The sequence below is a fragment of the Rhodothermales bacterium genome, assembly GCA_040221055.1.
Classification (GTDB): Bacteria; Bacteroidota; Rhodothermia; order Rhodothermales; family UBA10348; genus 1-14-0-65-60-17.
On sequence record JAVJVN010000013.1, the window covers coordinates 1 to 57671 of the forward strand.

Genomic DNA, 57671 nt, shown 5'->3' on the forward strand with positions numbered 1-57671 from the left:
TTTTGTGTGTTTGGTTTTTTTTTTTTTCTCGGCCGCCCCTGGCCTGGGCCAACCTGGTCCTTATAAATCCAACGAACCCGAGCCTTTGTTCTCCCCATGCCCGAAAACCCTCGAATCACCTCTATGAATAACTCCACGAGCGGTGATTTTCCGGTTTTGCGGACCTTTTGTTATCTCCATGGAACTCCTTATTGGTGCGGAATCGCAGATTTTCGGGGCCTCCGATACACCTCTATGAATAACTCCACGAGCGGTGATTTTCCGGTTTTACGGACCTCGTGAGCCGCAGGCGAGGGCCGGCCGCAAAACCGGATAAATCATCCGCTCAAAACTCACCCGCACCCGGACGTATTCCCGCAGTTCGGGCAGGAGTAGCACGCCCCCGCGCGGACCGTGATGCTGCCGCAATTGGCGCACGGAGGGGCATCTTCCTGGTTGTTGAACGTCAGCGTCTCCGTCTCGGTATGCGTGACCGTGGTCGTCTCCGTGGACGTGTGCTTCAGGAACAGGTCCACCGTGTTGCCGACCAGTGGGTCCACCTCCTGCTTCGGAGCCGAGAACATGTCGATCTGTTCCAGGTCCACCGCAGGCTCATTGGCCACAGGCTCTTCCTTTACCGGCTCCTCCTTCGGAATGCCGAGGAACTTCAGCGACAGGTAGCGGAAGATGTAGTCCATGATGGACTTGGCAATCGGGATCTGCCGGTTGTTCGTGAACCCGTTCGGTTCGAAGCGCATGTGCGAGAACTTGTTGCACAGGTCTTCCAGCGGCACGTTGTACTGCAGGGCAATCGAGATGGACGTCGCGAACGCATCCATCAATCCCGAGATCGTGGAGCCTTCCTTGGCCATCGTAATGAAGATCTCGCCCGGCATGCCGGAGTCGGGATACATGCCGATGTGCAGATAGCCTTCGTGTCCGGCAATCGAGAACTTGTGCGTCATGGACGGACGCTCATCGGGCAGGCGATGGCGCTCGGCGCGGTGGATGACCCGCTCCACGACCTTTTCGACAATGCGGACTTCCGGCTCTTCCCCGGCCATGCCGTCGCCGGATGCCGCTACCGCTTCCTTGTTCTTGGTGTTGCCACCCTGTGAGGTGGACAGCGGCTGGCTGCGCTTCGAGTTCTCGCGGTAGATGGCGATGGCCTTCAGCCCGAGCTTCCAACCCTGCGTGTAGGCATCGGAAATCTCTTCGACCGTGGTCGTCTCCGGCATGTTGACCGTCTTGGAGATGGCCCCGGAAATGAACGGCTGCGTCGCCGCCATCATCTTGATGTGCCCCATGTGATGGATGGAGCGGGTCCCCTTGAACGGCTTGAAGGCACAGTCGAAGACGGGCAGGTGCTCGTCCTTCAGGCCCGGGGCTCCCTCGATGGTGTCATTCTCTTCCACGAAGGCCAGGATTTCCTGGATCTGCTTCTTTTTGTAGCCGAGGCGCGAGAGGGCCTCGGGCACCGTGCGGTTCACGATCTTCAGCATGCCGTCGCCCTTGCCGGCGAGCAGCTTGTATTTGACAAGGGCAATGTCGGGCTCCACGCCGGTCGTGTCGCAGTCCATCATGAATCCGATGGTCCCCGTCGGGGCCAGAACCGTGGACTGCGCGTTGCGGTAGCCGTACTGCTCGCCGAGCTCGACCATGCGGGCCGCGGACTCGTGTGCCGCCTTCAGGAGGTGTTCCGGGCAGCTGGCATCAATAGTGTTCACTGCATCGCGATGCATGCGCATGACCTCCAGGAACGGCTCGCGGTTCTCCGCAAATCCGTCGAACGGTCCGATCTTCTTGTTCGCGGCGATTTCGGCGCTCCGGGCGTAGGCTTCGGAATGCTCGATGGCCATGATGGCACCGGCCACGGCGCGGCCTTCGTCGCTGTCGTAGGGCAGACCCATGGACATGAGCAGGGCGCCGAGGTTGGCAAAGCCGAGACCCAGCGGGCGGAACAGATGCGAGTTCTCGGCCACCTTGGCCGACGGGTAGCCGGCGTTGTCGACCAGGATTTCCATGGCCGTGATGAACACCCGGCTGGCAGCGCGGAAGCGCTCCACGTCGAACACGCCGTTCTCATCCTGGAACTTGCGCAGGTTCAGGCTGGCCAGGTTGCAGGCCGAGTTGTCCAGGAACATGTACTCACTGCACGGATTGCTCGAATTGATCGCATCCGTGTTTTTGCAGGTGTGCCATTTCTGGATGGTGTCCTCGTACTGGACGCCGGGGTCGCCGCACACGTGCGTACCTTCCGAGATCTTCTCGAGGACGGCCGATGCGCTCATCGTATCGACCGTCTCCCCCGACTTCACGGACCGGAGTGCATAGTCGGTGCCGGCATCGGCCGCTGCCATGAACTCGTCCGTTACGCGAACCGACTGGTTCACATTCTGGAAAGCCACGCTGCCGTAGGCCGGGCCGTTGAACGATCCATCGTATCCCTGTTCAATGAGGGCCCAGGCTTTCTTCTCTTCCTCCTGCTTGGCCTCCACGAACTCCATGATGTCCGGATGCCAGACCTTCAGGGTCTGCATGATGGCCGCGCGGCGGGTCTTGCCGCCCGACTTGATGGTGCCGCCCGTGGCATCCTGCACCTTCATGAAGGAGACCGGACCGGATGGCGTGCCGCCACCGGACAGTTTTTCGCGGGAGGAGCGCAGTTTCGACCAATCGGCGCCGACGCCCGAGCCGAACTTGAACAGCCGGGCGCTTTCGCCCATGAGTTGCCAGATGTCGTCAATCGAGTCGTTGACCGAAATGATGAAACAGGCCGATGCCTGCGGGCGCACGTAGGGATCCACCGGCACCACCTTGCCTTGCTTCTCGTCCCAGCCGAAAATGGTCTTCCCGCCCGTGTCCTTCACGCCGTACTGGTGATGCAGGCCGACGTTGAACCAGACCGGGCTGTTGAAGGCGCCGTACTGATTGACACACAGCCACGTCAGGTCGTCATAGAATCGCTCACCGTCCTCCTTCGTGGCGAAATAACCCTGCTCCGTGCCCCAATCCGAAATGGTCCGCGTAACCCGGTGGACCAACTGGCGGAGCGAATGCTCACGGCCGCCCTTGGACGGGTCCTTTCCGTTCTTCGAAAGCTCCCCGTAGAAGTACTTGCTGGCCACCACATTCGTGGCCAACTGACTCCACGTGACCGGGAATTCGACGTTCTTCTGTTCGAAGATGGCCGTTCCCGTGTGATTCTTGATGACGGCGTCGCGTGTGTCCCAGGCAAGGGAGTCGAAAGGGTCCTGGCCTTCCGTGGAAAAAACGCGGTCGATGGAGAGTCCTTTGGAGAGTTCGGAGGTGCGGGCTTCGGGCATGGCAAATGACGGTTGATGCGTGCAGATCTCAGGGTGGGAGCATCCGTGGGGGCCGCCGAAAAATAACGGTCTATGGGGGGTATCCATAAACCGTTTCGTACAAGGCGGTGGTGGGTGCGGTTACCAATAAACCGTGGGATTGACCGTTTTGCAAGTAGAAATTGTCCACATCCTCATATTGGGTGCATCATGGACAAAGTGGCGTTTTCACCCCCTTTAGAGCCGCTTTTTTCATACATATGGGCGTGTGGGGGAGCCCCGGAATCAGGGCTTATGACCTGTCTTCCACGGAGGTTGGGGGGTTATCCACACGTCGGGTCCGGACGCGTGCAAAAAAGCCCGTTTTCAGGCACAATAACGGACATAGCACAAAATGAGGCCTTCACGCGATCTTGCCGTCCGTCCGGAAGAACACATGGCCGATGTCGTGGTACAAGTGGACTTGATCATTCTGAAGACCAGCCAACAACATGGACCAAAACGAGCGCAGCGCGTATCCACACCCGGGAGACTTCAAGGTCATGCGTCCCGAGTACTCCGAGCCCGAGGACGGTTACGTCACGGCCGAGATCATCATTACGCCGTTCAAGGTGTCCGGGACAAGTGTTACAAAGGCTGGAGCCCGCCGGGCTGCCCTGTACGAAGCGGAAAAGACGTACAAGGAATACCATCCCTCCTACCGGATAGACAATCCGTACCCGGACACGTTCGTGGACCAGGACGGCCAGCAGTGGAAGCGCAATTCCTTGCTCATGCAAGAGAAGCACGGCGACTATATGTTTGTCGACGCGGATGGGGAGGAAGATTACGCCGATATCGAGCAGATGCTCGCCTGGGACGTTCGTCCCCAGGTTGAGGAGGACTGAGCTGAGCCGAGCCGCACGGGCTGGTCAAGAAAGGAGATCGTCCTTGATCTGCATCATGTAGGCGCGTGCGGCTTCGTACTCGTTCGGGATGTCGCCGTCCAGTATGGCTTCGCGGATGGCATTCTTGATGTCGCCCACGGCGCGCCCGGGCTTCAGGTCCAGGGTTTCCATGATCTCGAGGCCATCAATCGGCGGCTGGAAATTCCGCAGGTGGTCCTTTTCCTCCACCTCCCTGAATTTCTCCTCCACGCTGTCGAACGCCCGCAGGTAACGGCGCACCCGTTTCGGGTTCTTCGACGTGATGTCCGCGCGGACCAGCGTCATGAGGTCGTCGATTTCCTCGCCGGCGTCGAACAGCAGGCGCCGCACCGCCGAGTCCGTCACATCCTCGTCCACCAGCGATACGGGCCGGTGATGCAGACGCACCAGCTTCTGGACGTACTTCATGCGCTCGTCCGTCGGCAGGCGCAGGCGACGAAAGACGCCCGGCACCATGCGGGCCCCCCGCTCCTCGTGGGAGTGGAAGCTCCAGCCGATCCCCGGCGTGAAGCGCTTTGTGGCCGGCTTGCCGATGTCGTGGAGCAGCGCGGCCCAGCGCAGCCACTCGGTGTCTTCGGCCGGCCGGTCGGCAACGGCATCCACCAGGTTGTCCAGCACCTGCAGGGTGTGGAAGAAGTTGTCCTTGTGGCGCACGCCGTCCACCGTCTCGACGCCTTGCAGGTCTACGAGTTCGGGGAACACGCGGCCCAGCACGCCACACTCGTACAGCAGACGAAAACCCACTGAGGGCGTCCGGCAGGCCACGATCTTCTGCAGTTCGGTCGTAATGCGTTCCGGACTGACAATGTCCATGCGGGCGGCGCGATCCGCCATGCCCGCGAAGGTGTCGGGGTCGATTTCAAACGCCAACTGGGCGGCGAATCGCGCCGCCCGCACAATCCGGAGGGGATCGTCGTCGAAGGTGGTGACGGGATCGAGGGGTGTCCGGAGCACGCCCTTGCCCAGGTCCGACACGCCCCCATGCGGATCCACGAGTTCGCCGAACCGGTCGGGCCAGAGGTGGATGGCCAGCGCATTGATGGTGAAATCCCGCCGGAAGAGGTCGTCTTCCAGCGTGCCGGCCTCCACGTCCGGCTTGCGGGAGTCCCGGGCGTAGGATTCCTTCCGCGCCGCCACGAACTCCAGTACCAGTCCCCGCGCCCGGATGCCTGCGGTCCCGAAATTGGGGTACACGTTGGCGGTGACACCGCCGATTTCGTCCGCCACGGCGCGGGCCAGGCGGATGCCCGAATCCGGCCCGACCGTCACGAAATCGATGTCCGTGGTCGGTCGGTTCAACAGAACGTCTCGCACTACGCCGCCCACCGCGTACACGTCAATGGACAGGGATCGGGCCACCCGGCCCACATCCTTCAACAGGCGGGCATAGGGCAGTTCTTCAAAGAGGTGGCCAAGGGAAACGTTCATCCCCCCAAGTTACGAACCACGGCCCGTGCAATCCGACCCGGACCGGCCGCCCAGCCGGCATCCGTGCCGTGGAAATGGACCGTCCAGAATGCGGTGGAATCGATGCGCGTCCAGGTGGCGCCGTTGTCCAGCGTCCAGGCCGATCCCGTCGGCGCAACGCCTATGTACGCGCCACCAAGGCCCGGTATGGCCGATCCGCCGAAAATGGATCCGCCCAGCGGCGCCGACCCGACCAACGCCCAGGTCGCGCCGCCATCGTCCGTCACGGCGGCGTTGGCAAACACGGAATCGGGCTGTCCGAAATCGCCGCCGAAGATCATGCCGTTCGAGTCGGAATGCATGGACAGCGAGAAAATACCGGCTGTTCCGGCGTCACTGGGAATGGGCGACACGGTTTCTTCCCATGTATCGCCGTAGTCGGTCGTCCGGATTACCCGCGTATCCACGCCCGACGCCCCCGTCGTGAACCAGCCCAGTCCGCCCGGTCGCGTCACCACGCAGGTCCCACTCGCGGCGAAGGCACCCTCGCCCTCGCGCGCATCGGGAACCGTCGCCGGATCCAGGCGGCTCCAGGAAGCGCCGCCATCCAGGGTCCGCATGAGCGTGAACTCGCCCTCGAAACTGTCGCTGAACGCAAAGCCGCGCTCCGCATCCCAGAAGGACAGGCAATCGAAGAAGGCGTTCGGGTCCTCGTTCCGGAACGACACGTTCCAGGTGGCGCCGCCGTCATCCGTCCGGTAAATGCGTGAATCCGTGCCGTTGCCGATGGTGAGCGCATAGGCCACGTCCGCCGAAATCCCGTGGACGTCGCGGAACTGGAGCGAATCGGCCCCGGGCACCACGTTGATGTCCCATGTGGTCCCGCCATCCACCGTCCGACCCACGCGGCCGCCGGTACCGGCCACCCAGACCGTCTGCGCATCAACCGCATGCAGGCCAATGAATAACGCGGTCGAATCCTCGTACTGGGTTTCCCAGGCGAGGGTGGGCACGGCCGGGGACGCAGGATCGGCCGGTGCGCCGCATCCGGTGGCGACGACCATCGCGGCGAGGACGAGGGTGCGAAAACAGGCAGAAGAAGTCATGGCAGGCTCCGGGTGGGTTATGTGGGCCAAAGATACGTGTCTTCTGCGAACCTGCTCGCCCGGCGGCCGTAAGAGCCGCGAATCCCTAATCCAACCGACGTTTCCCGTGAAAAAGCTGCTCGTCGTCGTTTTCAGCCTGGGCCTCCTGGCCGTCGCTTCCGTGCTTCTGTTCACCAACGTGGACTCCTCAGCCGCCCAGACCAAAATGGTCGTTTACAAATCGCCGTCATGCGGATGCTGCACCACATGGGTCGACTACATGGTGGATGCGGGCTTCGAGGTGGAAGTGCACGACACCGACGACATGAACACGGTGAAGGCCGAGCACGGCGTGACCCGCAACGTGTCGTCCTGCCACACCGCGCTGATTGACGGATACGTGCTGGAAGGCCACGTTCCGGCCGAGGACGTCACGCGTCTTTTGGTCGAGCGACCGGCCGTTCTGGGCCTGGCCGTGCCGGGCATGCCCATCGGATCGCCCGGCATGGAGCAGGGTGACCCGGCCAACTACGACGACTACGACGTGGTCACGTTCGACGGCCAGGGCCGCACGGAAGTTTTCCGCCATGTGACCAACTGAGCGACGGTTCAGGGCAGCAGTTTCCGCACTTCGCTGACCGGCACGCCCTGGTTGGCGCCGCCGAATTCAGGCACGATGGCCGCGTTCACGGCCACGACTTCGCCCTGGGCGTTGAGCACCGGTCCGCCGCTGCCCCCGTGCGTGGTTGCCGCATCGTAGACCACGGCGGCCGACGTGATCTGGCCGACAATGCCCTCTGAAATCAACGGACCCATGTGCCCGCCGTCCGACAGCGCTGCTGCCACGTCCCAGAAGTCCGGCTGCGGCCGCCTGTCCAGCAGCGCATTGACAAAGACCGGATCGGTCCGGGCCAGGAGCGCACGGATGCCCGTCGGGTAGCCCAGGACCAGGACCCGGTCACCCAGCGCAGGGCCTGCCTCGGCCAATGGAATGGGGGGCGCCATCGTACTGTCGAGCTCCGACCGCAGGAGGGCCACGTCGGCCACATCGGAGGCCGTCGCCAGCGTCACGTCGAAAGCCTCGCCCCGTCCCGGCACATACCCGATGAGGCGGTGCATGAAGGGCGTCAACCCCGATTCCATGGCCCGGGCGGCCGCCGGATCGAACTCCCACGGAATGGCCACGTGGCGGTTGGTTACCAGCAGACCCTCGCCCGATACCACGAATGCCGTTCCGGTATACTGCTGGGTGAACACCGGGCCCTCGGCGGTGGGCGATGCCAGCGGTTGCCCGCGGGGATCGCGCAGCACGTTGCCGTTCGCATCCAGCATGAGGCGGAGTTCCCGACCCGATGGATCGCGGAACCCGTACGCGCCCTGCACGAACACAATGGACCCGGAAACCCGCTCCAGGATGGCGCCCATCGACGTGTTCTCAATGGCGCCCAGCCGTTCAGACGTGCTCTGGAGGTCGTCCCGCAACCGCTGGAGTTCCTCGGTGCTGACGGATCCCTCCGGCCGGAACAGGCTCAGGGCCTCCGCGAATTCGACGGACTGGTCCGAAATGGCCCGTTCAATCTGCAGCGTACGCAGGCCGAGCCACGCTACGGCCACCACCAGCAGCGCCAGGAGCACCGCCGACACCACGCGTGTCCCCGGCGCGCTCCGGGCAATCATTTCAATGGGCAGTTCCGTGGCAATCCGGGCAGCCACGCCCGCCGGCGTCGTCGAGCGGATGCGCGCCGCATCCACCGTATCGGACATCACATCGCGCAGCGACTTGAAGGTGGTCGTCCGGTCTACCGGAATATGCCGGTACCGCATGATCGGTCCGCCCTCGCCAAGCTCGATCAGGTCGCCGTCGGAGAGCATCCCCCCGGAAAACGGCCGGTCATTCACGCGCACCACGGCCGCCGGCTCGACGGCGAACAGGTAGTCATCCCCCTGGCGCGTGAGCGTTCCGTGGAACTCGTGCACCTGGGGTGCCAGCCGGGCCGGGAAGTGGATGGTGGCGTTCGCCCCGGTACCTATCAACTCCACGGATTCATCGAGACGCGTACGCGTGCCGCGATGCACCCCGTGCAGGTGGTCCAGGACGATGGCATCCATATCCGAGGGGGTCTAAAGCCGCCTTACGCGGATGTTGCGATACGCCACCGAGGTGTGATCCCCCTGCAATGCGATGTAGCCCTCGCCGGCCATGCCGTACGTTTCCGCCCACTGGGCCCACTTGCTGGCATCCCGGTCGGCCACCCACTGCTCTGAATGCAGCTCGTACTCCACGACTTTCTGCCCGTTCAGCCAGTGCTCCACGTGGTTGCCGTCCACCACGAGCCGCGCCGTATTCCACTCGCCGGCCGGCTTGTTGGCCCGGACGGACGGCACATGCACATCGTAGTTCGATCCGGCGCTGTTCTTGTTCGGCTCGCCGTCCGAGAAGTGCATGTCATCCAGCACCTGGTATTCCGGCCCGGACATCCACGGATAATCGTTGTCCTCGGTCACGCGGAACATGACGCCGCTGTTGCCCTCGGCGGGGACCATCCACTCGAACTCCAGCTCGAAGTCGGCGAAGGTCTCGCGGGTTACCAGATCATTGCCGGCCCCCGGGTCGTGCGCCACCATGGCACCCGTCGAATCGATCATCCAGCCCGCGGGCATGGCTTCCTGCTGATAGCCCCGCCAGGCGTCCATCGAGGTTCCGTCAAACAGCGTGATCCATTCGGTATCGCCCTGCACCATCGTGGAGTGGTCCATTCCGTTGGAAGTTTCGTTCGATGCGTCAGCGCAGCCGGCCATGGCCACCAGCACCGTGGAAAGAAGAAGTCGCGTCATGATGTTCAGGTGTATTCAGGGGTGAGGGTCTCGCGGATGCGCTCCAGCAGGGCCTTGGTCAACCGGATGCCTTCCGGCTCCGGCCGCTCCGTGCCTTCGTATTCAATGCCGACGTACGAGCGGTATCCGGCATCCAGGACAATCCGCATGAGGCGTTCGTAATCCTTGTCGCGTTCATTGCCCGCGTCGTCGAAGTCGTGGCTCTTGGCCGAGACGGCCTTGGCGTAGGGCATGAGTTCTTCCGTGCCCTGATAGATGTCGTACCATTCGCCCTCCGCAATCCGGAAATTGCCGAAGTCCGGGAGCGTGCCGCAGTTGGGGTGGTCCACCTGCTCCATGACCCCTGCCAGCCAGGCGCCGTTGGAAGACAGGCCGCCGTGGTTTTCCACGATTACGCCGATCTGATGCTCGGCGCCGAAGGTAGCCAGGCGGCGCAGGCCGTCGGCGGCCAGCGCCTGCTGCGTTGCATAGTCGCCTTCGCTTGCGGCGTTCACGCGGATGGAGTGGCATCCCAGGAACTTGGCCGCCTCCACCCACCGGTAGTGGTTCTCGACGGCCGTCGTCCGGGCGAGGTCATCCGGATCGCCGAGCCGCCCTTCGCCATCGCACATGATGAGGACGCTCGTCACGCCCTCGCCCTCGCAGATGGATTTCAGTTCGGTCAGGTAGGCCGTGTCGCGGGCCTTGTCCTTGAAGAACCCGTTCACGTACTCGATGGCATCAATCCCGTAATCGGCCCGGGCCACGCGCGGGAAGTCCAGGTTGGTCAACTCCCCGGCATAGAGCGCCTTGTGCAGGGACCACTCGGCCAGGGAAATCCGGAATATCGGGTCCTGGGCGGCCGCGCCGGCGGCGGCTGACGTTCCGGTGGAGGTCTGCCCTCCACACGCCAGCGGAAACACACTCGCCCCGATGACGGCGCCCGCCGAGCGCCGCACGAAATCGCGTCGGGTCATCATACCTTCACCTCACTCGTATCGACCTTGTCATTGAACAGCAGTCCGAACAGCACCATGATGGCGCCCGCAAACAGGGCGGGAATCCACCAGAACGAGGCCCACTCGGTGGCTTCGAGCGCGGTCGCGCCGTCCAGGAACGTGTTGAACACGTTCCCGGCCACCTGGGCGCCGATGAACATGCCCAGTCCGTAGGTGACCAGCACCAGCATGCCCTGCGCCTGGCCACGGATGGCGGCGGTCGACTTCTTGTCGACATAGATCTGGCCGGTCACGAAGAAGAAGTCGTAGCACACGCCGTGCAACAGGATGCCGAAGGCAATCATCCAGAACAGGCCGTCCGGGGCTGCCAGCGCGAACAGCGCGTAACGGAGCACCCATGCGCCCATGCCCACGAGGAGCATCCATTTCACACCGAGCCGCCGGAAAAAGAACGGCATGAGCAGCATGAACACCACTTCGGACACCTGGCCCAGGCTGAGCGTGGCCGCCACGTTCTCGACGCCGCTCGCATTCACGAAGATGGGGGCGAAATTGTAGTACGCCGCCAGCGGGATGCTCAAAAGGAAGGAACTGGCCAAAAACACGAAGAACGGCCGGCCCTTGAGAGTCTGGAACGCATCGATGCCCAGGATGGCCCGCACCGACATCGGCTCCCCGCGTCCCTGCGGAGGCGTATTCGGCAGCGAAAAACTGTAGAGGCCCAGCAGGACCGACGCCACGGCGGTCGTGTACAGCGGAAGCGCGGTTTCGTCGGGCTTCATGCCCTCGGGAGCAAAGCCCACCAGGACGAAGGAAATGAAGAGCCCGGCGGCAATCCAGCCGATGGTCCCGAAGACCCGGATGAGCGGAAACTGCTTCTCCTGGTCCGTGATATTGTGGAAGGCCAGGGTGTTCGTGAGCCCGAGCGTCGGCATGTAGCACAGGTTGTAGGCCAGCAGCATGCCGATGAACAGGGTCGGGTTGCCGGTGGTGGCGGGCGTCAACAGCATGACGATACCCCCCAGCACGTGGAGTACACCCAGCACTTTCTCGGCCGCGAAATACCGATCGGCCACAAGCCCCAGGAAGAACGGCGCCACGATGGCAGCAATGGGATTCACCGTGTACGGCCAGTGCGTCAGATCGGCCATCCCCATGGCCGTCATGTAGTTGCCGATGGTGACGTACCACGCCCCCCAGACAAAGAACTGGAGGAACATCATGATGGAGAGCCGGGCACTGATGGTCATGGGCGCCTTGGGTTGGGTGGCGTGGATTGCATGAAGTACGCCCTATTTACTTCGCCCGGCGCGGGAATTCAACCTTGCCGCATCAACGGATGAATGTGTGGGAGTATTTCAGCAGCAGCGTGCGGGTCTCTGACCACGGCAGGACCGGGTTGCGGTCGAACCGGTCGGTGTTGTACCCCTCGTTGTAGACGAGGTAGAAATCCTGGCCCTCCTTGGGATTGAACCGGACCCGGAGGTTGGCGACCGCGGCATCGTTCGCGGTGGTCATCTGGACGTAGGACGAGAAGGTCCACGCCCGGTTGAACGTGAACTGCGCCTTGAGGCGCACCAGGTGAGCCGTGAAGGTCTGGTCCCGTTCCGGCAGGTCCACGCGGTCGAAGGAGTACGTACCCGACAGGGTCACGACCGGCGAAAGGGTCCAGGTCGGACCGGTCGATACGCCCATCCGGGTGCCGTCGTAGAATTGACCGCCAACCAGCGTGGTTTCCGTGCGGAGTAACCGATAGGAGGGGGATTCCCACCGCAATTTTCCGGACAGAAAGGTATAGGCGCCCACCGGAATCCGGGCGTCGTCCGCCAGTTCGAATTCCTCCCGCAAGTCGTCGTAGGTGGTGGTCAGGGTCAGCTGCCAATCATGCTCGGCCCACGATTGGATGCGTCCCAGGGTGTTCACCTCGAACGTTTCCGTGGACCGGTCGGCATTCCTGCCGTACCAGTCGCTCCATCCCCGGATCTGCCACAGTTTGAAGCGGCCCTCCTCATCCGGAACGCCGTAGTATCCCAGCCGTGTGGAAATCTGCGTATAGTTGTCCCGCAATTCGAAGCCCAGGTCGGGGCGGTAATCGCGACCCGAGCGGTGGATGTCGAGTCCGTGGGACAGGCCCGTTTCCCGCTCGCTCCGCAGGTAGAGCCGAAAGCGCATGGCGTTGAACCCTGCATCCGTCTCCTCGTCGAATGTGTGTGCAACGTTCAGTGTCACGTATTCGTCACCCGTCAGTCGGAAAATACCGTCCGCGCCGAGCGCCACGTTCTGTCCGCCATCCCGGTCGAACCGCGTGGTCAGGATGCCGCCGGCGTAGGAGTTCGGGTTCATTACCTGCCGACGCAGGCGCACGACGCCGAAATTCTCGGACGGCGAGCCGTCATGCCGGGCGGACTGCATGGTCAGCGCCCCGAGATCCCACCGGCCCAGCCGGCCCACCAGCCGGGCACCGCCCAGCAAGGGAATCATGTTGCCGTCGTCAATGCCTATCCGCCGGCTGTAGAAGAGCCGGTTCGAATCGCCCATGTTGAACTCGAAGTTGGCATTGCGCTCCTGGAAAAACAGCCGTCGCTCCGGAAAGAAGAGGGAGAACCGGGTCAGGTTCACCTGCGCGTCGTCCGCCTCGACCTGGGCAAAATCCGTGTTCACCGTCAGGTCGACCGTCAGGTTGTTCGTCAGGCCGTATTTGAGGTCGAGCCCGACATCCCGGGAGAACGCATCGTTCCGGTCATAACCGGTGCCCGGGAGGTTCAGATCGTGGTCCTGGGTCACGCCCCCGATGGCGTAGGGCGTAATGTAGAGCGCCTTCCGGGACTGGATCCCGGCGAAAACAGCATCCTGAGCCACCGATGGCTTGAAAAACGACCAGAATCCCCAGTCCCTGCGACGTTCCGGGTAGATGTGCATCTCGGTGGCACGGGGAATGTGGCGATACACGGACAAGCCCATGGTGGTCGCGTCCGTGTCGGCATTGAACCGGAGACTCGTGAGCGGAATGCGCACTTCGGCCTGCCAGCCGGATTCATCAATCACGGTTTCGGCGTCCCAGAACGTATTCCACGACATGTTGAAGGGGTTGTCGCCCTGCGCATCGGACAGCACGGCCAGATCCGTCCGGGCGCCACTCGCCGACAGGATGAACATGACCGCGTTCTCGTTGTCGTTGAACGTATCCAGGATGATGGCCACCTGATCGAACGAAGCATCCCACGTGTCCCGTTTGTAGGACGTGGCCTAGACCTTGTCCGGCTCGGTGTCAAAGCACCGGCACGAGAAATACAGGAAGTCATCGTCGAATCCCACCCGGAATTCCGTGTTCTGCGTGCTCGGGGCGCCATACGACGGGTCGTACACGTACCACGGGAGCGGGGTCAGCGCATCCCAGGCGGGTTCGGTGACGCGGCCATCCAACGTGATGGGACCCTCCACGCGTTCAATCCGGATGGGGAGGGGGCTGCGGTAGGGCGTGTCGGCAATGCCAGCGGTGCCGGGCGCGTCGGCTGTGTTGGCCTGTGCGTTGGCTTCAGGAGATGCCGCAAGCAGGCCGCCAGCCAGGAGCAGGAAGAGGGGGATGCTACGTGTCATTGCACATACGCAATGCACTCGATTTCCATCGATGCGCCGAGGGCCAACCCGTTCGTTCCGAATGCACTCCGGGCCGGTTTCCGGTCGGGGAAGAACTCGCGGTACACCTCGTTCACGGCACCCCATTCGGACATGTCTTCCAGCATGACCGTGCATTTCACGACCTGGTCCATGGACGATCCGTTCGCCTCCACGACCCGTTTGATGTTCTCCAGGGTCTGACGGGCCTCCGCCATCGTCCCGCCCTCAACCAGTTCGAACGTGCCCGGCTTCGTGCCCACCTGACCCGACAGGAACAGCAGGTTGCCCACACGGACGGCATCCGAAAACGGCAGGTCCAGTTCGGCGTTGTCGCCTCCCAGGAATTCGAGCTCGGCCGGGGGTGCCATGACGGCCTGATCGGCGGGCGGCTGGCAGGCCGCAAGGGCGACCGAAAACGTCAAAAGGCAGCAGAAGTAGAGTAAACGCATGGGTTCAAGGGTCAGCGGTTATCGGTCGGTGCGAGGTAGTCCAGGGCCACATTCACGTAGGTCCGCATGCCCAATTGCATGCCGTCCTCTTCTATTCGGAAATCCGGCGTATGGTGCGAGACACTCACGCCATCGGGTATATCGCGTGCCCGTCCCCCAATGAATACATACAGACCCGGGACAGAGTTGGCAAAAAAGGAAAAATCCTCGCCTCCGGTCACGGCGTCGATCTCCACCACGTTGTCGGCGCCGGCCGTGCGCTGCAGGGTTGGCAGCATGCGCGCGGTGAGTTCCGGGTCGTTGTAGGTCAGCGGCGTGTGGTTCGTGTAGGGAAGCTCCAGCTCGGCGGTCGCGCCGTTGGAAGCGGCCGTGTGGGCCACGATGTCCCGCAAACGCGCATGCAGGCGGTCCCGCATGTCGTTGTCCAGCGTCCGGATGGTGCCCAGCAGTTCGACCTGCTCCGGAATGATGTTCGAGCGGACGCCTCCATGGATGGATCCGACCGAAATGACTGCTGCTTCCTTCGTGAGTTCAAGGCTCCGGCTGACCACCGTCTGCAGGTTGTTGATCATCTGGGCCGCCGTGACAATGGGGTCCACACCCATCCAGGGTGCCGATCCATGCGCCTGTTGCCCCTTTATGACCACCCGGAAATCGTCCACGGCCGCCATGAGCCCACCTGGACGGTAGGTCATGACGCCGACCGGTGTGCTGGCCTGGATGTGCAGGCCGAAGACCATGTCCACATCGTCCATGACGCCCTCCTTGACCATGAGCGCGGCGCCGCCTTCTTCCCCGGGCGGAGGGCCTTCCTCGGCCGGTTGGAAAATGAACTTCACGGTGCCGTGCAGCTGCTCCCGCGCGGCGGCGAGGACCTCGGCTGCGCCCATGAGCATGGCCACGTGGGTGTCATGGCCGCAGGCGTGCATGACGGGCACCACCTCGCCCCGGTACTCGCTCGTCACGCGGGAGCGGAACGGCAGGTCCACGCGCTCCTCGACGGGCAGCGCATCCATGTCGGCGCGCAGCGCGATGGTCGGGCCGTCATGGGCGCCGCGCAGGTAGGCCACCACGCCCGTATGGGCGATTCCAGTCTGCACCTCCAATCCGAGGCCTCTCAAATGCCCGGCGACGAGCGCGGCGGTCTTGAACTCCCGGTTCGACAGTTCGGGGTTCTCGTGGATGTGCCGGCGCCATTCCACGACGCGGGCGTCCAGGTCGGCGGGGATGGCGACTTCAGCATCCGACTCCGCGCCGTCCTGCCCATGGGCGGGCAGGGACACGAGGGAAGCCCATCCGGCAATCAGGGCGGTCAGCAGGAGCGCCCGGACCGACGGCCGGCGGACAAAAAGAAACGACATGGGAATTCCGGGGTGGATGGGTGGGGACCAGGACCCCCCAATCAACGAAAATCCTGCGACTCTTACTGCCGCAACGTTTTGCTTATTGCCCCTGCTTATTGTCTGAGTGCATCCAGACGCTCCCGAACGCCGCGGGCACGCGGGTTGATGGCCAGCACCCGCTCGTAGGCAGCAATCGCATGGTCCACGCGCCCCGCGTCGGTATACAGCGCGCCGAGCGCCGACCAGATGGCCGTGGACTCCGGATGATATTCCGCGTTGAGTTCTTGCAGCGCAATGGCTTCCGCCGTCAGCCCGTCTTCGGCCAGGTCGTCGGCGGCCTCGCTCGTTTCCTGCTCCCGGAAATCGTAGGCGCCCGCGACTTCGTACTGTTCGCGCAGTTCACGATACCGGGCCACCATGGCATCGGCACCCTGTTCGTGGGCCGTCAGGATGAGATCCTGTGACAGGAGGAACGGACGGGTGACCCCACGGTGGCAGGTCTTGCACGTCATGGTCACAGGCGGCGTGCCCCGCGTGGAGAGCGCCGGCAGCATCTCCTGATTGAGTTGGGCCAGCAACCGGATCATTGAGCGAGCCGTTTCCTTTTCCGGCTTTTCGTCCGATGCGAAATCCGTATCGGCAAACGACGTCCCGTTGTTCACGTGGCAATGCGTGCACCGGACGCCGAGCGCGAACGTGAAGTCGCGCATCATCCCGACCAGTTCGTCCCGGTCGATGTCTTCCGGGAGCACCTGGAGGTTCGTGAAGGTGTCCGGGATCTGGGCTTCAGCGACGCGGGGCCCAGCCACGATGGATGCCAGGAGCAGGAGGAGGGCCGGGTAGCGTCGGGCCGCGTCAGGAAACAGGTTCATGGCTCAATTCGGATTGTTCAGGATGCGTTTCTCAGCTCGTTCACCTCAGGGGTTCAATCTTAACGGCGGTTCCGTAGGCCAGCAGTTCGGCGGCGCCCGACATGACCTGGCTCGTCACGAAACGCACATTCACCACGGCGTCTGCACCCTTGGCTTCGGCCTCCTGCATCATGCGTTGCAGGGCCTGGTTCCGGGCTTCCGTGAGCATGGTCGTGTATTCCTTGATTTCGCCGCCCACCAGGTTGCGCAGCGCCGCCAGGATATCGTTGCCGATGTGTTTGGCGCGGATGGTGTTGCCGCGGACCAGGCCGAGGCTTTCCACAATGCGATACCCCGCGATGTCGGACGTGTTGTAGATATTCATGGGTCGTTGAAGTTGCTTTCGGTGGATCGATCAGCGCGGCGTTCCATCAAGAGGGACACCGTCAGGATCGTGAGCCCCAATCCTGCCGTACCCAGGCCGATCTGCAGCGGCACCGGCAGTTGCCGGAACCAGAGCCAGGCCAGGCGCAGGGGGCTTATGCTGTACGAAACGACGAGCAGCACACCCAGCGTCATGAGGGCCACAGCCAGTGTTCGGATGCCCCGGAGAATGGTTGCAGGCCGAGGAGAAGGATAAAGGGTCTTCGGTTCGTCCATACTCAAAGGTCCTTCAGGCCGCGTTCGGCGCGGGCATCGAATATGCGCTCCACGATGAGTGACGCCAGGAGCAGCACGGCACCCAGGACGAAGAGGAGAACGCCGGCCGTGATCTGCACCGGGACGCCTATGGCAATGAACAACCGCCAGCCCCGCTCGAAGCCCTCCCAGGCCAACCAGGCAGCCGAAAACAGCAATCCTCCCCGCCACAGGTAGAAGCCGAGGGTGGTCCCCACCGACGTGGACTCGATGTGCTGTTTCATGCCCATGCGGGAATGTACAGTGTGGCCGGCAATCCGACACGAACGGCACGGCACAGGTTATATTGCGGATTATCGTCCCAATTCGGCCGCCGGCCAATACCCCCGTTCAGGTCCATGGAAACGCTCGAAATTGCCTTCACCCCGCTTTTTTTCGTGTCCGGAATGAGCCTGTTCCTGCTGGTCTTGACGAACCGGTTCACGACGCTGACCACGCGCGCCCTGGACATCGTGAACAGCTATGCGCCAGGTGACGAGCAGTCGCCGCGCCAGCTGTTCATCCGGCGTCACCCCGACCGGATCCACAAACTGGTGACGCGTATTGAAATCCTCAAGGCATCCATTTTCCTGGCGGCCATTTCGATCGCCATTTCGCTGGCGGCCAGCGGGCTGGTGTTGTTCCTGTCGACGTCCGCCCGTGACCTGAAAGAACTCATGCTGGTCGTAGCGCTGTCTGCGCTGGCCAGTGTAGTGCTCTTCCTGCTGGATATCCTGCGCGCCGCATCGAACACACGCGCCGAACTGAAAGAGATCGCGGATATCTACGAGTCGGCCAATTCCCGGGAAAACGTCTCGCCGTAAAGGAACCAGATGGCCAGGAAGAGGCTGGCCACGATGGGGCCGATGATGAACCCGAGCACGCCGAAGAGCACGATGCCGCCGATGGTACCGATGAGGACCAGCAGATCCGGCATCTTGGTGTCACGGCCAATCAGGATGGGGCGCAGGAAATTGTCCACGCTGCCCACCACGGCCGCACACCACACGGTGAACAGGAGGGCCGTCCAGAAGGAGCCCTGCACGAACAGGATGATGGATACGGGAATCCAGACGATGGGCGATCCGATGGCCGGGATGACCGACAGCAGCATCATGATGGTCATCCAGAAGGCCCAACCCGGGATGCCCACGACCAGGAACGCCAGTCCGGCCAGTCCGCCCTGCACGACACCCACGACCAGCGAGCCCTTGAGGACGGCGCGCGTCACGGATACCATTTTTCCCACGAGTACCGCTTCCGATTCACGGGGCAGCGGGCTGTAGAACAGGATGCGGTCCAGGATCTCGTCGCCGTCCTTCAGGAAGAAGTACATGGCGTACAGGAGCACGAACAGCTGCAGGAAGAAATTGATGGTGCCACGCGTGAGGCCCACCACGGAGTCGGCCAGCAGGGAGCCGGTGGAGGAGGCCAATTCGCTGAACTTGGCCATCATGATCTCATGGTCCGGGATGAACGCGCCGATGTACGGGATGGCCTCCAGGCGATCGGTGAGCGCCCCGGGATCGGAAATCTGCCCCTCCACCCAGGGCCGCGCGAGCTGGCTGATTTCGACGGCCTGGTTGGCCACCAGGATCAGGAACCCGAACAGGGGCAACGCCACGCCGAAAAACAGGATGAGAAGCGTCACAACGGCCGCCCAGGACTCGCTGCCGCGGGTCAGCCGCGTGCTGAACCGGAAGAGCGGCTGCGACATGGCGCTGAATACGGCTGCCAGGAACAACGTCATCACGAAGTCGCTGATCATCCAGAGGAACAGCAGCGTGATGGCGGCTACCAGGAACAGCAGGTAGCGACGGTGCAGGGAGTTGATCGGAGACGGTGCTTCCATGGAATCGGGGTTCATGCGGCAAGATAGCATGTCCAATGGGTCCGCGCATGGCCCGCGGAGCTGTCACCCTTGCCATACCCCATACCCTTTCCCGCGGAGGCGCTCTGCCAGGTAGGCCTCGAGTTCCAGGGCATCCTGGCGGGACGGAATGGGATTGTAGGGCTCGAACAGATCCGGACGCAGGCGCAGGCCGAATTCCCGGGCATACCGATTGGCCTTGTAGCCTTCCTTGTGCTGGTCGAACCGGAGCAGCGGATTGCGGAAGGTGCTGCCCACGTAGAAGCACGGGGCCCCCGGCGTCATGTCCGGATTGGCCGTGCGGAAGCGCCGCCTGCCGGCAACGGCCGCGTCGAGTTCGATTACGTAGACGAAGTGATTTCGGGCCACAATCGTGCGAAGAAGGCCAACGTGCGCTGCTCGGACCAGTATACGCCGCGGTTCACGAAGCCGATATGCCCGCCGTACCGGGGCGTCTCGATCTGGACGGCTTCATTCGACGTGCGGGGATAGCAGGAGGGCGACAGGAACGAATCATCCAGCGCATTCAACATGAGCGCCGGCACGCGGATGCCGTCCAGGAAGGGCGCGGAACTGGCCTTCACCCAGTAGTCCTCGGCGTCCCGGAATCCGTGCAGCGGCGCTGTATACCGGTCGTCGAATTCCCGGAAGGTCCGGACTTCGTCGAGTCCGGTAAGAGAGAGCTTGCCGGGATATTGTTCGGCCTTCTGCCGGATTTTCTCCCGGAGCGACGTCATGAAACGCTTCAGGTACACCCGGTTCTCGCGTCGCTCGATTTGCCGGGAACTGCCCGTCAGGTCACAGGGCACCGAAAGTCCGACGCCACCATCCACGAGGGCCTCGTCACCGACTTCGCCCAGGTGCTTCAACGTGATGTTTCCCCCCAGGCTGAAGCCGACCAGGCCAATCCGGTCGTAGTGGGGCGCCACATGTCCGATGACCGTGCGCAGGTCCCCCGTTTCGCCGCTGTGGTAGAACCGCAGGCGGCGGTTCGGCTCGCCTGAACAACCCCGGTAGTTCCACGCGGCCACGTCAATGCCCGCGCGGTTCAGGGCCCGGGTCATACCCGCGATGTACGGCCGGTTGGTGCAGCCCTCCAGGCCGTGGGAGATCACGACGACACGGTCACTGCCCACGCGCGACCAGTCAATGTCCAGGAAATCATCGTCCGGTGTCGGAATGCGCTCCCGGTCCCACGCCGGCATGGCTATCCGACGGAGTTTGCCACCGACAATCGTGTTCAAGTGTCCATTCCGCAGGAGCACGGGCGGACGATACTTCGGCGGTTTCACGGATGGGTGGAATGCGTCGGGACGAACGGACACGGGCAGGACGGGGCTGGATGGAGGACGCAACAGGTGAGGCAGGTTGGGCGAATGGAGCGGGCAGTACAGGTCGGATTGCACAGCCCATACGGCAAATGCGCCGAGGGGTTCAATCCGGTACCGGCAGCCCCTCCATGCGCATGATGGTCAATGCGTTGGTGGTCGGGCAGGGCCCCGGCCGGAGCCGGTAGTCGAACGTCATCCGCCCGTCGGCGACGTGCTCGCGGAAATGGAAGTTTTCGATGCCTGGCAGCTCCACCAGGTCCAGGTCGTGTGTGGTCACCAGGCCTGCGCCGTTGCCCGTGGAAAGGGCCTCAATCACCGACTTGCTGCCCGTGAAGCGCTCGCGGTTGTTGGTCCCGCGGAAGATTTCATCGATCAGGAACAGCAGTGGGGCGGCGTCCCGGTCGGAGAGCGCATCCAGGAGGGCACGCAGCCGTTTCACCTCGGCATAGAAAAACGAGATCCCGTCGTTTACCGAATCGGACACGGTGATGGACGTGAACAGGCGAACGGGCGCCAGGCGCAGATGCGTGGCGTGCACCACACCCCCGGCGAAGGCCATGCACACATTCACGCCCACCGTTCGCAGGTAGGTGCTCTTGCCCGACATGTTCGACCCCGTGATGAGCGCCACGTACCCCGGGCCCTCGAGCCGCACCGGATTGGTGACCCGGTCCGCGGGCGGAATGAGCGGATGCCCGAGCGCCTCCGCCTCCAGAAGAGGCGCATTCGCGGAGGGGCTCGCTCCCGCTCTTGTGCTTGCCTCGACGCGTGTTGGTGCGTCTCTTTCTTCCCCTTCCCCGGGTATATCCGAAAACTCCGGAAAGGTCGCCTCGGGGTGCAGCGCCGCCCAATTGGCCAGCGAGCAGGCCGCCTCGAGCTGTCGCCACACGGCCAACCACGTGGGCACGCGACCGCCGAGCTCCCCCTTGTACCGCGCCAGGACCCGGCTGAAAAACAGGTCCCACGGCCCGATCAAATTCAGCACGACGCGCAGGATTTCGTTCTTCTGCGCACTGGCCGCCACGGTCAGCCACATGATGCGCCGGAGCACGCGCGACGGCCGCGGCTCTTCCCGCTGCAAAGGTGCGCACAACGCGCTGAGCGCCGGCCGGTCGTGGAACCGGAACCGCTCCACCCGCTCCAGCACGGGACGAAACCGCAGCAGCGCATAGTACAGGTGCTCGGCCTCGTCGAACAGGTGGCTGTAGAGTCGGCTGTTCATCAGATACACACCGACATAGGCCACCAGCGAAAACACCCACCAAGGTCCCGTCAAGCCCAGGGAATGCGTCACGACCAGCCCGATGTTCAGCGCAGCCAGCGTCGTCAGCACGGCCAGCACCACATTCACGCGCCCCGGGTCGTCCGGTCGCTCCAACCAGTCCACCAGCAACTGCCCGTCGAACCGGTCCTCCGGCTCCCGCGACACCAGCGCGCTCACCAGCGAAATCCGGTCCCGGAATCCCGTCAGGGGAATGAGTTCGCGGACCCACTGCTGCCGCATGGCATGATTCTGATGATGCGTCAGCCAGGTCGCCAGTTCCCGGGCCCCGTCGCGGGACGTAGCGGTATTCAGCAGGTGATGCACGCTGCGATTCCCGACCAGGTTCAGGTCCCCGGCAAACGGATGCGTCGCAGGGATTTCCACCGACTCGGCCGGGGGCAGGGCTTCCCAGTTGATGGCCATCCTCGCCAGGTGGGTCCGCTTGATCTGGATGTAGATCCGGTGGGCCTTCAGGCTGCGGACGACGCGGCCATGGATGCGCGCCACAAACAGGAAAACCGCGGTCGCGGCCAGGCCCGCGACCCAGGCCCATGCTCCGTCGGTGGCATACACCGCCGCAACGCCCACGAGCGCAATGCCAAGCCGGACGCGGGAAAGGGCGGCGCTGCGCGCCGCCCTGCGCGCGGCCTGGACTTCGAGCCGGGAAATGGTCCGTTCCAGCAGCCGGATCTGATCTTCGTTTGTTTGCATGCCCCAAAGACGATTCCGCGGCCGTTTCGTTTCACGGCACGACGGTCATCAGGAAGGCCGTCGGGGTACCGGGGTCAACCACCATGACGGGAAGGGACGGCGTGGGACCGAGTCCGAGCATCTGGCCCGTGATGCCGGGAATGTACAGCATGGTATGGGGCTTCCAGGCGCCCACGTTCGTACCATCGTCCCCGAACAGGACCTGGTCCGGCGACATCATCCAGGAGAGGGCGGGTCGGGACGGCACCGTGAGTCACCCCTTTTCAATTTCTGTCAGGATGGTTCGGTCAATCGATGGCCAATCGTGGCCGGCATTGCGCAGCTGGAAGCGGCGAATCTCGATTGGCAGGATGGTTTTTGCCCCTTCCGCATCGTAACAGACCGGCTCCAGGCTCTCGGGGAAGGAACGCATGACCACGCAGGCATTTCCGTTCGTGCCGGGCGAGACTTCCCGGAATGCACCATCGACCAGCAGCCACAATGCCGCATCTTGCGAAACCTGGGCGGGCGCGGCACTGCGGGCGAGGGCTTCCTCCTGCGCGGCATCGAGCACGATGAAGCCCGGTTTCGACAGCGACGCATCCTTTTGCGCGCGTGCCGTACCGGGCAGCAGGACCCCTGCGCACAACAGGAACGGCAGCAGACGCGCTGGGCGCATCGACCGAAAAAACGGGACCATCATCACATTTGCGAGGAGTTTTTTCATGGATAGCGGAGGTCTGGTTCGGAAGGATCCTTTTGACCCGCTCCATGCCCTCCCATTACCGTCGGGCCGTCCCAATGCCCATTTTTGGACGCCCAGCAAAATGTAACCTGGCAGGTTACATTTAAGCATGTGCTGTAATGACCGCCCGGAGCGGCAGTCTCATGGACATGACAGACGAACAACTCATGGAGGCCGTTGGCCAAGGCAATCAGGTGGCGCTCGGCCAGCTGTTTGACCGGCACCACGCGAGCGTTTTCCGGCAATGTCTGGGCCTCGTGGGCAACCGGCAGGACGCCGAGGACCTCGTGCAGGATGTGTTCCTGCGCGTGTGGCGCTATGCCGGATCGTACAACGGAACGGCGGCGGTGACCACGTGGATGTATCGGTTGGTCCGGAATGCGTGCCTGGATCACCTGCAGCGGGGCGCGCGGCTCCGCGCCGTCGACCTGGATGCGACCGCGCATGAGACGTCCCGTTCCGCGGTCACTCCGGACCCCATACTGGACTCGACGCACAATGCAGCCGGTCTGCTGGAGCGGTTGCTCTGCGGTCTGTCGTATGACCAACGCGAAATCATTGTGCTGAACCGCTACATGGACATGGAATACCCGGAAATCGCCGCCGCGCTCGGCATTACCGTCAACGCCGCCCGTGTCCGTCTTCACCGCGCGCTCCAGGAACTCCGAACCCGATACGAGGAGGTGACGGCATGACAGATCACCATCGTCCCGATCCCCTTGACGCCCTCATGGACATCCAACCCGACGCATCCCGCATGAACGAAATCCGGAACGAACTGATGACACAGACGGACACGGACGCCCGGCCAAACCGCGAACGCTCACGGTGGATGATGGCCGCCACCGTTGTCCTGGCCGTGGCCGTGGGATTCCTGGGCGGGCGAATGACCGCGCCCATCGGGGATGCGGGACCGGCCGCTGTCCGACCGGCGGGCGAAAAATTCCTGATCACGCTGCACGAGGATGCGTCCTTCCAGGCCCCACCCATGCAGGAGGCCGTTGCCGAATACAACGCCTGGGGTGGAGCACTCGCCGAGCGCGGTCAGTTCGTAACGGCCGAGAAACTGGTCGATGAGCCGCCGGCTGTGCTTCCGGCCGTGGACGCGGCTTCCGGGCCTGTCATGACCGGGTTCTACATCATCCGCGCGGGGTCGCGGGCCGAGGCCGTATCGATTGCCGAGACCATGCCGCATCTCAAATACGGCGGGACCGTGCAGGTGCACCCCGTGGAAGACATCTCGAAGTACATCGATCCGTGACAAACAGTCCTCTTGTCATAACATGACATACCATCAGCGGACAGTGTAGGCAAACCCCCGACGTCCGGATATCAATATCCCTGCGCTTCCAAGAATCAAGAATCCTGCATGACGGTGCTTTGCCGGCTTGTAATTACAAGCTGCACCAATCCAAGGCAACCGTCATGAAGTTTTTCTGCACAATTCTCGTTTCGCTGTTCATGGTGATTTCGGTCGCGGCCCAGAGCGGGCACGTGATGAACGGCGTGGGTCCCATTGATCAAGGCATGGCCGGATCCGGAATGGCGGCGCCCCAGGATGCGCTCACCGCCCTGCATTGGAACCCGGCTTCCATCCTGGCCCTGCCCGGCAGATCGTTCGATGTGGGTCTCCAACTGATGATGCCGACCGGATCGCTGTCCTCCACGGTACAGCAGGGCGCCTTCGGGCCGATGGGCCCGGCCGTCACGCTGACGGGTACGTCGGATTCGGACGCCGGCCCGTTCCCCGTTCCGTCCATTGGATATATCCACAATTCCCCTGACAAGCCGTATGCGTGGGGTATAAGCGTGTTCGGAGTGGGTGGATTCGGAGTGGACTACGAACTCTCGGCAACCAATCCGCTGCTCACCCCGCAGATGCCGGATGGAGGCATGGGCTTCGGCGCCATGTCGTCGACCTTCATGCTCATGCAGGTTTCGCCCACCTTTGCCTATCAATTCAACGATGCGATCTCCATCGGTATAGCGCCGACCATCAACTTCGCATCGCTCGAATTGTCGGTGTTTCCGGGCACGGCGCCCACGGTCATGGGCAGCATGCCGGACGGAACGCCCCTCATGAAGTACCCTGACGCACCGGCGGATTGGGCGACCGGGTTCGGCTTCCAGGCCGGCATCCAAGCTGACCTGACCGAGACCGTACATCTCGGGCTGTCCTACAAGAGCAAGCAGTCCTTCAGCGACTTTGAGTACGATCCGGAATTGGCCGGAGCCGCAGACTTCGCTTTTCGGCTGGATTATCCCATGATCCTGTCGGCCGGTCTGGCCTACACCGGGCTTAGCGGGCTGAACGTGGCCGCCGACGTGCGATACATCGACTTCGAGAACACGGAAGGATTCGACGAAACCGGATTCGATGCCACCGGAGCCGTGAAGGGATTCGGGTGGTCGTCCATTGTCGTCGCATCGATTGGTGCCCAGTATGACCTGACGGACGACCTCACGGTGCGGGCCGGTTACGGATGGAACGACAGCCCCATCGATGGCGCCGTGGCGTTCTACAATTCGCCAGCCCCTGCGCTTATCACGAACCGTGTAGCGGGCGGCGTATCGTACGCCATTTCGGAAAAGGTGCTGCTTTCGGTGGCCGGACAGTACGGCATGAAGGCAGATGTCACGGGCGAGTGGAAGAACCCGATGTTTCCCGGCGGAAGCAACCCGTTCACCTCCGTCACGCACGAGCTCTCCACACTTACGTTCATAATGGGAGTACATGTGAGCCTGTAGGCATGACTTTTTGCATGTGATTCCGGAGAGGCCAGGGGCTATGTTGATCCAACCATGCTCCCGGCCTCTTCCCATATCCGCACGTTTTTGCGCCTGTGCCCGCTCCTGATTCTGGGGCTGGGCATGCCGGTCCAGGCGCAGACGACGGATTCGACCGTGGTGCCCGTGCCTCCCACGCCCCCAAGTGCCTGCGATGAGATAACGGCCGAGGCTTTCCTCGACATCGGCAATGTCAGGGCAAAGATCATGAACAATGGCGCGTTGTTCTGGAACGGCGGAGCGAACACGTATGAGGTGCCCAAGGGCGGAGGCGTACACGCCATCTTTGCGGCAAATCTGTGGCTGGGTGGTATGGTGGACAACGACTTGCGGGTGGCGGCGACGACCTATGGCCCGTGGGATTTTTGGCCGGGCCCGGTTGCACCGGGTGACCGGACTTCGGAAGCGTGCGCCGCCGTTGACCGCATCTGGGAGGTGGGATTAGACGATTTGAGGGCGGATGGGCTGTTCGCACATGAACGCTTGTCGGAATGGCCCGTGTCCTTGGGAGCTCCGTTTATCGACGTGGACGGAGACGGCGTGTACCTGCCGGAAAATGGCGATCGGCCGGAATTGCTTGGGGATCAGCAGCTCTGGTGGGTCATGAACGACGCCGGCGGAGAGCACCTGCTATCAAATTCGGAACCCCTTGGTGTGGAGGTCCGCGCCACGGCATTCGCGTTCGATGTCGCGGGAGCCGTCGGGAATTCCACGTTCTATCGGTACCGGATCCGGAATACGACGACGCATCCCATCACGGAAGCCTTCGCGAGCATGTGGAGTGATACCGATTTGGGCGCGCCGTTCGACGATTACATAGGATCCGACTCAACGCTCGGAATGGGGTTCTCTTATAATGCGGACAACAACGATGACAACCAGTACGGCTCGGCGCCACCGGCCATCGGATTCACGGTGCTGAAGCGACCGGTCTCGTCACTGGGCGATGCCCATGCGTGCCGATATCCGGACACGAACGAGGTCGGTTTCACGAATGTCATGCACTATCTGGGAGGTGGCGGAGTGCCTGGCGGACCCCAGGATCGGACGCACTTCTACAATTTCATGCAGAGCCGATGGCGGGACGGCGCGCCGTTGAGGATGGGGTCGAGCGGGCGGGATGCTCCTGGAATTCCCACGCAGTTCGTGTATCCGGGCGATCCGGTAACGGCTTCCTTTTGGAGCGAACGGAATAACGATGGATCGGGGCGGCAATCGGCTCCTGCGGACCGACGGTTCATGAGCAGTCTCGGCCCGTATTGCCTGGCGCCGGGTGAGGAAGTGGAGTTGGTGGTGGCCATCGTCTGGTCGCGGGGGTCGTCCAATCTGGATTCGGTGCGGAAGTTGCGGGAAGACGTGGCGTATATCCATTCCATCCGGGATGTGATTTTGACACCGCGGGAGTTGCCGGGACGCAGCAAAGAGGATGTGAGATTGGGTTCGGAATTGCCGTTCGCTGCGTCAGTCTACCCGAACCCGGTGGGTGGAGCCGGCGGGGTGGGCGGTGGTGGAGCCGCGAACGTCAGGCTCAGCACCCCGGAGGCGCTCGAAGTGAGCGTGACCGTATTCAACGCACTCGGCCAGCGGGTCCATACGGCCGCCGAGCCTGGTTTCGTGCAGGCGGGAGGCCATTCCTGGACACTCCCGACCGCCGACTGGGCGCCGGGCGTCTATTTGGTTCGCATATCGGCAGGGCACGCCGTGACGACGCGTCAATTGGTCGTTTCAGCGCAATAGGCGCGGGAACCTTTCGTTTCAAGGATCATTCCAATCGACTGGCCCAAATTGGCCAAATGCCATCCGGGGATCGCGCGTAGGCGTCAACACCGCCCTCACATGAGGATGTTGCCCCCCATCCCGGATCTGCACATCCTTTGCCCGACGGCGGCGCGACCGCACCCTTCCCCCTGATTTCTTGACTTCTTTTTCCGACCTGGGTCTCATTGAGCCCCTCGTGCGTGCTGTTGCAGCTGAAGGCTACGACACACCCACTCCTGTCCAGGCTGCAGCCATTCCTGTTGCGGTCCGTGGACGTGACGTACTGGGCGTGGCCCAGACCGGCACCGGCAAGACGGCGGCGTTCACGCTGCCCATCCTGCAACTCATTGACGCATCCAGGGAGCGCACGGCTCCCCATGCGCCACGTGCACTCATCCTTACACCTACCCGCGAGCTGGCCATCCAGATCGGCGAGAGCATCCGCACGTACGGCCGTCACCTCCGGGTGAGCCATACGGTTGTTTTCGGCGGCGTTGGTCAGCAACCACAGGTATCCGCCATGCGGCGCGGTGTCGACATCCTTGTCGCCACGCCAGGCCGCTTGCTGGACCTGATCGACCAGGGCTTCATTGATCTGGGCCTCATCGAGTTCTTTGTACTCGACGAAGCCGACAGGATGCTCGACATGGGCTTCATCCGCGACGTCAAGCATATCGTTGCTGAAATCCCGCAGCGGCGCCAGACCTTGTTCTTCTCGGCCACCATGCCGCAGGCCATTACCGGGCTCGCATCGGAACTGCTGAAGAACCCCGAGCGCATTGAAATCAAACCGGCAGCCACGACGGCGGAGCGCGTATCGCAACGCGTCCTGTTCGTGGACAAGTCGAACAAGCGCGAGCTCTTGCACGACCTGTTCAATGACCCGGCCATGGACCGCGCCATCGTATTCACCCGCACCAAGCACGGCGCCAACAAGGTGGCCAAGTACCTCGGACAGCGTGGTATTGGCAGCGATGCCATCCACGGCAACAAGTCCCAGACCGCACGCCAGAAGGCCCTCGACGGGTTCAAGGCGGGCAAGACCCGGGTGCTTGTGGCCACCGATATCGCATCGCGTGGTATTGACGTGGACGACGTGAGCCACGTCATCAATTTCGATCTGCCCAACGAGCCGGAAAGCTACGTGCACCGGATTGGGCGGACGGCCCGGGCCGGTGCCGACGGCATTGCGCTCTCCTTCTGTGACGACAGCGAAGTCGCGTACCTGCACGCCATCGAGCACATCATCCGCCAGAAGGTGGATGTGGACTCGGGGCACGCCTTCCATGACGACCGCATTGCGCGCAGCCATGCGAACGGTCCAGCACGCGGAAACGCGGGCGGCGGGGGATCGAATGGTCGCTCCGGTGGACGTTCCGGTGGTCGCTCGAGCGGCGGTGGACGTGGTCAGGGACGTGGTAACGGTAATGGCGCCGGGAGGGGCCGTCGATAGACATGGAAACGACAAATCTGAATTCGACTCCGGCGACCGACGCTCCGACGCTGTCGTTCAAGGACCTGAACCTGCCTCCGGCGCTGCTTCGCGCCATCGAGGAAGTCGGTTACGAGACGCCGTCGCCCATCCAGGCGAAGGCCATTCCGCCGCTCCTGGAGGGCAAGGACCTGTTCGGTCGTGCGCCCACCGGTACCGGGAAGACGGCGGCGTTCGCGTTGCCGCTCCTGTCGCGGATTGACCTGAAGTCGCAGACCATCCAGCTCATGGTCCTCACGCCCACGCGTGAGTTGGCTATCCAGGTGGCCGAGGCGCTGCAGCGGTATGCCAGCGGGCTCGGCGGTCTGCACGTGCTCCCCGTGTACGGTGGGCAGGCGTATGGCGGCCAGATCCGTCAGCTGAAGCGCGGCGTACAGGCCATTGTCGGTACGCCCGGCCGCATCATGGACCACATGAACAAGGGCACGCTGAAGCTCGATAATCTGAAGGCCCTCGTGCTGGATGAGGCCGACGAAATGCTGCGCATGGGATTCATTGACGACGTCGAGTGGATCCTGGATCAGACGCCTGCCGAGCGGCAGATTGCCCTGTTTTCGGCCACCATGCCGCGGGAAATCGTACGGATTGCCAAGAAGCACCTGCGCGACCCCGTCGAAATCGCCATCCAGACGAAGACGGCAACCGCCTCCACCATTCGCCAGCGGTTCTGGCCGGTCAGCGGCGTGCACAAGCTCGATGCGCTGACGCGCATCCTGGAAGTGGAGCCGTTTGATGCCATGCTGATTTTCGTGCGCACCAAGATTGCGACGACCCAGTTGGCGGAGAAGTTGGAGGCCCGCGGACACGCGGCTTCGGCGCTCAATGGAGACATGCCGCAGGCCCAGCGGGAGCAGATGATTGAGCGCCTGAAGAAGGGCTCCATCGATATCCTGGTGGCTACCGATGTGGCCGCCCGCGGCCTGGACGTGGAGCGCATTTCCCACGTGGTGAACTATGACATCCCGACCGGCACGGAATCCTACATCCATCGGATTGGCCGGACGGGCCGCGCCGGTCGCGAAGGGGAAGCCATCCTGTTCGTCGCACCGCGGGAGCGTCGTCTGCTGAGCGCCATTGAGAAGGCGACCCGGCAGCCCATTGAGCAGCTCAAGCTGCCCACGGCGGAAATGGTGACCGACAAGCGGATTGGGGATTTCAAGCAGGCCATTACCGATACCCTCGGTGCCGGCGACCTGGCGTTCATGCGCAATCTGCTGGAAAACTACCAGGAAGAGCATAACATTCCCGTCATCGAGATTGCGGCCGCCCTGGCCCAGATGGCCATGGGAGACAAGGACCTGGTCATGAAGAAGGAGCCCCGGCGCGCCGAGGAGCACCCGCTGGATGATCGTCGAGGGAACGACCGCCCGCGCGAAGATCGTGGCCGAGGCAACTCCGAGCCCATGACCACCTACCGGATTGAGGTCGGGTACATCCACGACGTCAAGCCCGGAAACATCGTGGGCGCCATCGCCAACGAAACCGGTCTCGACTCGAAGTTCATCGGCCAGATTGACATCCAGACGGACCATACGTTCGTGGACATGCCGGGAGGCATGCCCAAGGAAGTCATGCAGAAGCTGGGCAACGTGTGGGTGTGCGGCCAGAAGTTGGCCATCAGCACCGCTGGACCGGCGCGTCCGTTCGCGCGTCCGTCCGGAAAGCCAAGCAGCAAGTCCGGCCCGAGAACCGGCGGCAAGCCCTCAGGGAAGCCGTCCGGCAAGCCGAAGAAGGACTATACCTCCACGCCCGGTGGCATGGGCCCGGTCAAGAAACGGAAGCGTCACCTGGTCGCCAAAAAACCTAAACGCTGACGAGGGGTACCATGGGGAAACAACGTTCATCACGGATTTCCCCATGTCAGACCACGACCGCTCCTTCCACGCCATTGACCCGACCACAGGCCTGGACCTGCCCGGGACCTTCCACACGGCCACCACCGCCGAAGTGAACCGGGCGGCCGAACAGGCCGGTCGTGCTTTTGCGGCGTACCGGAAACTCTCCGGTGCGTCGCGGGCCCGATTCCTGCGCGCCATTGCCGATCACCTGGAGGAGGCCCGCCCCCGCCTGGTGCAACGCATGCCCATGGAAACCGCCCTGCCGGAAGGCCGGGTGAACGGCGAACTGGGTCGCACCATCGGCCAACTCCGCATGTTTGCCGACCTGGTGGAAGAAGGCTCCTGGGTGGATGCGCGCCTGGAGCGTCCGCAGCCTGATCGTGCACCCGCACCCAAGCCCGACCTCCGGTCCATGCGCATCCCGCTGGGCCCGGTGGCCGTGTTCGGCGCATCGAACTTCCCGCTGGCCTTTTCGGTCGCGGGTGGCGATACCGCATCGGCCCTGGCGTCCGGCTGCCCCGTGGTTGCTGTCGCCCATTACGCGCATCCCGGCGTCAGTGAAATCGTGGGAGAAGCCATCCTGGCGGCTGCCGAGGCCACCGGCATGCCCGACGGCGTGTTCGCGCTCCTGCAGGGCACCGGTCAGCAGGTGGGCGTCCCGCTCGTGAAGCATCCGGCCATCCGGGCCGTCGGGTTCACGGGGTCGCGCTTCGGTGGTCTGGCCCTGGCCAAGATCGCGGCTGAGCGGCCCGTCCCCATTCCCGTGTTCGCCGAAATGTCGAGCGTCAATCCGGTGGTCATCCTGAAGGGGGCCCTTGAAGAGCGGGCATCGGCGCTTGCCGAAGGATTGGCCGGATCGGTCACCATGGGCGTCGGGCAGTTCTGCACGAATCCCGGCCTGGTATTCCTGCCGGCCGGAAAGGCCGCCGATCGGTTTGCCGGACAGTTGGCCGGCTTGCTGGACGCATCGAAAGGCGGAACGGCCCTGCATCAGGGCATTGCCCGGGCCTACGACGAGGCCGTCACGGCGCGGGTGGGTCAACCCGGCGTGGAAACCGTCTCGGCGACCGAGAACGACACGGCGACCGGACGTATAAACCCCTGGATTTTCCACACGGACATCGACACGTTCCTGAGCCGCGGCGAACTGGCCGCCGAAGCGTTCGGGCCGTCAACGACACTGGTTACGTACCATTCGGAAGATGCGCTCATCCGCGCCATCGAGGGCCTGGAGGGGCAGCTCACCGGTTCCATCCATCACGATGACCGGGATCTTCCGCTGTCCGATGCGCTTGTGGATGCACTCCAGGACCGCGTCGGCCGTCTGCTCATGAACGGGTTTCCGACGGGCGTCGAAGTATGCTCGGCCATGGTGCATGGCGGACCGTATCCGTCGACGTCGGACGGTCGGACCACATCGGTGGGGACGGCGGCCATTGAGCGCTGGACCCGGCGGTTCTGCTGGCAGGATTCGGTGCAGGCGGTGCTGCCGCTGGAACTGAAGGACGGCAATCCGCTGGGCATCCAACGACTCGTGGACGGCGCGCCGGCTCAGGACTGAGCGGACCGGACAGACGTTATTCTCCAGCGGGTTGCGCTGCGCGGATGGCGGCGAGCACTTCCTCGCTGTTCTTGTTCGGGTTCACGCCCACGAACACCGCGGCAACCGTGCCCTCGGGGTCTATGACGAACGTGTTGCGCGCGGATATTTTGGCTGGGCCGGCGCCGCGCGCTGAGCCGTACTCCTCGGAGACATCACCGCCGATGTCGGCCAACAGCTTGAACCGCAGACCTTCCTTTTCGCAGAATTCGGCGTGGGTCTCGGCATCGTCGACGCTTACGCCCAGGATGGTCGCGCCCAGTTCATCGTACTTGGGCATGTCCTCCTGGAAGCGGCGGGCCTGGATGGTGCATCCGCTGGTGAAGTCCTTGGGATAGAAGTACAGGACCACCCATTGGCCGCGCAGGTCGGACAACGTGACCTCCGTTCCCTCGTTCGAGACGAGCGTGAAATCCGGGGCCGGCTCGCCGACTTTCGGTATGTCCCCATTGGGAACCACCGCCCAGGCAATGCCGGCGGTGAGGGCACAGACAACGGCGAGGATGACTTTGAAGCGCTTCATGGGACGATGGGCGGTTGGGTGGAATGGAAGACCCTTCAACCATTCCGGGACGGAAGGGTTCGGCCTGACTGTTTTCGGAACGCCTGCCTGCGGCCCATAGGAAGTGTCGGGGCGGTGACGCATATTCCGCGCCACGCTGAAAAGGCAGCTCCAATACACTTTGGCCCGCCCCGCCGGGGCACCCTCCATGTCCGAACGCGCGTCTGCCCCATCCCGGGGTCTGGCCCTGCACTGGAAAATCCTGATCGGTTTGGTGGCGGGCGCAGTCGCAGGCAGCGCCGTGAACATCTGGGTGGGCGCCGAGGGAGCGGCATTCGTCACGACGTATGTCCGGCCGGTCGGCACGCTGTTCATCCGGCTCATCACCATGATCGCTGCTCCGCTGGTCCTGACCAGCCTGGTCGTGGGGGCTGCTTCCATGGACGATCCGCGCAAACTGGGCCGTATCGGTGGCAAGTCCCTGGGCATCTACATGGTCACCACGGCCATGGCCATCTCCATCGGTCTGATCACGGCCAACCTCATCCAACCGGGTGCCGGCGTGCCGGCAGACGTGAGTGCCCGGCTCCTGGAAGGATACCAGGACCAGGCGTCCACCCGTATTGAGCGGGCCGAAGAGGTATCCTGGATCGACCAGATCGTGCAGATCGTGCCCACAAATCCATTTGCCGCGCTGGCTGACGGCAACATGCTGCAGATCGTGTTCTTCGCGCTCATGGTGGGCATCTGTCTGACGCTCATCTCCCGCGCGAAGGCCGAGCCGGTCCTGCGCGTGTTCGACGGGTTCACGGACGTACTCATCCGGATTGTCGACCTCGTCATGCTGACGGCGCCCTACGGCGTATTCGCGCTTATTGCCGCGGTCACGGCCGAATTCGGATTCGGTATCCTGGGAACGCTGGGGTGGTATGCGGCGGCCGTGGTCCTGGGCCTGAGCCTGCACCTGGTACTCGTGTACGGCGGGATGCTGACATGGGTATCCCGCGGTCGGATGTCGTTCGGGCAATTCATGAAGGTCATGGGGAACGTCCAACTCCTGGGATTCAGCTCGTCGAGCAGTGCAGCCACGCTCCCGCTGAACATGGAAACGGTTCGCGACAGACTCGGCGTCAGTGACCGGGTGACGTCGTTCGTATTGCCGCTCGGTGCCACCATCAACATGGACGGGACGGCGCTCTACCAGGGCGTGGCCGCGGTGTTCATTGCTCAGGTGTACGGCATTGCGCTCACATTCGGGGATCAGATTGCCATCGTGCTGACGGCGACGCTGGCCTCCATTGGAACGGCGGCCGTACCAGGCGCCGGCATTGTCATGCTCGTGATTGTGCTCCGTACGATCGGCGTGCCGGTGGAAGGGATCGCGCTCATCGTGGGCATTGACCGGATCCTCGACATGTGCCGGACCGTGGTGAACGTGACAGGCGATGCCGTGGTCGCGGTCGTCGTGGCCGCCACCGAGGGCGAGTGGAATCCATAACGGATTATATTCTGATTAAAGCCGTTTCCCGGGAAACCGGCCCGGTTCTGTGGATTAAACGGGTCACTTTCCGACCCTGAACATGCACGCCCCGCGCCTGGCCCACTTCGTCCTGCTCATCCCGATGATCCTGCTCATGCTGGGTCAGTCGGTGCGCATGATGCCTGCGCCAGACGCCACGGACCATGGCGTCCATGCGGATGATGCGATGGGCCTCACCGCCGAGCCCACCTCGGTGTTCTCAGGTGTCCTGCCGTCCGGGCCCCGCCCGGCTTCTGTTGCATCCGATGCGCCGCAGTTCCATTCTGCACGGTTTGCAGAGCGTATCGTCGGGCAGTACGCCGTCGGCGCGCGCGTGCCCGAAGGGCCGCGCGTCGCATCCCTTTCCCGCCAAATCCTTCGTGTCTATCGCTGTTGACAGGCCGCTTGACCCCGCTCAAGCATCCCTGTAACCGTATTGGACACAACACATGAAGGATATTCTCTTCCGGCGCAAGGCTATTGCGGCGCCGGACGCCGTCGGCTCCGGCTTGAAACGCGTTCTCGGGCCCGTTCACTTGACCCTGATGGGCATTGGTGCCATCATCGGGACCGGCATTTTCGTGCTCACGGGAACGGCAGCCGCCGGTGGCCCGGGCCATGAAGGTGCGGGACCCGCGCTCATGGTCAGCTTCCTCCTGACCGGATTCACGTGCGGGCTCGCCGCGCTGTGCTACGCCGAGTTGGCATCCATGATGCCCGTGGCCGGCAGCGCCTATGCCTACGCCTATGCCGCGTTCGGTGAGCTGGTGGCGTGGATCATCGGGTGGGACCTCATCCTCGAGTATGCCGTCGGCAACGTGGCCGTGGCTATCGGTTGGTCCAGCTATTTCCAGAGCCTGCTGGCGGCCGGGGGTATGCACCTGCCCGTCTGGCTGGGAACGGATCCCATGACGGCGTCCTACGCGGCCCCACACGTATTTGACGCGGCGCCGACCGTGTTGGGCCTGCCCATCGTGTTCAATCTGCCGGCGTTCCTGGTGGTCGTCGTCATGACGGCCATCCTGAGCATCGGCATCCGCGAAAGCGCGACGGCCAACGCCTGGCTCGTGGCCATCAAGCTCGGCATGATTGCCCTGTTCCTCTGGGTGGGTGTCGGTCACGTGGATGCGACGAACTGGGTGCCGTTCGCGCCGAACGGCTGGAACGGCATTGTCACGGGCGCCGCACTGGTGTTCTTCGCCTTCATCGGATTCGATGCGGTGAGCACGACCGCCGAGGAGGCCCGGAATCCCCAGCGGGACATGCCCATTGGCATCATGGCCAGCCTGCTGGTCTGCACGCTGCTGTACGTGGCGGTGACGGTGGTCCTGACCGGCATGGTGCCCGTTTCTGCCCTTGCGAACGCCGAACCCGTGGCCGCGGCGTTGCGGTTTGTCGGCGAAGCGCGCGTGGCCGCCCTCCTGTCGGCCGGGGCCGTCATCAGCATTGCGAGCGTGCTCCTGGTCATGCAGATGGCCCAGACGCGGATTTTCTTCGCCATGAGCCGCGACGGGCTGTTGCCGCGTGGGCTGAGCCGGGTGCACGCCCGGTGGGGTACGCCGCTGCTGCCGACGGTGCTCACGGGTCTGGTGGTCGCCGTGGCCGCCGGCTTCATGGACATTTCCGCCGCCGCTGAGCTGACCAATATCGGTACGCTCTTCGCCTTCGTCATCGTGTCCGGGGGCGTGTGGTGGCTGCGTGTCCACCAGCCCGACCTCCATCGACCCTTTCGCGTCCCCTTTGTGGGCGTGGTCAGCACCGCCGCCATGCTGTCCTGCTTCTACCTGATGCTCGGACTTCCGGCCGTCACGTGGGAGCGCTTCGGGATCTGGCTGCTGCTTGGCCTCATCATCTACTTCGTCTTCGGCCTGCGTCACAGCCGGCTGGGACACACTCAGTCAATACAATGAGCTTCCTGAATCCTCCTTTCGACAACGACAATGACCGGATTTCCCACTATGCCTTCCTGTTCTTCATGGTCATGTTGGCGTTGAGCCTGGTCATGGTCATCGGGATGTTGTTCGCGCTGTAGCCGGCAGGGCGGAAACTTCAGCGCTTCTCGTGGTTGAAGCGCTGAAGTTTTTCCGCCCATGACCGCCAACACGTCCACCAACTCTGCCGCGAACGCTGCCGCCGATGCCGCCGCACGCGTGTGGATGCTCGTCCCGATCCTGCTGCTCTGGGCGGGTTCGGTAGGGAACGGCTTTTCGGGCAGTTCTTCAGGCGTCGATCGGGTTCTGGGGCCCGGATTGGACTCTGGAAGAAAGAATGAACCGGCCACCGCAGCCGTTACCACCGCCGAGCCCTGGACGGGCCAGGCCGTGTTGCCCGTGTCCGTGGCCGTTCCTGTTGTTGAGGATGTCCGGCCAGCGGGTCCCCAGTCCGGGCTGAAGGGTCCGCGACGGGAACGTACGGTTCGCTCCCGGGAGCTGCCGTTTGCCGCCACGGAATCGCGTGACGATTCCCCGTCTACGAGTCGGCATTTCCTGCAGGTCTATCGCTGTTGAGATGAGCGCCACGGTCGCTCTGCTCACCTCAACAAGCCATTACTGCAATGTCAAACTCCAACGACAAGGTGTCGCATTACGCGTTCCTGTTCTTCGCCGGCGCGCTCATCCTGAGCCTGCTGGTCCTCGTCGGCATGCTGTTCGCGTTATAGCCGGACCGTTTGCTGGACGTCGCCGCCCTTGGTGCTCTCGTACCGGATGGTGACGTCGCCCCGTCCGCGCAGCAGGTATTCGATGGTCCGGGTCGTATGGCCCGGATGACCATTCCGGATCATGATGCGCGACAGGTTGTGCTGGTCAATGAGTTCCGTCGCATCCGGGCGGAACTTGTTGGCCACCCAACCGGCCGAGATCACCTCCACGTTGCGTCCGGACACCAGGAGCAGGTCCGGCGGGACCACATTGTTCTGCGCCGCGCGTGCCGTGATGGTGGGAGCCACGCGGTCATTCTCGATGTCAACGCGCACCCGGTAGACGTCATCGGCAACCCGTTCCACGGTGGGCGCGTGCATGGCCATCCTGGGCATCTGGTCGGCCTGGTACAGCGTGAAGGCCATGTTCCGGTGCGAGAGTTCCTCGTTCATGAACCGGGGCGGAATGCGACCGCGCAACTTCGACCAACCGCCGAGCTCCACGGCTCCGTACGTGGGGTGGTCGAACGGTTTCCACTCCGAATACTGGCCCCCGAACTCCAGGTAGTCGTCGAAGAAATACGAGCCCTTCTGTCCGGCAATGGGGCTGTCGTCGTCCCGTTGCTGCTCCTTCAGGTCCGGACTGTTGTAGTACTGCCCTCCGTTCCAGAGTTCGTTCGAAAACGAAATGATGCCCAGGCCGTCGTTCGTCCAATCAATGAAGCCACCGTGCACGGTGTACAGGCCGCTCCAGATGACCATGTATTCGTAATACGGGAGCATCCGCTCGCCCTGACGGCCGAGTTCATCGTAGACCAGGTTGTCCTCACGCGGGTACTCGCCCTGCCATTCGGCGCCGGGGCCGCGGAGGATCATCCCCCCGCTGTTGTGATACGACTGCACGCCGGCAATATTTGGGCGTGACACCAGGAAATCATTGACCGCGCGGGCCGCCGGAAGCTGGAACGGATAGTCGAGCGACCCGCCCTGGATGTAGTCGGGCTGCCAGTCGGAGGCCCAGTTCCGGTTCGGATCGTAGCCGCCCGGTCCGTCCTCGTCCACGCGACCATCTCCGTCGTCATCAATGCCCTCGCTGCCGAGCAGGATCCAGTCGCCCTTTTCGCCATCGGGTACGACTTCCATGATCCGCGGGTCGTCGTGACTTATCCGGTGGGTACCCTCACCGGGAACGTATTTGCGCATCTGCTCCCGGATGCCGTTCCCATTCAGGTCATTCGGACCGTCCTCGTCGAACAGGCCGTCGTTGTCGTTGTCCACCGGAAAGTGACCGGTACGGGCGCCACTGCCCGTATCCTCCATGAAGTACTGCCGCCCGTCCGGGTTCACGGTGGGCACGATGTAGAATACGCGCTCATCCACCAGCCGCGTAATCATGTCGTTCCGGCCGTAGTTCTCCATGAGGTACCAGATGGTGTACAGCGACACTTCCGACCCTTGGATTTCGTTGCCGTGCACATTGGCTTCAATGTACATGCCCGCCTTTTCCAGCTCGGGTCCGGTCTTCGGATTGTTGATGGTCATCATCATGATGTCCCGGCCGCCCCAGCTCTTGCCCAGCGAGGAGAGCGTGAGGAATTCCGGCCACGTCTCGGCCATCAATTCCATGTTCTGGATGAGTTCGCCGTAGTCGTGCCAGCGATTCCAATCCAGACGCAGGGTATGCGGCGGGTCCGATGCTTCCTGGGCAATCGTGGCGAGGGGCGTGGCTGCGAGGGCCGCGAGCAGGAGGCTGGCGGCGGCAATGCGTTCCATTACATTCATGTCAGTTCAGGGTAATCGAGGCCGAATCGGAGCCTCCTTTCTGGGCGACGACCTTGAGTTCGAGGGTCTGGCCGCGGCGACCGCGGACGACCCACTCGTATTCCTGGCGGTTTCCGGAGCCGTCCAGCGCCGGAAAGAAATTGGTCTTGGCGCTGCCCGACAGGATGTCGTCCGGGTCAATGCCCAGCTGGACCATGGTCGGGGCCACGGACCGGGAGGTCACGCCATGCGCGGTCGAGGTCGGCAGGAATCCGGCGTTCTCGATTTCCGCAGTGATGCGGAAGATGCCTCCACCGTGATCGGTTACGCTTGTTTCGGCGATGTGGACACGGGGAAACAGCGACATCAGATGCGCCACGAACGCCCCGTGCTTCGGGCCCTGCTCCGCCACCACGTCGGCCGGTGGATTGTAGGCCTCGAAATGCTTGAATCCGCCTATTTCGACCGCGCCGAGCGACGGGTGGTCGAATGCGGTCCACTCCACGAACCCGTCCACGCCCTTGGCATCCATCCAATCGATCAATTGGCGGTCGAAGGAGGCTTTCGCGTCAGGCTTGGCGCCGGAGCTGTCTGCCGGCAGGTCGAGTCCCCATCCGGGTGTCGAAAAGGACGGTACGCCGAATTGGTAGTACCCGTACTCGAAGAAGGCGCCGGCCGGTTTGCGGAGCGCCGGAGGCGTTTCAATACCCGTCAACTCCTTGTACGTCTTGCTGATGGCCGTGAAATACGGCAGGTCATCCGAGTTGACCGTAGTGGCAGGCCGACGGCCGGAGCGCCCCCCGGCGTTCGAAGCCTGCCCACCGCCGCCGCCGCCGAAGAAACGGGGCGTCGACGTGGTGAAGATGCCCACCTTGGACGCATCCTCCAGGGAGGCGTCGGCAAACGCAAACAGATCAATACCCTTGGCAGCAGCCAACTCGCCCTTGTTGTTGGGTGGTTCTATCAGGTTGTCGCTTTCGCTGAGCGTCAGCACCATGGCGATATGCCGATGCGAGACAACGAAATCCAGGAGCGCCCGCGATTCGCGTTCGCTGACCATGTGCAGGCCGGCCCCGCGCTGGTAATACGGGTATTCGTGCTGGAAATTCCGGTTCAGGTCCACGCCACCCGCGGCATCCTCGTTGTAGAAGCCGTCGTTGTCGTCATCGGTCCCCTCCCAGTACACCGCCCAGCCGCCTTTCTCGCCCTTCTTCGGGTCGGCCTTCTTCATGATCCGGGCATCGTCCGGATCGATCATGTAGGGGCTTCCCGGTTCCTGGACGCGCATGAGGCTGATGAACCCGTCGCCGTTCAGGTCCTCGGGCCCGTCCTCGTCCGTGCGACCGTCGTTGTCATCGTCGTACGCCGAGGTGTTGGTGGCGCCGAAACGCCGCTCCGCACCATCCGGATTCAGTCGCGGAAACACGTGCAGGGTGTACGAGTCGAGCGCCTTCGTCACGGCATCGTTGGTGCCGTATTCCGCGAGCAACCAATCGATCGTACCGAGCGCGATTTCGCTGCCCACCACGTGATGCCCTTCCAGGTTGGCGACCATCAGAAGCGCGGGCCGTTCTTCCAGCGGAACGCCAGCCGACCGGTTGCCGAGGGTCAGTACCCAGATGTCGCGGCCTTCCAGGGTTTTGCCGGCCGATTCGAGAGACGCCAACTCCCCGTGTGCCGCAACGGTCGCGCGGAGCGCGGCCGTCAGGTCATCGTAGTCGGGTTTCGTGGGCAACAGAAGCAACAGGGCGGCCATCGCGGCGCCCAGCCAATGGGATTTCAGGATCATGACAAACGGGTCTCGTCGACGGGATGGAATCGAACCAAAGTAGGCATTGCGGTCCTTCCTGGCCCGGCAAAAATCCGCCGGCATGGCTGGGGCCTCCTCGACTTCCAACTCACCCAGTTTCAGCCAGGGAGTTCAAGCGTGAAGGTCGTGCCCTCGCCGACCGTGCTTTCCACGGAAATCGATCCACCCAGCCGCTCCAGATGTCGCTTGACCAGGTACAGGCCGACTCCCTTGGCATCGGGATGGTCGTGGAACGTCTGGTTCAACCGGAACAACTTGTTGCCCATCCGCTCCAGATCCAGTCCCCGGCCGTTGTCCGACACCACAATCCGGCCCGGCGCGCTGCGGATGGATACGACAGGCGGAATGTCCGGGCGCGCATATTTTACCGCGTTCGATATCAGGTTCAGGAAGATGCTCTCCATGGAGGAGCGGTGGAACCGGACGGAAGGGGCCTGCGAAAAGTCCGCGTGGATGGTTGTCTCCGATCGTTCCAGCAGGTTGGCGATGCTCGTCCGGACCAGGTTGAGGCACGACGCCAGGTCGACCTCTTCCACGGTGGCGCCCGTCGACGACGCATCGCTGAGCATATCCAGATAGCGGGACAGCGAGAGGTGGATGTTGTGCCCGGATTGCTTCAGCATCCCGATCAAATCCCGGGTCTCCCCCTCGGGCAGCGTCTCCACATCAATCAAATCGAACGCCATGATCAGGCTGGATACGGGTGACCGCAGGTCATGCGATGCGACCAGGCTGAGCTGGGTCAGATCCCGGTTGGCGTTCTGGAGGTCGGCCAGCAACGCCGTCCGTTCGAACTCGAGCTGTTTCCGATGCGTCACGTTCTTGGCGATGGCGAAGATGCGTTCCGCCGATTGGATGGCCTTGGCCGTCCAGGACAGCCAGACAATCTCACCCTGCTTCGTGACGTACCGGTTCTCGAAGTGGAACAGGGTTTCCGACTGCAGGACGCGCTGACGGGATTGGACCGTGGCTTCCTGGTCGCTCTCGAACACGAAGCTGTCAATGGGCCGGGCGTACAGCTCTTCCTCCGTATAGCCGAGTGTTTCGCATACGGCGCGGTTCACTTTCCTGAAGTAGCCGTCGAATCCTGCAATGAAGCACAGGTCGGCCGACAGTTCGAAAAACTGCCGGAAATCGAGGTCGCGTTCCTGTTGGGTCATGAGGAAATGGGTGACCAGTGTAGCCTTGAAAGATACACACACAAAACCCCGTGATCACGATCTCCGATCCACAATCGAGTGGTCACCTGTAGCGGCGTCTCGTCGCTTTCGCTTCACGCCAATAGTACAGGGCCTTTGACCATTTCACCCGACATGGCTCAGCTAGAACTGCACCTGCTCCAGCTGTTCCTTCCGCCTTCTCCAGTCCGGCAGCACACGGTCGAGAAGCTGGTAAAAGGCTCGGCCGTGGTGGGGGTGAATGATGTGGCAAAGCTCGTGGATCACGACGTAGTCGATGCAGTAGGTCGGCGCGAGCACGAGCCAGCGATTCAGCATGATGCGATTGGTCGGGGTACAGCTCCCCCATCTCCGCTTCATCACCCGCACGACGAGTTCGGGGTCGCCGATCCCGTACCGGCGCATCTGTGCGACCGCCTCCACAAAGCGATGGTGGAGGTGACGACGGGCCGCTTCAGCGTACCACGCCTCCAGCAGTACCCGAGTATGTTCCGGTACGTTCGGCAGGTTGGTATGCACCTCGAAGAAGCGGCCGATGAGCTTCACTGCTTCCAACGTCGCGTCGGCCCGTACGATCTTCAGCCGGTACTGTCCTCCCAGATACCGGTGCGTTTCGCCGGAAACGTATTCCTTCTCCATCAGCGGCTGGACGAATGTGGCAAAACGGCGCTGCTGGTGCGTAATCCACCGCGCCCGTCGTTTTATGCGACTACGTATAAATTCACTATCGGCGTCAAGCGGCGCCCGCACCACGACCCGTCCGTCCGGATGCACGGCGATGCCGAGCGTGGTGCGCTTCGCCGGCACCACGTGAAAGGTGAGCTGGCGGCTGCCGTAGGTCACCTCGTCGTTATAGGGGTGCTGGATCGCACTCATCGGCTGGACTGACTCTTTGCAATCCGTATGGCTTCGTCAAGAATGCGGTCGACCCGGTCGAACCCATTCGGCTCATCGACGTCGATCAGGCCTGACTCGATAAGGAAATCCTCGACATCGCTGCGCATCTGCTTCTCGATGTCTGGGTTGCGCTGCCAGTCGACTATTTTGTGAACATCTACGCGCTTGTCCATCTCAAGCGCAGCATGGGCGAGGCGCTTGCGGTCCGCTGCGACACCGTCACCACCTGCCTGGCCAAGGACTTCGCCGAGCACATTGAAAAACGCCCGCGCCTCGGGCCGGCCGTGGAGCACGCGGGGCGTGTCTTCACCGGCGCGTCCGTGGGCCTGTGCTTGAAGGTCCTGCACGCGATTGAGGTAATCGACGGCGCTCAGGCGGTCCTGGTGATACTCCTCGATCGCCTGCAGGATGAGCTTTGAGAGCTTCTCGAAAAGGACTGGGTCTTCATCCATCCGCTCGGACAGCTCCTTCTTCGTCTTATGAGCGATCTCGTCCGCCTGCGAGGCCATGGCCGACGCGGGCGAGCGGTGCTCAATCTGTACGGCCAGCGCCTCGCGGTCAAAAATGTTGACGCGGTCGACAATCTGCTCCACCTCGTCAACGGCGATGTGGCGGTGAAGCAGCTTGTCGACGCGCCGCTCGTACTCCTTGAAGTCGACGACCTCATGATATCGTATCCGGACAGACCTCCGAAGAGCCTGGAAGAACTTGGCATCCTTCATGTAACGCTGCCGCACGACCGCCGGGAAGACTTCGTCCTCGAAGAAATATTGGGACGAGACGGAAAGGTGGAGTGTCTTGGAGAACCGTGCAAGCCGCTCATAGAAGTCGTCTCGCCGCTCCTTGTCCTGCAGGTGCCGCTCAAGCGACTCGATGTCGTTCTTGTTCTCAACGGCATCGAAGAGCTGCAGAAGGTCAGTGTGGTATTGGCCCAGCTTGCCGATCTCGTGCCGCACGCTGGCGAGGGCATCGCCGAGATCACGGGTCAGATCCTCCTGGTCAAAGCCGGAGAGAGCCGTGTAAGACGTCAGGGCCTGATCCAGTTCTTCGAGAATGCCCCAGTAGTCGACGATGTATCCGAAGTCTTTGCCGGGGTACAGCCGGTTGACGCGGGCGATGGCCTGAAGAAGAGTGTGCTCCCTCAGGCTCTTGTCGATGTAGAGGACCGTGTTCCGCGGAGCGTCGAAGCCCGTCAGCAATTTACTTACGACTATGAGCACCTCGACGCCCGGATCGTCGTCGTGGAAGCTCTGGAAGCGCTCGATCTGGAACTTCTCATACTCCTCGCCGTCATTTTGGAACCGCTCCTCGACGTGATCCCGCCAGAAATCGATCACCTCCTGCTTCGGATCCTCGTCGTCATCGTTGTCCTCGCGCTGGTCCGGCGGGGACATGACGACAGCGGCATTAACTCGCCCGTCCTGCTCGAAGAGCTTCAACGCACGGACGGCTGCCGACCTGCTGGGGACTACAAACTGGGCCTTGAAGCCGGTTCCTTGCCAATTCTCGACGTAGTTGTCGATCAGGTCGAAGACGACTTCCTCAAGAGTCGGTTGCGTCTCCTGTAGGCGCTTCTTTGTCGTCGCCTTCCGCTTGAGATCGGCCGTCTGCTCGTCCGTGAGCGGCTCGGCCACGCGGTCGAAGGCGCGGTCGAGTGGCTTCGCATAGACGAACTGGCGCGCCTCTCGCTGCTCGTACAGGAGCGGGACGACGGAGCCGTCCTCTACAGCCTGATCCATGGTGTACGGCTCACCGATGATGCCGCCGAACTTGCGGGCCGTGTTCTTTTCCTCCTGGAGGAGCGGGGTGCCGGTGAAGGCGATGAGGGAGGCGTTCGGCACGGCCTTCCGCATTAGCGCGTGAAGCGAGCCGTACTGCGTTCGGTGCGACTCGTCGATGAGGCAGAAGAGGTTCTCGTAGGTGCTCTGCGCCTTCTCGCGCTCCACGGCCGTCTTGAACTTGTTGATGAGAGTAGTAACCACCTCCATGCGGTCATCCTCAATCAACTCGGCGAGCTGCGCGCCGCTCTTGGCATGGACCGGCTCCTTGCCGCAGTGGCGCAGCGTGTTGGTGATCTGCCGGTCGAGATCCTTCCGGTCTGTGACGACGATTACGCGCGGGTTCTTGACATCGTCGGCCAGTGCCAGGGCCTTCGTGAGGAAGACCATCGTTAGGCTCTTGCCGCTGCCCTGAGTGTGGTAGATGACACCCCCCTTGCGGCGGCCGTGCTCGTCCCGCATCCGCACGCGGTCCATCACCGACTTCACGGCGAAGTACTGCTGGTAGCGCGCCAGCTTCTTCTCGCCGGCGTCGAATACGACGAAGCCGTAGGTCAACTCCAGCAGCCGCTCAGGGCGGCACAGCGCCCACATCGCCCGGTCCTGCTCCGTCGGTAGCCGGTCCTCACCTGCGGCCGCCAAAAGGGCGCTCACGGCCTCCTCGGCCTCCGGCTCCCTCCATCTGGCCCAGAACTCCCCCTTTGTACCAACTGTCGCGTACAGCAGCTCATTGGGCTGCACCGAGAGGATGATCTGCGCGTAGTAGAACAGGTCCCGGATGTGCTCGGGCCTCTGGTAAGAAATGAGCTGGCGAAGACCGGCCGTCACGGATTCGTTTTTGTCTCGGCGCTTGCATTCGATGACGACGAACGGGATGCCGTTGACGAAGAGGACGAGGTCGGGCTTCTTGCCGCGCTCCCGGCCCTCGACATAGAACTCGGGGACGACATGATAGACGTTGCGCTCCGGGCGCTCCCAGTCGACATAACGGAGAGGGTAGCTCTTGCGGTCGCCCTCAATGTCCTGTTCCAGGCTCTTGCCTAGCGTGAGCAGGTCGTAGACGTATTCATTGGTGTGGACAAGTCCGCCCAAGGGCGGTGTCCGGAGGGCCTCAATGGCTTCGTGGATGTTGCCGTCGGAAAAGTCGTAATGGCGGCCCTTGTATTCGATCTGGTTCAGGCGGCGGAGCTGCGCGTCGAGAACGCTGCGCAGGAGCACCTCGCTCGTCGAGCCGCCACGGGAACCCAGAGCTTCCTCGGGTGAGAGGAACGTATAGCGCAGCCGCTGATCCTGAGAGATGTGCTGGAGCAGGCGGATCGCCGGCGCCTGGGAGTCATCCCATTCAGCGTAGTTTGTCGTCGTGCTCATGTCTGTTCCTCGCGATCACTGCGGCCTTCCGCAGCATCTTTCCACAGAAAACACACTCGCAGTACAAGCCACCAGGCATAGACGGCTCGGTAGCTGTAGAAGTCCTCGTCCGACATCAACCCATGGCCGAACTTGTTGCGTAGGTTATCGCCACTACCAAGGGCCAGCAGGCCTTGCAGGTCGCATACCATATCTTCACCAAGCATCTCGATGAGCTGCGGTCTAAAATTCTCATTTTCGAGCAGCATGATTAAGCTGCGCTCGTCCTTAATTCCCGAGGTGTTGAGGCCTGTCGAGATCACTCCCTTCTGCCTCAGCAAGTGCCGCAACGACTCTTCGACATGTGGAACGAGGAGTGCGGTAGCAACCATGAAGTCGGCTTGGAGACCGGCGTGGAGGCCACGCATGAACGTGCGCACTCGGCGTGTGGGAACAAACGGGTTCAAAGTCACCAGCGCCTGGAATGCCTCCAGGCCTGCACTATGATGAAACAGAATCTGCCGACGGGTAGGTTCGACATGGTTGACCACGATATCTGCCCGGCGGAACGAAGCCTCCGAGTGTACCTCGTGTTCGAGGGCCGCAACTTCGTTCTCGAACGCCGAAGGCTTCATCGCCACTGTCCGCCCCATCCTATCCACCGCCCGTGCTCGGATGAACATCGTAAGCGGACTTATCTCAGCCACTTCTCGCAGCTCTTGCTCCAGCAGTGCTCGACTGGGAGATGTCGCCAAATAGGCAAGCTCCGCCAGAACTTCCTCAGCAGGCATGTTGGCGAAATGTCGCCTCACGCTCTCAATTTCCTCAGACATCGCAAGGCACCGAAGAATCATGCCGAACTCCTTCGTCATCTTCCCCTGCGCTGCTCTCAGCAGACGCTTTAGTTCGTCTCTGCGGTCATCGAAACCGGGAAGATCTCGATAGGCCTTGTATGCACGCTTGTAGCAGGAGGCCACACTCATCTGGGTGGGCGCAGTTTCTGCTTTCTTCACCCAGCACTCGGCAGCCTCGATCCCAACGGCGCGCTCAGAATCGGAATCGCCGCTCCGGCGGTGGCATATCGCGGCCGTTTTCCAAAAGGCTTTCGCTGTCCACAGGTTGCGCTCCGTTTCGAGGAACCGGGCATTCTCCTCTGCGTGCGCTGCCAGCACAGCCGGCTTGCCAAGCCGGTATTCAAGCTGTAACTTGGTCAACGCGGAGGACAGATCAGTTGGATCACTTCCGCTCTTCGTCGAGTTGACGTCTCCAACAACGGCCTCGCACTCCTTTAGCTTCTCGGCATTTTTCAGCCGGGCGGCGATATCCAAGGCACGCTCGAACCGACGCATGGACGCCGTCGGTTTGGCGTCTACGAGGCGCTGGGCTCTCTCGAGGTACGACGATGCCCCTGTCTGCCATGTGTAATGCCCACCTTTCCGCCGTAGCCATAGCACGTCCGCTACGCGCGCGCATAACTCGGGATCACCAATGCTGGGAGCCAGCCCGACCAACGATCGTAAAGCCTCATCGCTGAATTCTTCGATATGCGGTAGCTGCCCAGGATGTTCAGCGAATACCGTCTGTGAGTCACCATGGGCAAGCCACATCCCGCTTGCAGCCTTCAGAAGCGTGTATATGGCTTCGCCCGCGTCATCGCTACTTACGTGCAGCTCACGGCGGCGCTTGCCGAACGCCTTGATGTAGTGTCTGCACAACGGTTCAGCGCACCCTTCAAGTGCAGCCAGCCAATCATATTTGGCGAAGTCCTCGGCCGAAAGGATTCGGTTAATCATGAGGCGTTCGATTTATGAGGCGACCGAAGTTTGGATGTCTCTATTCATAGACCGAAGCTTCACCCGCACCTCACCAGTTATCAGGCGATGCATCAGCCCCTTCTTTTGCTTCAGAAGGACAGTACGTTCGTGACGGCGGAGCTCAAGTTCGGCAGTCGCAGCGTCGAGGACGTTTGCGATCTCCTTTTGCTCGTCCACCGACTTTGGGATCGTCAACTCGATCTGCTTGAAGCTGGAAAACTTCAAGTTCAGCGTGTCGGAAACGAGACCCTGTGAGTACCTCAGGAATCGGTGAACGACGGTGGGCGATTTAAACAGGTGGGCGGCAAAACGGACGTCGATCCCTTTCTTGGCCACGCAGACGGTGTAGGCCGGGCTGACTATGCCGTCTTCGGACGAGACGGCCGACACCCCCTGCCACATACGCATCGTGTTATAGGCGATATCGCCTGGCGCCACGCGCAGGTAGTTCGATTTGTCGGACGCGGAAATGTCGCGGCGGTCTAGTGTGTCCTGCCGCACGATCCCATGCTCCCCAGAAACGGACAGTAACGGGAGATCTCCTCGATTGCACTCTTTTCGCTGTCGGAAAACCTGTCCGAGCTTGACCACGTGCCATGCCTCGTCTGCGTACGCCGGTAGCCTCACCTCACCCGTTAGCATGCGTTGGGCGAGACCCCTCAGTCGCTGTTCCTTCATGGCAATAAGTGCGTCAAGCTGCGCTAGCGCCTCGTCCCAGGCGCCGAGGATAAGGGCGATCTTGCGCTGCTCGCGGTACGGTGGCAACGCGACGATATACTCAGCTAACTCTACTCGATTGATTTTGGGGATTCCGCTACGCACCGACACAGACTCTGCAAACGCTGAAAAACGTTCTCCTAGGAGTACGCCTAATATGAATCCTGGTGACACGCTTTCCTTCGCCCTCAGCGGATACATGTCCGCACTACAAAGCCCATCGAAGTCAACCAGCGTGGCCTTTCGTAAATATGGACGGATCTTGCAGTAAACAATGTCTCCTGAATTGAAGAGGTATTTGCCACTCGATGCCCCTTGTTCTCCTGCCGTAACTCGTTTAAGGAGGCGGCCCGTGCCACTCTCCACGTGATCTGGTGCCACTAATACCATTGATATATAGGGCTCTTTCTTAGGATCGACTTGCCCGCTAGCAATGTCAACGGCTTTAAGGAGAGGCGTGAGTGTCCAATCACTAGGCAGCCAGCCAAGTTGTTTTACCTTTCGGAAATCGGGACGTTCTTCGGTTTCAGAGTCCGCTTCCTTAGCAAGCGCCTGATGGTGGTCTTCAGACGCTGGCGTCGAATCGAGAAGGGTTGTCTGTCGCTTTTTCGTGTTGTCGCTCATCGTGTTGCTGATCCTTTCGTTCCAGACGCCCCTTGTCGGATCCCGTCATTCATGTGGGAAGCCCTAGCTCCTGTAGGTAGCCGTTCAACTTCCGCCGGGTATCACCTAGCTTCTCCTCCAACTCACGTATCATGATGGCCACAGCCTCCAAGTCGACCGGCTCCTCCGGCTCGAACGTATCCACATAGCGAGGGATGTTAAGGTTGCAGTCGTTCTCCTCGATCTCGGCCCGCGAGGCCTTGTATGCGTACTTCTCCACCATCTCGAAGTCGGGATCACGCTCGTAGGCCTGGTAGGTCTCGACGATACGCTTGATGTCCTGCCGACGAAGCACGTTCTGGGTGCCGCGATCATCGAAGTCCCGCGAGGCGTCAATGAAGAGCACGTCCCCATGCTCGCGTCCCTTCCTAAAGATGAGGATGGCGGCCGGGATGCCCGTCCCGTAGAAAAGTCCCTCGGGCAGTCCGATGACCGCCTGTAGCAGGTTTGCCTCGATAAGGCTCCGGCGAATTTTGCCTTCCGCGCCTCCGCGGAAGAGGACGCCATGCGGCACGATGACGCCCACGCGGCCCGTCGCCTCCTTCATCGAGGCGATCATGTGCAGCAGGAAGGCGAAATCGCCTTTCGACTTCGGCGGCATGCCGTGCTTCGTGAACCGCTTGAACGGATCCTTCTGCACATCTCCATACCCCCATTTCTTGAGTGAGAACGGCGGATTGGCTACCACGATGTCGGCCTTCAGAAGCTGGTCGGCCTCCTTCAGTTTCGGGTCGCTGATGGTGTCGCCGGCCTCGATCTGTGCCCCATCGACGTTGTGGAGGAACATGTTCATCTTGGCCAGTGCCCATGTCGAGCGGTTGTTCTCCTGGCCATAGATGGCGAAATCGTTCGACGACTTCTTGTCCGGATGCAACTCCTTGTCCGGGTGGCGCAACTCGTCGGCCACTGTAATTGCGAGGGAGCCCGAGCCGATCGTCGGATCATAGATGCGCTCGCCGGGCTGCGGGTCGAGCAGCAGTGCCAATAGCTTCGAGACCTCCTTCGGTGTGTAAAACTCGCCGCCCTTCTTGCCCGAGTCCGAGGCGAAGCGGGAGATAAGATACATGTAGCCGTCGCCGATGACATCGGCCATGCCCGTGTCGCTCGTGTCGGTGAAAGCCGAGAAGTTGAGTGCCGGGTCGGAGAAGTCGTCGAAGAGGCTCTTCATGCGTCGGTTACGAGCCTTCGTCTCACCCAGGTTTGGCTCGCTGTTGAAATCGATGTTGCGGAACACGCCCTCCAGCTTCTGCTTGTTGGCGTCCTCGATCGCCTGTAAGGCTTTGTTGATCTTGTCTCCCAACTCCGCGTCGTTCCGGTGCTCATCGCGTACGTAATAGAAGGAGGTCCCCTCCGGCAGCACGAACCGGTCACGCTCCAGCTTCCGGCGGATGAGCGTCTCATTGTCGCCGTACTTCTCGCGCAGCTCCCGTTCGTGTCTGGCGTGGATGTCGGAGAGATACTTCCAGAAGAGAAAGACGAGAATGTAATCCTTGTACTGCGCCGGGTCTACGGTGCCACGAAAGGTGTCGCATGCACTCCAGAGCGCATTGTTGATCTTGTCTTGATCCGGACCGGGCATGGTGATTTCGACTCTATGGTTGATGAATTCGTTCGAGCAGTAGCGTGTCTGTAAACAGACGGCGCATTTTCAGGAGCTGACGAGTAAGTTGATGTTCCACTTCTGAGAGGCGGGCCACTTCGGAAACTTTCTCCTGGACCTCAAGAGGCGGAAGGGGAAGCTCCAGGCTTCCAAGTGCGTCCCGGCGCAGCATCTTTACGGACACCCCTCCACGCAGCGCCTCGAAATATGCCTGCGCAATAGGCTGATTCAGATACCAGGCCAGGTATCCCGGCAACACGACCTCTTCACGCAGAACAAGCTGCCGGGGTCGTGGGCGAAGGAGATAGAAGGTGGAACTGGCAACCACGTTGTCGGGCAAATGCCCAAAATGGTACGCACGGTTCCGCGGACCATAGGCAACGAAAAGGACGGACCTATCGTCCACCACGTGATACTCACGCGGACTAATATCACTGACCAACGGCAACTCCTCTGCCGTTACCTCGCCGGAAGAGCCGATGCTGCTCGGCTGAAGGATCCGGAACTTTCCTTCAGGATCGTGCTCGATCCTTCCGCGGAAAAAAAATCCCGGCTTGATCGACACGAGTGAAGCCAATTTATGATGGTGACTCATCGGCCGTGGGTATGTAGGCTTCGATGGGTGCGAAGAACGCTTCGCGAATTTTTCTCATACCAGCAAGATCGGCATTTAGGGTGCATGAACGGCGAAAGTCGTTGCGACTATAACTGCACTATCGACATACTGTGCTAATTCAGGGAACCACTCTTGCTGCAGTATCATAATAGTGCACTAAAGATGGAGACACAAGCAGGTGCCGCCCGTACTGGATCTAAGCCTGAAAAATAGTCTTCCCGGCATAACATGAGCGCATCACACAGTCAGTATTCGTTCAACGCACCCATAGAACTATAGGCCCTCCCATGTCCCGTACACATGTTGATCACAGCACCATAGCCCGGTTCGCACAAGAGCGGGTCAACTTACCGCGCGAGAAGGCGAACGAGTACCGCGCACAGGTTCGACGGCTTCGTGAGAAGCTTGAGACTTACCTATCGGAACACCCGGATTTTTCCCTTCGGAAGATGCTCCTGTCGGGCAGCCTCGCGAAGAGTACGGCGCTTCGTACGCTCAACGACATAGACGTCGCTTGCTACATCACAGGTACCGATGCGCCACATGACGTACCGGCCCTTCTCGACTACTTGGCTGAACGACTGCGCAACGCGTTCCCGAACTTCAACCCCGATCAGGTACAGCCCCAGACGTACTGCGTGAAGGTGTCCTTCCGCGGATCCGGTCTCGATGTCGACGTCGTGCCCATTCTGTACGACGGAGATGCGGACTGGTACGGCAACCTTGTCAGCCAAGAAGACGGATCCTTCCTCGAAACGAGCATACCCCGTCATATTGAATTCTCGCTCAAGAGGCGAAAGGCCCACGAGGATTTTTCGCAGGTAGTCCGATTGGTCAAGTTTTGGGTGCGCAAGGAGAAGCGAGAACGAGACGGGTTCCGTTTCAAGTCATTCATGGTCGAACTCATCCTCTCGCATCTAGCCGATCATGGTCAGGACTTCTCCGACTACCCTGAGGCCATGCAGGCGTTCTTCACGTACGTAGCTCGCTCCGATATGCGGGAGCGCATCGTCTTCGAGGACTACTACAAGGCGTCCGCCGTAGGTGCGTACTCTGACCCGGTCCAGATCATTGATCCCGTCAATCCCTGCAACAATGCGAGCTGCCTGTACACTTCCGCACAAGCCGATGCGATCGTGGATGCAGCTCTCGACGCGGGCGATGCTATTGATGCCGCCCTTACGGCTCCCACGAAGCAAGAGACAGTCTACTACTGGCAAAAAGTACTCGGCACCACCTTCTCCGCCTGAACCGACATGAGCTACAGCTATACTCTTTCAAATACCACCACATTCACCGTCACCCATGCTCGCCACATGGCAGCAAAGGTGGCCGCTGACCTGAAGCGGCTGGAACGCTTCTACGGGAAGCCCAGTGATACTGACATCGCCAACTACGAAGCAGAAATCATTGCCCTCCTTAAGGCCGGATACCTCAATGAGGTGACGTACGGGTTCAAGCGCGGCGGCCTGTGGATCGAGCCGACACTCCGTTACTCGGCAGCCGACCTGAACGGCGATACGGCATTAGATGATGATCCAGGAAGGGTGCGTCCCGGCGCCAATGTGAGCGGTGCCGCCTTCTACAGCTTTCTCAGCTACGACTCGTCCTGGTTTTCACTGAGCCAGGATGAGCGGGAGAGATTCAGGAAGACCCTATCGGTCGTTCGCACCACCGCGGAAGAACCCGAAGTAGATGGCTACATGAGTCCAGACCGTACGTACTCGGCCGGAGGGCGTGCACTTAACCGTTTCACCGTAAGGAGTTATTAATGATCAACAAGCTTCACATGGACGACCTATTCGAGCAGCACGTCGTCTACCCCGACCCCGACGCACGAGATCGGCTCAATCGTCTCATTGGTCTTGACGAGCACAAGGCACGTCTCGGCAAGATCTTGAGCCTGCTCGTCAACCCCGGTGGCATGGCGCGGTGGGCCACCGAACACCACCCCAACGCAGTCGGCCTCCTGGAAGGCGTTTTGAGACGCCCCCCGCTGGTCGTCCTGTCTGGCGACGTAGGAGCTGGAAAAACGGAGCTGGCCTCCACAATCGGAGATGCCGTAGCAAGGCTGGAGGACATTGACGTCACACTCTTTCCTTTGAGCCTTGCAACGCGCGGCCAGGGACGCGTCGGCGAGATGACGCAGCTCTTGGCAGCCGCCTTCGACTACACGGTCGAACAGGCCGCAAGATTGAAGACAACCTCAGGAAAAGCGCGAGGCGCTGTTCTACTTCTAGTAGACGAAGCCGACGCGATCGCTCAATCTCGCGAGAACGCTCAGATGCACCACGAGGACCGGGCTGGCGTCAATGCCTTTATCCGCGGAATTGATCGGATCGGTGACGCACGCCTCCCTGCTGCCGTTATAATGTGCACGAATCGGCTGAGTGCACTGGACCCTGCTATCAAACGCCGAGCAGCAGACATTCTGACCTTTCGTCGCCCCGGTGAAGACCAGCGTCGAGCTGTGCTGGGTCGTCTACTGACCGGCCTCAAATTCGGGAAAGATGACATTCAAAAATTGGTTAACGCGACAGGGATTCTCACAGACCGTCCATACGGATTCACATTTTCAGACATCACGCAGCGCTTGATTCCTGCGATAGTCCTTGATGCGTATCCCACTGAGCCGGTACGCCCCTCCCGTGCCCTCGAAATCGCCCACACGTTAGTTCCGACCCCTCCATTCAACGATGGTCTATTACCATGAACTGGTCTCTCCCAAAACTGCTGTCTAGCCTTCATGAAGACATCCATAACCGACTGTATACGGTTCGGAGCAGTATCGCACATCCGACTGCCAAAGGGGACGGTAGCGAGAATGTCTGGATCGGGTTGCTGAATAAATACTTGCCTAGGCGCTACTGTGCCACAAGTGCTTTCGTAGTGGATAGCAAGGGGACATTCAGTGAGCAGGTTGACGTCGTGGTGTACGATCGACAGTTCTGTCCGCTCATCTTCGAGTACGAGGGAACAACGGTTGTGCCAGCTGAAAGCGTTTATGCTGTCTTCGAGGCGAAGCAGGAGGTCGACGCCAACCAGATACAGTATGCCCAGGCCAAGGCTGCGACCGTACGTCGTCTCTACCGAACCAGCCTGCCCATTCCACATGCAGGAGGAAAATATGACCCGAAACCGCTCAACCGAATCATAGCCGGTATCCTGACCCTTGACAGTTCCTGGAACCCCCCCTTTGGGGCTTCAATGCTGACTTCCTTAAAAAAGGGCACTCACGATGAACAAATCGATATCGGATGCGTCGCCTCGCATGGCTACATGGTTCTTGACCCCGTTACCGGCTCCTATTCGTTCGAGACGGGTGGCAAGCATGCGACGGGGTTTCTACTCAGGCTGATTACGATGCTGCAGGTGAGCGCGACAGTGCCAATGATTGACGTGCAGGCTTATGCCGCTTGGTTGGACGGATAACCTCCTAAACCCAATAGCATTGCCTCGGCTTTTTGGGAAACGGAATCCAAGCTGTTGTCAGACGTCATGTTGTACCCACGTATTTAGGTCAAAACCAGACCCTTTCGCGGCACATTTCTACTCAGTTTGTGACAGGGTGTCGGGACAATATCGTAATAGCGGCTTCTTCTTCATCACGCTCTCGCTCTCAGGTGCCGCCTACACAGGCAAAAAGCAGCGCGCCGCGCAGGTCCGTTGGACCCGCGCGGCGCGCCGTGTTGCCCCACCAGGATTCGAACCTGGAACCTCTTGATTCAGAGTCAAGCGCTCTGCCAATTGAGCTATGGGGCAGAAGAGCTGAAATTAAGGCGCGTGTAAGCGAAAACCAATCTGCTGGTTTCCTCGGCCGGTCGTCTTAGCCGGTTTTTGACGCGCCTCCCGGACCGCGCCAAGCCGGCTGACACCTGCTACCGATCCTGGAAGTCCCTTTTCATTGCGGCATTGAACCGGGCGAGTTGATCCGCAATCGGCTCCATTCCCTTTGCGGCACGGCGTTCGTCCACGTGTTCGGGGTCTGTCATGGGTTGGGGAACGTACTCGCCGGAGCGTTCATCCAGCATCATTTGTGTACCGTACACCTGTGGGCGGCCGGACTCCAACTCGGTCCGGTCGAGTGATGGCGCATATTCGTACCAGTCGGCTTCGCCGGCCTCGCACGCTCGCTTCATGACGGGAAGGATCTGGAGGCGCATTTCGAGATCCATGTGCGTCAGTGTATTGGCCGCGGCGAACGCGGCTTCCTCACCGACGGTGGAAAGGGGGGGCCAGCCTCCGTCGTCAAGGATGTCCAGGAGAACAGCTTGGTTCTTTTCATGCCGTTTGCCCATGGCATGCGACAGCAGAGTCAGGACCGGGGACTGACCGGCGCTCTGTCGGAACAGGAGCATCATGTGGTAGCGCCCAACCCACTCGTTTCGGCGCATCCGGAACAGTTTTCGCGCCAGTTCGCGGTCAAAAACGCCGGACACCTGCATGGAGAGCCGATCGAGCATGGTCTGTTCTATGTGCTCCCAACGGGGGTCCTCGGTCATGAAATAGAGATCGGGGTCGTACAGGACGCGCATGGACTCCATGGCCGGCAGGGCTTCCTCCAAGTGTTTGAAGGCCGGATCGAGATAGTCGAGGTGCAGCGCATAGGTGGAAGCCAATGCATATGAAATGCCCTCTTCTCCGCCGCGTTCATCCGGCCGTGTCTGATCATACACCTCGGTGTAGGCATCGACGGCGGCAAGCAGGTCGCCGGCAGCCCGGAGGCTGTCGCCGACGGCACGGCTTTGGGCAGCGGAGGAGAGGACAAAGGACGGAAAGAGCAGCACGACCAGGAAGGACACGCTGAATAATGGGGTTCGGAAGTGGGACATGGGCGCGTACGGGTTGATTTCCGGTCAACCTAGCCACACCATGACGCAGGTCAATGAGATTGTCGACGGACGGCCTGCAGGCGTCGACCATCGACGGTCAGGATCCCGGATCAGCCGCCGCATCCGCATCCACATCCGAAACCGGTACGCCGCGCCACTCGGCAATTTTGTGCACGATCATGTCGCGTACATGGCGGGTCAAGTCCGTACCGTCATCGAAACGGGTGACGTCAACCGGCGGGAAGACGTGCAGGCGGATGGTGCAGGGTGGGCCGAATTTCCATCCACTGCGGGGAAGGGCATCGAACGTGCCGTCCAGGGCCAGCGGCAAGACCGGTACGCCGAGCTTCATGGCCAATTTGAACGCGCCGTCGTTGAACGCATGGACGCGGCCGTCCGGTGATCGTGTGCCCTCGGGCATGATCATGACGGACATGTTGCCGTCCAGCCGTTTCTTCGTCTCGATCATGACCTCCGCACGGCTGCGGCGGTCGTCCCGTTGCACCGGAATGTCACGCGAAATGCGCATCATCCATCCCAGGATGGGCAATTTGAAGGTCTCGGCCTTGCCGACCCACTTCATGTCCCAGGGGAGCCGGCTGACCACGGGGATGTCGGTGAACGACTGGTGATTGCACACGACCACGTACGGGTTGCGGATGTTCGCGGGGAAGTCGCCCGTGATGTGCACGTCCCAGATGGGGTTCACACCGGCCATCCACGCGCCCAGCCGTCGGAATTGCCGGCCGGTCGCGTACTTCCACTCGTCCCGGTCGAACAGATGGGTCACGAACATGACCGGCACCCAGATGAGGGTGAGCAGGGAAATCGAAAGCCAGGCCCAGATGGATCGGAGTACAACCAAGATGACACACGCGCGTTGATGGAGGGATCAAGATACCTGCCCCCGTTCTCCAGTGCATATCCTGAAGTACTTCCACGAAGAGCCTGCCGGGCTTGAAATCCTGACCCGGGAGACCAGTCCGCACGCGCGCCGTCCGGATGGTCCGGCCCTGTCCCTGGAGGATTTCCTGCGTGCCCGCCCGTATTTCCGGGGATATCTGTCGGCGACAGACCTGGAGACCGGTCGGACGGGGGCGTCCACGTTGCCGGAGACGATTACGGGTGTGCTGAATGCGGTGCTGCCGACGCCCCGGATCCATTTCACGGTCGATGCCCAGCTCTGGACATCCTTCCGTGACGCTACGCG

At 61.9% G+C, this 57671-nt stretch carries 53 protein-coding genes and 1 tRNA gene (1 of these 54 running past the window's edge); 20 read left to right on the forward strand and 34 right to left on the reverse strand.

Features of this window, described 5'->3' with window-relative positions:
• Window positions 1-332 precede the first annotated feature (332 nt).
• Complete coding sequence (locus RIE53_07055; protein ID MEQ9104441.1) at window positions 333-3305, reverse strand: vitamin B12-dependent ribonucleotide reductase; 2973 nt, start codon at window positions 3303-3305, stop codon at window positions 333-335.
• A gap of 470 nt (window positions 3306-3775) precedes the next feature.
• Here RIE53_07055 and RIE53_07060 point away from each other — a divergent pair, with 470 nt between their 5' ends.
• A complete protein-coding gene (locus RIE53_07060; protein MEQ9104442.1) occupies window positions 3776-4171 on the forward strand; it encodes a hypothetical protein in 396 nt (131 codons plus the stop codon).
• 24 nt (window positions 4172-4195) lie between these two features.
• On the opposite strand, the gene RIE53_07065 is transcribed toward RIE53_07060, so the two are convergent.
• Both RIE53_07065 and RIE53_07070 read right to left on the reverse strand, forming a co-directional pair.
• Window positions 4196-5638, reverse strand: a complete 1443-nt coding sequence (locus RIE53_07065) for an HD domain-containing protein (GenBank protein ID MEQ9104443.1) — start codon at window positions 5636-5638, stop codon at window positions 4196-4198.
• Entirely contained in the window at window positions 5635-6723 is a 1089-nt protein-coding gene (locus tag RIE53_07070; protein MEQ9104444.1) for a hypothetical protein, read from the reverse strand. The genes RIE53_07065 and RIE53_07070 overlap by 4 nt, the downstream gene beginning before the upstream one ends.
• Window positions 6724-6829: 106 nt before the next feature.
• Between RIE53_07070 and RIE53_07075 the strand changes: the two genes are divergently transcribed.
• Window positions 6830-7303 carry a DUF411 domain-containing protein gene (locus RIE53_07075; GenBank protein MEQ9104445.1) on the forward strand — a complete coding sequence of 158 codons (474 nt, stop codon included), beginning with the start codon at window positions 6830-6832 and terminating at the stop codon, window positions 7301-7303.
• Window positions 7304-7311: 8 nt separating this feature from the next.
• Here RIE53_07075 and RIE53_07080 read toward each other — a convergent pair whose 3' ends face one another.
• The 12 genes from RIE53_07080 to RIE53_07135 form a co-directional block, all read right to left on the reverse strand.
• On the reverse strand, window positions 7312-8811 hold the full coding sequence (locus RIE53_07080; protein MEQ9104446.1) for a trypsin-like peptidase domain-containing protein: 1500 nt from the start codon (window positions 8809-8811) through the stop codon (window positions 7312-7314).
• Window positions 8812-8823: 12 nt separating this feature from the next.
• Window positions 8824-9537: a DUF1080 domain-containing protein gene (locus RIE53_07085; protein MEQ9104447.1), complete on the reverse strand. Its 714-nt coding sequence runs from the start codon at window positions 9535-9537 to the stop codon at window positions 8824-8826.
• A 5-nt stretch (window positions 9538-9542) separates the two neighbouring features.
• Window positions 9543-10496, reverse strand: a complete 954-nt coding sequence (locus RIE53_07090; protein MEQ9104448.1) for a sugar phosphate isomerase/epimerase family protein — start codon at window positions 10494-10496, stop codon at window positions 9543-9545.
• On the reverse strand, window positions 10493-11725 hold the full coding sequence (locus tag RIE53_07095; protein MEQ9104449.1) for an MFS transporter: 1233 nt from the start codon (window positions 11723-11725) through the stop codon (window positions 10493-10495). The genes RIE53_07090 and RIE53_07095 overlap by 4 nt, the downstream gene beginning before the upstream one ends.
• 82 nt (window positions 11726-11807) lie before the next feature.
• A complete protein-coding gene (locus RIE53_07100; protein ID MEQ9104450.1) occupies window positions 11808-13676 on the reverse strand; it encodes a DUF5916 domain-containing protein in 1869 nt (622 codons plus the stop codon).
• Between the two features lie 45 nt (window positions 13677-13721).
• Window positions 13722-14072: a hypothetical protein gene (locus tag RIE53_07105; protein ID MEQ9104451.1), complete on the reverse strand. Its 351-nt coding sequence runs from the start codon at window positions 14070-14072 to the stop codon at window positions 13722-13724.
• Window positions 14069-14542, reverse strand: coding sequence for a Rid family detoxifying hydrolase (locus RIE53_07110; GenBank protein MEQ9104452.1), 474 nt, complete (start codon window positions 14540-14542; stop codon window positions 14069-14071). The genes RIE53_07105 and RIE53_07110 overlap by 4 nt, the downstream gene beginning before the upstream one ends.
• 11 nt (window positions 14543-14553) lie before the next feature.
• Window positions 14554-15903 (reverse strand): amidohydrolase, encoded by a 1350-nt coding sequence (locus RIE53_07115; GenBank protein MEQ9104453.1) that lies wholly within the window; start codon window positions 15901-15903, stop codon window positions 14554-14556.
• A 95-nt stretch (window positions 15904-15998) separates the two neighbouring features.
• A complete protein-coding gene (locus RIE53_07120; GenBank protein ID MEQ9104454.1) occupies window positions 15999-16757 on the reverse strand; it encodes a c-type cytochrome in 759 nt (252 codons plus the stop codon).
• A gap of 40 nt (window positions 16758-16797) precedes the next feature.
• Window positions 16798-17121, reverse strand: coding sequence for a YbjQ family protein (locus RIE53_07125; GenBank protein ID MEQ9104455.1), 324 nt, complete (start codon window positions 17119-17121; stop codon window positions 16798-16800).
• Window positions 17118-17396: a hypothetical protein gene (locus tag RIE53_07130; GenBank protein MEQ9104456.1), complete on the reverse strand. Its 279-nt coding sequence runs from the start codon at window positions 17394-17396 to the stop codon at window positions 17118-17120. Before RIE53_07130 ends, RIE53_07125 begins: the two co-directional genes overlap by 4 nt.
• 2 nt (window positions 17397-17398) lie before the next feature.
• Window positions 17399-17659 (reverse strand): hypothetical protein, encoded by a 261-nt coding sequence (locus RIE53_07135; GenBank protein ID MEQ9104457.1) that lies wholly within the window; start codon window positions 17657-17659, stop codon window positions 17399-17401.
• A 114-nt stretch (window positions 17660-17773) separates the two neighbouring features.
• Here RIE53_07135 and RIE53_07140 point away from each other — a divergent pair, with 114 nt between their 5' ends.
• Entirely contained in the window at window positions 17774-18238 is a 465-nt protein-coding gene (locus RIE53_07140) for a DUF2721 domain-containing protein (protein ID MEQ9104458.1), read from the forward strand.
• Here RIE53_07140 and RIE53_07145 read toward each other — a convergent pair.
• The 6 genes from RIE53_07145 to RIE53_07170 form a co-directional block, all read right to left on the reverse strand.
• The gene (locus RIE53_07145; protein ID MEQ9104459.1) at window positions 18199-19281 is read right to left on the reverse strand and encodes an AI-2E family transporter; all 1083 of its coding nucleotides are present in this window, start codon (window positions 19279-19281) and stop codon (window positions 18199-18201) included. The two genes, RIE53_07140 and RIE53_07145, sit on opposite strands and share 40 nt — an antisense overlap.
• A gap of 48 nt (window positions 19282-19329) precedes the next feature.
• Window positions 19330-19653 (reverse strand): GIY-YIG nuclease family protein, encoded by a 324-nt coding sequence (locus tag RIE53_07150; GenBank protein MEQ9104460.1) that lies wholly within the window; start codon window positions 19651-19653, stop codon window positions 19330-19332.
• Entirely contained in the window at window positions 19626-20576 is a 951-nt protein-coding gene (locus RIE53_07155; protein MEQ9104461.1) for an alpha/beta fold hydrolase, read from the reverse strand. The genes RIE53_07150 and RIE53_07155 overlap by 28 nt, the downstream gene beginning before the upstream one ends.
• 142 nt (window positions 20577-20718) lie before the next feature.
• On the reverse strand, window positions 20719-22590 hold the full coding sequence (locus RIE53_07160) for a MutS family DNA mismatch repair protein (GenBank protein MEQ9104462.1): 1872 nt from the start codon (window positions 22588-22590) through the stop codon (window positions 20719-20721).
• A gap of 31 nt (window positions 22591-22621) precedes the next feature.
• On the reverse strand, window positions 22622-22810 hold the full coding sequence (locus tag RIE53_07165; protein ID MEQ9104463.1) for a hypothetical protein: 189 nt from the start codon (window positions 22808-22810) through the stop codon (window positions 22622-22624).
• Window positions 22811-22843: 33 nt separating this feature from the next.
• Window positions 22844-23296, reverse strand: coding sequence for a hypothetical protein (locus RIE53_07170; GenBank protein MEQ9104464.1), 453 nt, complete (start codon window positions 23294-23296; stop codon window positions 22844-22846).
• A 161-nt stretch (window positions 23297-23457) separates the two neighbouring features.
• Here RIE53_07170 and RIE53_07175 point away from each other — a divergent pair, with 161 nt between their 5' ends.
• From RIE53_07175 to RIE53_07205, 7 genes are all read left to right on the forward strand, one after another.
• Window positions 23458-24009 (forward strand): RNA polymerase sigma factor, encoded by a 552-nt coding sequence (locus RIE53_07175; GenBank protein ID MEQ9104465.1) that lies wholly within the window; start codon window positions 23458-23460, stop codon window positions 24007-24009.
• Window positions 24006-24575: a YciI family protein gene (locus RIE53_07180; GenBank protein MEQ9104466.1), complete on the forward strand. Its 570-nt coding sequence runs from the start codon at window positions 24006-24008 to the stop codon at window positions 24573-24575. The genes RIE53_07175 and RIE53_07180 overlap by 4 nt, the downstream gene beginning before the upstream one ends.
• 164 nt (window positions 24576-24739) lie before the next feature.
• Entirely contained in the window at window positions 24740-26062 is a 1323-nt protein-coding gene (locus RIE53_07185; protein MEQ9104467.1) for an outer membrane protein transport protein, read from the forward strand.
• Between the two features lie 54 nt (window positions 26063-26116).
• Window positions 26117-27838 carry a T9SS type A sorting domain-containing protein gene (locus RIE53_07190; GenBank protein ID MEQ9104468.1) on the forward strand — a complete coding sequence of 574 codons (1722 nt, stop codon included), beginning with the start codon at window positions 26117-26119 and terminating at the stop codon, window positions 27836-27838.
• A gap of 178 nt (window positions 27839-28016) precedes the next feature.
• On the forward strand, window positions 28017-29312 hold the full coding sequence (locus tag RIE53_07195; protein ID MEQ9104469.1) for a DEAD/DEAH box helicase: 1296 nt from the start codon (window positions 28017-28019) through the stop codon (window positions 29310-29312).
• 2 nt (window positions 29313-29314) lie between these two features.
• Window positions 29315-31165, forward strand: a complete 1851-nt coding sequence (locus RIE53_07200; protein MEQ9104470.1) for a DEAD/DEAH box helicase — start codon at window positions 29315-29317, stop codon at window positions 31163-31165.
• 43 nt (window positions 31166-31208) lie between these two features.
• Window positions 31209-32750: an aldehyde dehydrogenase (NADP(+)) gene (locus RIE53_07205; GenBank protein ID MEQ9104471.1), complete on the forward strand. Its 1542-nt coding sequence runs from the start codon at window positions 31209-31211 to the stop codon at window positions 32748-32750.
• Between the two features lie 16 nt (window positions 32751-32766).
• Here the strand turns inward: RIE53_07205 and RIE53_07210 are convergent, their stop codons facing one another.
• A complete protein-coding gene (locus RIE53_07210; protein ID MEQ9104472.1) occupies window positions 32767-33312 on the reverse strand; it encodes a peroxiredoxin in 546 nt (181 codons plus the stop codon).
• 187 nt (window positions 33313-33499) lie between these two features.
• Between RIE53_07210 and RIE53_07215 the strand changes: the two genes are divergently transcribed.
• The 5 genes from RIE53_07215 (at window position 33500) to RIE53_07235 (ending at window position 37317) form a co-directional block, all read left to right on the forward strand.
• On the forward strand, window positions 33500-34789 hold the full coding sequence (locus RIE53_07215; GenBank protein ID MEQ9104473.1) for a dicarboxylate/amino acid:cation symporter: 1290 nt from the start codon (window positions 33500-33502) through the stop codon (window positions 34787-34789).
• Window positions 34790-34871: 82 nt separating this feature from the next.
• Window positions 34872-35207, forward strand: a complete 336-nt coding sequence (locus tag RIE53_07220) for a hypothetical protein (GenBank protein MEQ9104474.1) — start codon at window positions 34872-34874, stop codon at window positions 35205-35207.
• Window positions 35208-35259: 52 nt separating this feature from the next.
• On the forward strand, window positions 35260-36720 hold the full coding sequence (locus RIE53_07225; GenBank protein ID MEQ9104475.1) for an amino acid permease: 1461 nt from the start codon (window positions 35260-35262) through the stop codon (window positions 36718-36720).
• The gene (locus RIE53_07230) at window positions 36717-36842 is read left to right on the forward strand and encodes a hypothetical protein (protein ID MEQ9104476.1); all 126 of its coding nucleotides are present in this window, start codon (window positions 36717-36719) and stop codon (window positions 36840-36842) included. Before RIE53_07225 ends, RIE53_07230 begins: the two co-directional genes overlap by 4 nt.
• A 58-nt stretch (window positions 36843-36900) precedes the next feature.
• Window positions 36901-37317: a hypothetical protein gene (locus RIE53_07235; GenBank protein ID MEQ9104477.1), complete on the forward strand. Its 417-nt coding sequence runs from the start codon at window positions 36901-36903 to the stop codon at window positions 37315-37317.
• A gap of 146 nt (window positions 37318-37463) precedes the next feature.
• Here RIE53_07235 and RIE53_07240 read toward each other — a convergent pair whose 3' ends face one another.
• The 9 genes from RIE53_07240 to RIE53_07280 form a co-directional block, all read right to left on the reverse strand.
• Window positions 37464-39230 carry a M14 family metallopeptidase gene (locus tag RIE53_07240; GenBank protein MEQ9104478.1) on the reverse strand — a complete coding sequence of 589 codons (1767 nt, stop codon included), beginning with the start codon at window positions 39228-39230 and terminating at the stop codon, window positions 37464-37466.
• Window position 39231: 1 nt separating this feature from the next.
• Window positions 39232-40998 carry a M14 family metallopeptidase gene (locus RIE53_07245; protein ID MEQ9104479.1) on the reverse strand — a complete coding sequence of 589 codons (1767 nt, stop codon included), beginning with the start codon at window positions 40996-40998 and terminating at the stop codon, window positions 39232-39234.
• Between the two features lie 119 nt (window positions 40999-41117).
• Window positions 41118-42179 carry a PAS domain-containing sensor histidine kinase gene (locus RIE53_07250; GenBank protein ID MEQ9104480.1) on the reverse strand — a complete coding sequence of 354 codons (1062 nt, stop codon included), beginning with the start codon at window positions 42177-42179 and terminating at the stop codon, window positions 41118-41120.
• A gap of 162 nt (window positions 42180-42341) precedes the next feature.
• Window positions 42342-43073, reverse strand: coding sequence for a SprT family zinc-dependent metalloprotease (locus tag RIE53_07255; GenBank protein ID MEQ9104481.1), 732 nt, complete (start codon window positions 43071-43073; stop codon window positions 42342-42344).
• A complete protein-coding gene (locus RIE53_07260) occupies window positions 43070-46240 on the reverse strand; it encodes a type I restriction endonuclease subunit R (GenBank protein MEQ9104482.1) in 3171 nt (1056 codons plus the stop codon). Before RIE53_07260 ends, RIE53_07255 begins: the two co-directional genes overlap by 4 nt.
• Window positions 46237-48012 (reverse strand): DUF4209 domain-containing protein, encoded by a 1776-nt coding sequence (locus tag RIE53_07265; GenBank protein ID MEQ9104483.1) that lies wholly within the window; start codon window positions 48010-48012, stop codon window positions 46237-46239. Before RIE53_07265 ends, RIE53_07260 begins: the two co-directional genes overlap by 4 nt.
• A 12-nt stretch (window positions 48013-48024) precedes the next feature.
• Window positions 48025-49374: a restriction endonuclease subunit S gene (locus RIE53_07270; protein ID MEQ9104484.1), complete on the reverse strand. Its 1350-nt coding sequence runs from the start codon at window positions 49372-49374 to the stop codon at window positions 48025-48027.
• A gap of 49 nt (window positions 49375-49423) precedes the next feature.
• Window positions 49424-50992, reverse strand: coding sequence for a class I SAM-dependent DNA methyltransferase (locus tag RIE53_07275; GenBank protein MEQ9104485.1), 1569 nt, complete (start codon window positions 50990-50992; stop codon window positions 49424-49426).
• Between the two features lie 13 nt (window positions 50993-51005).
• Window positions 51006-51578, reverse strand: coding sequence for a restriction endonuclease subunit S (locus RIE53_07280; protein MEQ9104486.1), 573 nt, complete (start codon window positions 51576-51578; stop codon window positions 51006-51008).
• A 338-nt stretch (window positions 51579-51916) separates the two neighbouring features.
• Between RIE53_07280 and RIE53_07285 the strand changes: the two genes are divergently transcribed.
• From RIE53_07285 to RIE53_07300, 4 genes are read left to right on the forward strand one after another with little or no spacing between them, the layout of a single operon-like run.
• The gene (locus RIE53_07285) at window positions 51917-52879 is read left to right on the forward strand and encodes a CBASS oligonucleotide cyclase (protein MEQ9104487.1); all 963 of its coding nucleotides are present in this window, start codon (window positions 51917-51919) and stop codon (window positions 52877-52879) included.
• 6 nt (window positions 52880-52885) lie between these two features.
• Window positions 52886-53401, forward strand: coding sequence for a hypothetical protein (locus RIE53_07290; GenBank protein MEQ9104488.1), 516 nt, complete (start codon window positions 52886-52888; stop codon window positions 53399-53401).
• A 17-nt stretch (window positions 53402-53418) separates the two neighbouring features.
• Complete coding sequence (locus tag RIE53_07295; GenBank protein ID MEQ9104489.1) at window positions 53419-54342, forward strand: ATP-binding protein; 924 nt, start codon at window positions 53419-53421, stop codon at window positions 54340-54342.
• Window positions 54339-55061, forward strand: coding sequence for a hypothetical protein (locus RIE53_07300; protein ID MEQ9104490.1), 723 nt, complete (start codon window positions 54339-54341; stop codon window positions 55059-55061). Before RIE53_07295 ends, RIE53_07300 begins: the two co-directional genes overlap by 4 nt.
• 257 nt (window positions 55062-55318) lie before the next feature.
• Here RIE53_07300 and RIE53_07305 read toward each other — a convergent pair.
• From RIE53_07305 to RIE53_07315, 3 genes are all read right to left on the reverse strand, one after another.
• Window positions 55319-55391: transfer RNA gene (locus tag RIE53_07305), tRNA-Gln, on the reverse strand.
• A gap of 116 nt (window positions 55392-55507) precedes the next feature.
• A complete protein-coding gene (locus RIE53_07310; protein MEQ9104491.1) occupies window positions 55508-56461 on the reverse strand; it encodes a hypothetical protein in 954 nt (317 codons plus the stop codon).
• 97 nt (window positions 56462-56558) lie between these two features.
• Entirely contained in the window at window positions 56559-57326 is a 768-nt protein-coding gene (locus RIE53_07315; GenBank protein ID MEQ9104492.1) for a 1-acyl-sn-glycerol-3-phosphate acyltransferase, read from the reverse strand.
• A gap of 52 nt (window positions 57327-57378) precedes the next feature.
• Between RIE53_07315 and RIE53_07320 the strand changes: the two genes are divergently transcribed.
• On the forward strand, window positions 57379-57671 hold the beginning of the coding sequence (locus tag RIE53_07320) for a hypothetical protein (GenBank protein MEQ9104493.1). Its footprint extends 385 nt past the window's final position; 293 of the gene's 678 nt are visible here — the first part of the coding sequence; its start codon is at window positions 57379-57381; its stop codon lies off the right edge, out of view.

Coding starts and splice junctions, on each gene's coding strand:
- RIE53_07095 (MEQ9104449.1), bottom strand. CDS start 11,725: ATGACCATCAGTGCCCGGCTCTCCATCATGATGTTCCTCCAGTTCTTT.
- RIE53_07235 (MEQ9104477.1), top strand. CDS start 36,901: ATGACCGCCAACACGTCCACCAACTCTGCCGCGAACGCTGCCGCCGAT.
- RIE53_07190 (MEQ9104468.1), top strand. CDS start 26,117: ATGCTCCCGGCCTCTTCCCATATCCGCACGTTTTTGCGCCTGTGCCCG.
- RIE53_07275 (MEQ9104485.1), bottom strand. CDS start 50,992: ATGCCCGGTCCGGATCAAGACAAGATCAACAATGCGCTCTGGAGTGCA.
- RIE53_07175 (MEQ9104465.1), top strand. CDS start 23,458: ATGGACATGACAGACGAACAACTCATGGAGGCCGTTGGCCAAGGCAAT.
- RIE53_07255 (MEQ9104481.1), bottom strand. CDS start 43,073: ATGAGTGCGATCCAGCACCCCTATAACGACGAGGTGACCTACGGCAGC.
- RIE53_07270 (MEQ9104484.1), bottom strand. CDS start 49,374: ATGAGCGACAACACGAAAAAGCGACAGACAACCCTTCTCGATTCGACG.
- RIE53_07205 (MEQ9104471.1), top strand. CDS start 31,209: ATGTCAGACCACGACCGCTCCTTCCACGCCATTGACCCGACCACAGGC.
- RIE53_07200 (MEQ9104470.1), top strand. CDS start 29,315: ATGGAAACGACAAATCTGAATTCGACTCCGGCGACCGACGCTCCGACG.
- RIE53_07245 (MEQ9104479.1), bottom strand. CDS start 40,998: ATGATCCTGAAATCCCATTGGCTGGGCGCCGCGATGGCCGCCCTGTTG.
- RIE53_07160 (MEQ9104462.1), bottom strand. CDS start 22,590: ATGCAAACAAACGAAGATCAGATCCGGCTGCTGGAACGGACCATTTCC.
- RIE53_07105 (MEQ9104451.1), bottom strand. CDS start 14,072: ATGACACGTAGCATCCCCCTCTTCCTGCTCCTGGCTGGCGGCCTGCTT.
- RIE53_07090 (MEQ9104448.1), bottom strand. CDS start 10,496: ATGATGACCCGACGCGATTTCGTGCGGCGCTCGGCGGGCGCCGTCATC.
- RIE53_07310 (MEQ9104491.1), bottom strand. CDS start 56,461: ATGTCCCACTTCCGAACCCCATTATTCAGCGTGTCCTTCCTGGTCGTG.
- RIE53_07295 (MEQ9104489.1), top strand. CDS start 53,419: ATGGACGACCTATTCGAGCAGCACGTCGTCTACCCCGACCCCGACGCA.
- RIE53_07140 (MEQ9104458.1), top strand. CDS start 17,774: ATGGAAACGCTCGAAATTGCCTTCACCCCGCTTTTTTTCGTGTCCGGA.
- RIE53_07170 (MEQ9104464.1), bottom strand. CDS start 23,296: ATGAAAAAACTCCTCGCAAATGTGATGATGGTCCCGTTTTTTCGGTCG.
- RIE53_07065 (MEQ9104443.1), bottom strand. CDS start 5,638: ATGAACGTTTCCCTTGGCCACCTCTTTGAAGAACTGCCCTATGCCCGC.
- RIE53_07250 (MEQ9104480.1), bottom strand. CDS start 42,179: ATGACCCAACAGGAACGCGACCTCGATTTCCGGCAGTTTTTCGAACTG.
- RIE53_07210 (MEQ9104472.1), bottom strand. CDS start 33,312: ATGAAGCGCTTCAAAGTCATCCTCGCCGTTGTCTGTGCCCTCACCGCC.
- RIE53_07290 (MEQ9104488.1), top strand. CDS start 52,886: ATGAGCTACAGCTATACTCTTTCAAATACCACCACATTCACCGTCACC.
- RIE53_07055 (MEQ9104441.1), bottom strand. CDS start 3,305: ATGCCCGAAGCCCGCACCTCCGAACTCTCCAAAGGACTCTCCATCGAC.
- RIE53_07085 (MEQ9104447.1), bottom strand. CDS start 9,537: ATGACGCGACTTCTTCTTTCCACGGTGCTGGTGGCCATGGCCGGCTGC.
- RIE53_07125 (MEQ9104455.1), bottom strand. CDS start 17,121: ATGAATATCTACAACACGTCCGACATCGCGGGGTATCGCATTGTGGAA.
- RIE53_07185 (MEQ9104467.1), top strand. CDS start 24,740: ATGAAGTTTTTCTGCACAATTCTCGTTTCGCTGTTCATGGTGATTTCG.
- RIE53_07300 (MEQ9104490.1), top strand. CDS start 54,339: ATGAACTGGTCTCTCCCAAAACTGCTGTCTAGCCTTCATGAAGACATC.
- RIE53_07230 (MEQ9104476.1), top strand. CDS start 36,717: ATGAGCTTCCTGAATCCTCCTTTCGACAACGACAATGACCGGATTTCC.
- RIE53_07115 (MEQ9104453.1), bottom strand. CDS start 15,903: ATGTCGTTTCTTTTTGTCCGCCGGCCGTCGGTCCGGGCGCTCCTGCTG.
- RIE53_07120 (MEQ9104454.1), bottom strand. CDS start 16,757: ATGAACCTGTTTCCTGACGCGGCCCGACGCTACCCGGCCCTCCTCCTG.
- RIE53_07135 (MEQ9104457.1), bottom strand. CDS start 17,659: ATGAAACAGCACATCGAGTCCACGTCGGTGGGGACCACCCTCGGCTTC.
- RIE53_07180 (MEQ9104466.1), top strand. CDS start 24,006: ATGACAGATCACCATCGTCCCGATCCCCTTGACGCCCTCATGGACATC.
- RIE53_07240 (MEQ9104478.1), bottom strand. CDS start 39,230: ATGAATGTAATGGAACGCATTGCCGCCGCCAGCCTCCTGCTCGCGGCC.
- RIE53_07060 (MEQ9104442.1), top strand. CDS start 3,776: ATGGACCAAAACGAGCGCAGCGCGTATCCACACCCGGGAGACTTCAAG.
- RIE53_07260 (MEQ9104482.1), bottom strand. CDS start 46,240: ATGAGCACGACGACAAACTACGCTGAATGGGATGACTCCCAGGCGCCG.
- RIE53_07080 (MEQ9104446.1), bottom strand. CDS start 8,811: ATGGATGCCATCGTCCTGGACCACCTGCACGGGGTGCATCGCGGCACG.
- RIE53_07285 (MEQ9104487.1), top strand. CDS start 51,917: ATGTCCCGTACACATGTTGATCACAGCACCATAGCCCGGTTCGCACAA.
- RIE53_07165 (MEQ9104463.1), bottom strand. CDS start 22,810: ATGATGTCGCCGGACCAGGTCCTGTTCGGGGACGATGGTACGAACGTG.
- RIE53_07220 (MEQ9104474.1), top strand. CDS start 34,872: ATGCACGCCCCGCGCCTGGCCCACTTCGTCCTGCTCATCCCGATGATC.
- RIE53_07265 (MEQ9104483.1), bottom strand. CDS start 48,012: ATGATTAACCGAATCCTTTCGGCCGAGGACTTCGCCAAATATGATTGG.
- RIE53_07225 (MEQ9104475.1), top strand. CDS start 35,260: ATGAAGGATATTCTCTTCCGGCGCAAGGCTATTGCGGCGCCGGACGCC.
- RIE53_07215 (MEQ9104473.1), top strand. CDS start 33,500: ATGTCCGAACGCGCGTCTGCCCCATCCCGGGGTCTGGCCCTGCACTGG.
- RIE53_07110 (MEQ9104452.1), bottom strand. CDS start 14,542: ATGCGTTTACTCTACTTCTGCTGCCTTTTGACGTTTTCGGTCGCCCTT.
- RIE53_07145 (MEQ9104459.1), bottom strand. CDS start 19,281: ATGAACCCCGATTCCATGGAAGCACCGTCTCCGATCAACTCCCTGCAC.
- RIE53_07130 (MEQ9104456.1), bottom strand. CDS start 17,396: ATGGACGAACCGAAGACCCTTTATCCTTCTCCTCGGCCTGCAACCATT.
- RIE53_07070 (MEQ9104444.1), bottom strand. CDS start 6,723: ATGACTTCTTCTGCCTGTTTTCGCACCCTCGTCCTCGCCGCGATGGTC.